Source organism: Sphingobacterium spiritivorum (assembly GCF_016725325.1).
GTDB lineage: Bacteria > Bacteroidota > Bacteroidia > Sphingobacteriales > Sphingobacteriaceae > Sphingobacterium.
The window spans coordinates 692,056-748,996 of record NZ_CP068083.1 but is presented as its reverse complement, the minus strand read 5'-3'; the positions used below and the strand labels follow the sequence as shown (position 1 = coordinate 748,996).

The 56,941-nt window shown below is 37.1% G+C and carries 65 protein-coding genes (1 of these 65 cut by a window edge); 35 read left to right on the top strand and 30 right to left on the bottom strand.

Annotation, left to right across the window (positions count from 1 at the left end):
- Window positions 1-437: 437 nt before the first annotated feature.
- From I6J02_RS02970 to I6J02_RS02950, 5 genes are all read left to right on the top strand, one after another.
- On the top strand, window positions 438-806 hold the full coding sequence (locus I6J02_RS02970) for a VRR-NUC domain-containing protein (RefSeq protein WP_236582269.1): 369 nt from the start codon (window positions 438-440) through the stop codon (window positions 804-806).
- Between the two features lie 369 nt (window positions 807-1,175).
- On the top strand, window positions 1,176-1,949 hold the full coding sequence (locus I6J02_RS02965; protein ID WP_201680351.1) for a terminase small subunit: 774 nt from the start codon (window positions 1,176-1,178) through the stop codon (window positions 1,947-1,949).
- Window positions 1,949-3,454, top strand: coding sequence for a phage terminase large subunit (gene terL / locus I6J02_RS02960; RefSeq protein WP_201680350.1), 1,506 nt, complete (start codon window positions 1,949-1,951; stop codon window positions 3,452-3,454). Before I6J02_RS02965 ends, terL begins: the two co-directional genes overlap by 1 nt.
- A gap of 26 nt (window positions 3,455-3,480) precedes the next feature.
- Window positions 3,481-4,935, top strand: coding sequence for a phage portal protein (locus I6J02_RS02955; protein ID WP_201680349.1), 1,455 nt, complete (start codon window positions 3,481-3,483; stop codon window positions 4,933-4,935).
- Between the two features lie 73 nt (window positions 4,936-5,008).
- Entirely contained in the window at window positions 5,009-5,326 is a 318-nt protein-coding gene (locus tag I6J02_RS02950) for a hypothetical protein (RefSeq protein ID WP_201680348.1), read from the top strand.
- 549 nt (window positions 5,327-5,875) lie between these two features.
- Here I6J02_RS02950 and I6J02_RS02945 read toward each other — a convergent pair.
- Together I6J02_RS02945 and I6J02_RS02940 are read right to left on the bottom strand one after the other, a co-directional pair.
- Entirely contained in the window at window positions 5,876-6,940 is a 1,065-nt protein-coding gene (locus I6J02_RS02945; protein WP_201680347.1) for a 3-oxoacyl-ACP synthase III family protein, read from the bottom strand.
- A gap of 9 nt (window positions 6,941-6,949) precedes the next feature.
- Window positions 6,950-7,408: a MaoC family dehydratase gene (locus I6J02_RS02940; RefSeq protein WP_201680346.1), complete on the bottom strand. Its 459-nt coding sequence runs from the start codon at window positions 7,406-7,408 to the stop codon at window positions 6,950-6,952.
- 305 nt (window positions 7,409-7,713) lie between these two features.
- Between I6J02_RS02940 and I6J02_RS02935 the strand changes: the two genes are divergently transcribed.
- Window positions 7,714-7,935: a hypothetical protein gene (locus I6J02_RS02935; RefSeq protein WP_201680345.1), complete on the top strand. Its 222-nt coding sequence runs from the start codon at window positions 7,714-7,716 to the stop codon at window positions 7,933-7,935.
- A gap of 380 nt (window positions 7,936-8,315) precedes the next feature.
- On the opposite strand, the gene arsB is transcribed toward I6J02_RS02935, so the two are convergent.
- The 7 genes from arsB to I6J02_RS02900 form a co-directional block, all read right to left on the bottom strand.
- Window positions 8,316-9,347, bottom strand: coding sequence for an ACR3 family arsenite efflux transporter (arsB, locus tag I6J02_RS02930; RefSeq protein WP_201680344.1), 1,032 nt, complete (start codon window positions 9,345-9,347; stop codon window positions 8,316-8,318).
- A 3-nt stretch (window positions 9,348-9,350) separates the two neighbouring features.
- Window positions 9,351-9,965 (bottom strand): low molecular weight phosphatase family protein, encoded by a 615-nt coding sequence (locus I6J02_RS02925; protein ID WP_201680343.1) that lies wholly within the window; start codon window positions 9,963-9,965, stop codon window positions 9,351-9,353.
- 19 nt (window positions 9,966-9,984) lie between these two features.
- Complete coding sequence (locus tag I6J02_RS02920; RefSeq protein ID WP_201680342.1) at window positions 9,985-10,458, bottom strand: DUF6428 family protein; 474 nt, start codon at window positions 10,456-10,458, stop codon at window positions 9,985-9,987.
- 82 nt (window positions 10,459-10,540) lie between these two features.
- A complete protein-coding gene (locus tag I6J02_RS02915; protein WP_201680341.1) occupies window positions 10,541-10,870 on the bottom strand; it encodes an ArsR/SmtB family transcription factor in 330 nt (109 codons plus the stop codon).
- 645 nt (window positions 10,871-11,515) lie between these two features.
- A complete protein-coding gene (locus I6J02_RS02910) occupies window positions 11,516-11,758 on the bottom strand; it encodes a hypothetical protein (RefSeq protein WP_201680340.1) in 243 nt (80 codons plus the stop codon).
- A complete protein-coding gene (locus tag I6J02_RS02905; RefSeq protein WP_201680339.1) occupies window positions 11,752-11,991 on the bottom strand; it encodes a hypothetical protein in 240 nt (79 codons plus the stop codon). Before I6J02_RS02905 ends, I6J02_RS02910 begins: the two co-directional genes overlap by 7 nt.
- Window positions 11,992-12,309: 318 nt before the next feature.
- Entirely contained in the window at window positions 12,310-12,876 is a 567-nt protein-coding gene (locus I6J02_RS02900; protein ID WP_201680338.1) for a DUF4468 domain-containing protein, read from the bottom strand.
- Window positions 12,877-13,208: 332 nt separating this feature from the next.
- Here I6J02_RS02900 and I6J02_RS02895 point away from each other — a divergent pair, with 332 nt between their 5' ends.
- The 21 genes from I6J02_RS02895 to I6J02_RS02795 all read left to right on the top strand — a co-directional run bounded on the left by I6J02_RS02895 (window position 13,209) and on the right by I6J02_RS02795 (window position 30,263).
- Entirely contained in the window at window positions 13,209-13,865 is a 657-nt protein-coding gene (locus I6J02_RS02895) for a hypothetical protein (RefSeq protein WP_201680337.1), read from the top strand.
- A gap of 11 nt (window positions 13,866-13,876) precedes the next feature.
- A complete protein-coding gene (locus I6J02_RS02890; RefSeq protein ID WP_201680336.1) occupies window positions 13,877-14,275 on the top strand; it encodes a hypothetical protein in 399 nt (132 codons plus the stop codon).
- Window positions 14,275-15,363 (top strand): hypothetical protein, encoded by a 1,089-nt coding sequence (locus I6J02_RS02885; protein WP_201680335.1) that lies wholly within the window; start codon window positions 14,275-14,277, stop codon window positions 15,361-15,363. Before I6J02_RS02890 ends, I6J02_RS02885 begins: the two co-directional genes overlap by 1 nt.
- Window positions 15,363-15,674 carry a hypothetical protein gene (locus I6J02_RS02880; protein WP_201680334.1) on the top strand — a complete coding sequence of 104 codons (312 nt, stop codon included), beginning with the start codon at window positions 15,363-15,365 and terminating at the stop codon, window positions 15,672-15,674. The genes I6J02_RS02885 and I6J02_RS02880 overlap by 1 nt, the downstream gene beginning before the upstream one ends.
- 37 nt (window positions 15,675-15,711) lie before the next feature.
- Window positions 15,712-16,008, top strand: a complete 297-nt coding sequence (locus I6J02_RS02875) for a hypothetical protein (protein ID WP_201680333.1) — start codon at window positions 15,712-15,714, stop codon at window positions 16,006-16,008.
- Between the two features lie 5 nt (window positions 16,009-16,013).
- Entirely contained in the window at window positions 16,014-16,286 is a 273-nt protein-coding gene (locus tag I6J02_RS02870) for a hypothetical protein (RefSeq protein ID WP_201680332.1), read from the top strand.
- A gap of 130 nt (window positions 16,287-16,416) precedes the next feature.
- Complete coding sequence (locus I6J02_RS02865) at window positions 16,417-16,734, top strand: hypothetical protein (protein WP_201680331.1); 318 nt, start codon at window positions 16,417-16,419, stop codon at window positions 16,732-16,734.
- Window positions 16,731-17,168, top strand: coding sequence for a hypothetical protein (locus I6J02_RS02860; protein ID WP_201680330.1), 438 nt, complete (start codon window positions 16,731-16,733; stop codon window positions 17,166-17,168). The genes I6J02_RS02865 and I6J02_RS02860 overlap by 4 nt, the downstream gene beginning before the upstream one ends.
- A gap of 46 nt (window positions 17,169-17,214) precedes the next feature.
- A complete protein-coding gene (locus I6J02_RS02855) occupies window positions 17,215-17,760 on the top strand; it encodes a hypothetical protein (protein ID WP_201680329.1) in 546 nt (181 codons plus the stop codon).
- Window positions 17,761-17,828: 68 nt separating this feature from the next.
- On the top strand, window positions 17,829-18,302 hold the full coding sequence (locus tag I6J02_RS02850; RefSeq protein WP_201680328.1) for a hypothetical protein: 474 nt from the start codon (window positions 17,829-17,831) through the stop codon (window positions 18,300-18,302).
- Between the two features lie 263 nt (window positions 18,303-18,565).
- Window positions 18,566-23,038, top strand: a complete 4,473-nt coding sequence (locus I6J02_RS02845) for a phage tail tape measure protein (protein WP_201680327.1) — start codon at window positions 18,566-18,568, stop codon at window positions 23,036-23,038.
- Window positions 23,038-23,469 (top strand): hypothetical protein, encoded by a 432-nt coding sequence (locus tag I6J02_RS02840; protein WP_201680326.1) that lies wholly within the window; start codon window positions 23,038-23,040, stop codon window positions 23,467-23,469. The genes I6J02_RS02845 and I6J02_RS02840 overlap by 1 nt, the downstream gene beginning before the upstream one ends.
- On the top strand, window positions 23,466-23,939 hold the full coding sequence (locus I6J02_RS02835; protein WP_201680325.1) for a hypothetical protein: 474 nt from the start codon (window positions 23,466-23,468) through the stop codon (window positions 23,937-23,939). Before I6J02_RS02840 ends, I6J02_RS02835 begins: the two co-directional genes overlap by 4 nt.
- Before the next feature lie 3 nt (window positions 23,940-23,942).
- A complete protein-coding gene (locus I6J02_RS02830; protein WP_201680324.1) occupies window positions 23,943-25,316 on the top strand; it encodes a phage tail protein in 1,374 nt (457 codons plus the stop codon).
- A gap of 1 nt (window position 25,317) precedes the next feature.
- Window positions 25,318-26,220 (top strand): hypothetical protein, encoded by a 903-nt coding sequence (locus I6J02_RS02825; RefSeq protein ID WP_201680323.1) that lies wholly within the window; start codon window positions 25,318-25,320, stop codon window positions 26,218-26,220.
- A 1-nt stretch (window position 26,221) separates the two neighbouring features.
- Window positions 26,222-28,288, top strand: a complete 2,067-nt coding sequence (locus I6J02_RS02820) for a hypothetical protein (protein WP_201680322.1) — start codon at window positions 26,222-26,224, stop codon at window positions 28,286-28,288.
- Window positions 28,289-28,293: 5 nt separating this feature from the next.
- Window positions 28,294-28,527, top strand: a complete 234-nt coding sequence (locus tag I6J02_RS02815; protein WP_201680321.1) for a hypothetical protein — start codon at window positions 28,294-28,296, stop codon at window positions 28,525-28,527.
- Between the two features lie 33 nt (window positions 28,528-28,560).
- Window positions 28,561-29,178 (top strand): glycoside hydrolase family 19 protein, encoded by a 618-nt coding sequence (locus I6J02_RS02810; protein WP_201680320.1) that lies wholly within the window; start codon window positions 28,561-28,563, stop codon window positions 29,176-29,178.
- Window positions 29,178-29,486 (top strand): hypothetical protein, encoded by a 309-nt coding sequence (locus tag I6J02_RS02805; RefSeq protein ID WP_201680319.1) that lies wholly within the window; start codon window positions 29,178-29,180, stop codon window positions 29,484-29,486. Before I6J02_RS02810 ends, I6J02_RS02805 begins: the two co-directional genes overlap by 1 nt.
- Window positions 29,483-29,653: a hypothetical protein gene (locus I6J02_RS02800; RefSeq protein WP_201680318.1), complete on the top strand. Its 171-nt coding sequence runs from the start codon at window positions 29,483-29,485 to the stop codon at window positions 29,651-29,653. Before I6J02_RS02805 ends, I6J02_RS02800 begins: the two co-directional genes overlap by 4 nt.
- The gene (locus I6J02_RS02795) at window positions 29,643-30,263 is read left to right on the top strand and encodes a hypothetical protein (RefSeq protein ID WP_201680317.1); all 621 of its coding nucleotides are present in this window, start codon (window positions 29,643-29,645) and stop codon (window positions 30,261-30,263) included. Before I6J02_RS02800 ends, I6J02_RS02795 begins: the two co-directional genes overlap by 11 nt.
- Window positions 30,264-30,711: 448 nt before the next feature.
- Here I6J02_RS02795 and I6J02_RS21915 read toward each other — a convergent pair whose 3' ends face one another.
- Window positions 30,712-30,918 (bottom strand): DUF6965 family protein, encoded by a 207-nt coding sequence (locus I6J02_RS21915; RefSeq protein WP_411028013.1) that lies wholly within the window; start codon window positions 30,916-30,918, stop codon window positions 30,712-30,714.
- Window positions 30,919-31,439: 521 nt separating this feature from the next.
- Here I6J02_RS21915 and I6J02_RS02790 point away from each other — a divergent pair.
- Together I6J02_RS02790 and I6J02_RS02785 are read left to right on the top strand one after the other, a co-directional pair.
- Window positions 31,440-31,763 (top strand): hypothetical protein, encoded by a 324-nt coding sequence (locus I6J02_RS02790; RefSeq protein ID WP_201680316.1) that lies wholly within the window; start codon window positions 31,440-31,442, stop codon window positions 31,761-31,763.
- Window positions 31,763-32,023, top strand: coding sequence for a hypothetical protein (locus I6J02_RS02785; RefSeq protein ID WP_201680315.1), 261 nt, complete (start codon window positions 31,763-31,765; stop codon window positions 32,021-32,023). Before I6J02_RS02790 ends, I6J02_RS02785 begins: the two co-directional genes overlap by 1 nt.
- A gap of 58 nt (window positions 32,024-32,081) precedes the next feature.
- On the opposite strand, the gene I6J02_RS02780 is transcribed toward I6J02_RS02785, so the two are convergent.
- Together I6J02_RS02780 and I6J02_RS02775 are read right to left on the bottom strand one after the other, a co-directional pair.
- Window positions 32,082-34,250, bottom strand: coding sequence for an ATP-binding protein (locus tag I6J02_RS02780; protein WP_201680314.1), 2,169 nt, complete (start codon window positions 34,248-34,250; stop codon window positions 32,082-32,084).
- Window positions 34,251-34,499: 249 nt separating this feature from the next.
- Complete coding sequence (locus I6J02_RS02775; RefSeq protein WP_201680313.1) at window positions 34,500-36,623, bottom strand: catalase; 2,124 nt, start codon at window positions 36,621-36,623, stop codon at window positions 34,500-34,502.
- Between the two features lie 158 nt (window positions 36,624-36,781).
- Between I6J02_RS02775 and I6J02_RS02770 the strand changes: the two genes are divergently transcribed.
- A complete protein-coding gene (locus I6J02_RS02770) occupies window positions 36,782-37,036 on the top strand; it encodes a hypothetical protein (RefSeq protein WP_201680312.1) in 255 nt (84 codons plus the stop codon).
- A gap of 53 nt (window positions 37,037-37,089) precedes the next feature.
- The gene (locus I6J02_RS02765; protein ID WP_201680311.1) at window positions 37,090-37,338 is read left to right on the top strand and encodes a peptide ABC transporter; all 249 of its coding nucleotides are present in this window, start codon (window positions 37,090-37,092) and stop codon (window positions 37,336-37,338) included.
- Window positions 37,339-37,366: 28 nt separating this feature from the next.
- On the opposite strand, the gene I6J02_RS02760 is transcribed toward I6J02_RS02765, so the two are convergent.
- The 7 genes from I6J02_RS02760 to I6J02_RS02730 all read right to left on the bottom strand — a co-directional run bounded on the left by I6J02_RS02760 (window position 37,367) and on the right by I6J02_RS02730 (window position 42,717).
- Window positions 37,367-38,584, bottom strand: a complete 1,218-nt coding sequence (locus I6J02_RS02760) for a transglutaminase-like domain-containing protein (protein ID WP_201680310.1) — start codon at window positions 38,582-38,584, stop codon at window positions 37,367-37,369.
- 86 nt (window positions 38,585-38,670) lie between these two features.
- Window positions 38,671-38,880, bottom strand: coding sequence for a hypothetical protein (locus tag I6J02_RS02755; protein ID WP_201680309.1), 210 nt, complete (start codon window positions 38,878-38,880; stop codon window positions 38,671-38,673).
- 97 nt (window positions 38,881-38,977) lie between these two features.
- Window positions 38,978-39,799 carry a hypothetical protein gene (locus I6J02_RS02750; RefSeq protein ID WP_201680308.1) on the bottom strand — a complete coding sequence of 274 codons (822 nt, stop codon included), beginning with the start codon at window positions 39,797-39,799 and terminating at the stop codon, window positions 38,978-38,980.
- Between the two features lie 50 nt (window positions 39,800-39,849).
- A complete protein-coding gene (locus tag I6J02_RS02745; RefSeq protein ID WP_201680307.1) occupies window positions 39,850-41,640 on the bottom strand; it encodes a DNA cytosine methyltransferase in 1,791 nt (596 codons plus the stop codon).
- Between the two features lie 127 nt (window positions 41,641-41,767).
- Window positions 41,768-42,040, bottom strand: coding sequence for a hypothetical protein (locus tag I6J02_RS02740; protein WP_201680306.1), 273 nt, complete (start codon window positions 42,038-42,040; stop codon window positions 41,768-41,770).
- Window positions 42,037-42,363, bottom strand: coding sequence for a hypothetical protein (locus I6J02_RS02735; RefSeq protein WP_236582268.1), 327 nt, complete (start codon window positions 42,361-42,363; stop codon window positions 42,037-42,039). The genes I6J02_RS02740 and I6J02_RS02735 overlap by 4 nt, the downstream gene beginning before the upstream one ends.
- Before the next feature lie 69 nt (window positions 42,364-42,432).
- Window positions 42,433-42,717, bottom strand: a complete 285-nt coding sequence (locus I6J02_RS02730; RefSeq protein WP_201680304.1) for a hypothetical protein — start codon at window positions 42,715-42,717, stop codon at window positions 42,433-42,435.
- A gap of 356 nt (window positions 42,718-43,073) precedes the next feature.
- On the opposite strand from I6J02_RS02730, the gene I6J02_RS02725 reads away from it, so the two are divergent.
- Window positions 43,074-43,286, top strand: coding sequence for a hypothetical protein (locus I6J02_RS02725; RefSeq protein WP_201680303.1), 213 nt, complete (start codon window positions 43,074-43,076; stop codon window positions 43,284-43,286).
- Window positions 43,287-43,731: 445 nt separating this feature from the next.
- Window positions 43,732-44,754, top strand: coding sequence for a Fic family protein (locus tag I6J02_RS02720; RefSeq protein ID WP_317191827.1), 1,023 nt, complete (start codon window positions 43,732-43,734; stop codon window positions 44,752-44,754).
- 206 nt (window positions 44,755-44,960) lie between these two features.
- Here the strand turns inward: I6J02_RS02720 and I6J02_RS02715 are convergent, their stop codons facing one another.
- Entirely contained in the window at window positions 44,961-45,530 is a 570-nt protein-coding gene (locus tag I6J02_RS02715) for a hypothetical protein (protein WP_201680301.1), read from the bottom strand.
- 119 nt (window positions 45,531-45,649) lie between these two features.
- A complete protein-coding gene (locus I6J02_RS02710; protein WP_201680300.1) occupies window positions 45,650-46,495 on the bottom strand; it encodes an AraC family transcriptional regulator in 846 nt (281 codons plus the stop codon).
- A gap of 142 nt (window positions 46,496-46,637) precedes the next feature.
- Here I6J02_RS02710 and I6J02_RS02705 point away from each other — a divergent pair, with 142 nt between their 5' ends.
- On the top strand, window positions 46,638-47,561 hold the full coding sequence (locus I6J02_RS02705; protein ID WP_236582267.1) for a phytanoyl-CoA dioxygenase family protein: 924 nt from the start codon (window positions 46,638-46,640) through the stop codon (window positions 47,559-47,561).
- 56 nt (window positions 47,562-47,617) lie between these two features.
- On the opposite strand, the gene I6J02_RS02700 is transcribed toward I6J02_RS02705, so the two are convergent.
- The 8 genes from I6J02_RS02700 to I6J02_RS02665 all read right to left on the bottom strand — a co-directional run bounded on the left by I6J02_RS02700 (window position 47,618) and on the right by I6J02_RS02665 (window position 55,478).
- Window positions 47,618-48,958: a TolC family protein gene (locus I6J02_RS02700; protein ID WP_201680298.1), complete on the bottom strand. Its 1,341-nt coding sequence runs from the start codon at window positions 48,956-48,958 to the stop codon at window positions 47,618-47,620.
- The gene (locus tag I6J02_RS02695) at window positions 48,958-50,265 is read right to left on the bottom strand and encodes an HlyD family secretion protein (protein WP_201680297.1); all 1,308 of its coding nucleotides are present in this window, start codon (window positions 50,263-50,265) and stop codon (window positions 48,958-48,960) included. The genes I6J02_RS02700 and I6J02_RS02695 overlap by 1 nt, the downstream gene beginning before the upstream one ends.
- A complete protein-coding gene (locus I6J02_RS02690) occupies window positions 50,255-52,456 on the bottom strand; it encodes a peptidase domain-containing ABC transporter (protein ID WP_201680296.1) in 2,202 nt (733 codons plus the stop codon). Before I6J02_RS02690 ends, I6J02_RS02695 begins: the two co-directional genes overlap by 11 nt.
- Window positions 52,457-52,458: 2 nt before the next feature.
- Window positions 52,459-53,610, bottom strand: coding sequence for a grasp-with-spasm system SPASM domain peptide maturase (gene gwsS / locus I6J02_RS02685; protein WP_201680295.1), 1,152 nt, complete (start codon window positions 53,608-53,610; stop codon window positions 52,459-52,461).
- A 129-nt stretch (window positions 53,611-53,739) separates the two neighbouring features.
- A complete protein-coding gene (gwsG, locus tag I6J02_RS02680) occupies window positions 53,740-54,642 on the bottom strand; it encodes a grasp-with-spasm system ATP-grasp peptide maturase (protein ID WP_201680294.1) in 903 nt (300 codons plus the stop codon).
- 101 nt (window positions 54,643-54,743) lie between these two features.
- A complete protein-coding gene (locus I6J02_RS02675) occupies window positions 54,744-54,953 on the bottom strand; it encodes a TIGR04139 family peptide modification target (RefSeq protein ID WP_236582266.1) in 210 nt (69 codons plus the stop codon).
- A gap of 36 nt (window positions 54,954-54,989) precedes the next feature.
- Window positions 54,990-55,193 (bottom strand): TIGR04139 family peptide modification target, encoded by a 204-nt coding sequence (locus I6J02_RS02670; RefSeq protein ID WP_201680292.1) that lies wholly within the window; start codon window positions 55,191-55,193, stop codon window positions 54,990-54,992.
- A 60-nt stretch (window positions 55,194-55,253) separates the two neighbouring features.
- The gene (locus I6J02_RS02665) at window positions 55,254-55,478 is read right to left on the bottom strand and encodes a TIGR04139 family peptide modification target (protein WP_201680291.1); all 225 of its coding nucleotides are present in this window, start codon (window positions 55,476-55,478) and stop codon (window positions 55,254-55,256) included.
- 360 nt (window positions 55,479-55,838) lie between these two features.
- Here I6J02_RS02665 and I6J02_RS02660 point away from each other — a divergent pair, with 360 nt between their 5' ends.
- Entirely contained in the window at window positions 55,839-56,324 is a 486-nt protein-coding gene (locus I6J02_RS02660; RefSeq protein ID WP_201680290.1) for a hypothetical protein, read from the top strand.
- Window positions 56,325-56,329: 5 nt separating this feature from the next.
- Here the strand turns inward: I6J02_RS02660 and I6J02_RS02655 are convergent, their stop codons facing one another.
- Window positions 56,330-56,941: the 3' portion of a helix-turn-helix domain-containing protein gene (locus tag I6J02_RS02655; protein WP_201680289.1), read on the bottom strand. 282 nt of this gene lie beyond the right edge of the window; only the last 612 of its 894 coding nucleotides appear in the window; its start codon lies beyond the right edge, outside the window — the gene reads right to left on this strand; it ends in the stop codon at window positions 56,330-56,332.

Sequence of the window (56,941 nt, the reverse complement as noted above, 5' to 3'; positions counted from 1 at the left end):
TGCAATATTTGGAACCATTGTTATAATAGGATCCTTCATCTTAGTTATTGGGTTAATAATAATACTATCAATGATACATACTTAATACTAATCAATAATTCTTTGACGTGCCGTCATGCTTCCCATAAGTATGACGGTTTTTTGTTTTATTTTTTTAAGTTTTAATAAGTCAGCAGCCTACCTCTTTAATTATTTATTGTTATTAATTATTGCTTTTTATGTTGCTTTTATGCAATAATTAGAAACTATGCTTATTTTTGTGAGTATCAGGGATGTCAAAGTACCTGGTTCATGAATTAAGTGTGTTAAACGCTTCCGCTTTTGTGGAAGCGTTAATAAAAGCCATTCCACATGGACAGCATAGATAGAGATTTTAATATTGGTATTTACATTATGGGGTGTAAATCATCTGACTTGTTATATTTAGGAGGATTTACATGGAAAAGATAAGTGAGAAAGCTTTGCAAGCCGCGTGCTTTCAATGGTTGTGGAATAACTATCCACAAACACGCCGAAAATTCTTTCATGTACCTAATGGTGGAAGCCGCAATGCAGTTGAAGGAATGCAATTAAAAGCGTCTGGGGTTGTAGCTGGTATTCCTGACTGTATACTCATTCATCTGGGGAATGCTTACGGATTCGAAATGAAAACCCAATCGGGTAAGGTTAGTCCGGAACAGCAAAAAGTACACAAGGTTTGGCAGGAGGATGGGACGCCAGTTTACATCATTCGCTCATTAGAAGATTTCCAGGCAATAATCATTGAATTAATCGGTGAGCCTACAAGAAAGGAGATAGCAGCATGATAAATCCAGTCATTTCTCAATATCTTTTGCTTAAACATCCTGAAGTATATAATGAGTTGGCTAAAAACTTAAAGAGTAAGCCGTGCTCTTTAAATCAGGTAATCAAAATACACAGTTTCTCTAATCAAATAAGTGATGATCCATTTTATCAAAGATTATATACCATATGTACATCTCTAATTTTATTTTCGCCCGAGACAATACATGCTGAGTATAGAGTTAAATCAGGAGTTATAAAATCGCTTGCCGAAATAATGGGCGTATCAAAGCAAGCCTTATCAAGCAAGATAAGTCAGTCTGTGCATTACTACCTCAACGTAGCGAGGGTTCGTGAGGCTGTGGATTATATAGTAAAGGAGGTTAGGGGAGATGAGTGAGGATTCGCCAACTAAGTTAACAACCAATCAACGACGCTTTGTTGAAGAGTACTGCAAAGATTTTAATGCTACACAAGCAGCTATTCGTGCTGGATATAGTGAAAAGACTGCTGCGGTTGTAGGTCATGAAAACCTTAGAAAACCTAATGTTTCCGTAGCAATCAATGCTAGATTGGACGAATTGTCCTTGTCAGCAGAAGAGCTTACAAAGAAAACTGCCGACATTGCCCGAGGCAATCTTGCTGACTATATGACGACACGTATGGTCGAATATCGTCCACGTGTCCGTAAAGGATTGCTAGAGCTTATTGCAGAGCTTGAGTATGATCTGATGCTTAAAGAAGAGTTTTGCGCAGTGAAGGGGTACACGGAGGAAGCCTTTGATGAGTTTCAAGCATCACTTGACCCAATACGTGATCAAATCCTTGCTTACCAAATTGAGTTGCGGAGAAATCCTTTGGCAAGCAGGCTGGTTACCGGTGAAGCCGAGTTGGTACCGCAAGTCGAGGTTGACATGCCAAAGCTATTGGCTGACAAAGAACGTGGTATCATTAAATCGTTCAAGTATGGTAAAAACGGTTTGGAAGTAGAGCTTTACGCAGCTGATGCCGCTATGGATCGTTTGATGCGCGTTCGTGGTATGTACAAGGACAAGTTAGATATCACAACCAAAGATCAATCGTTGAACGAGAAAGTATCACCTGAGGAGGCGCAACGTATGCTGCAGCAGCTTGCTAGTGGTAACTTTAATCTAAATGACGCGTAATGACTCCGGTAGCAGGCTTTACAAAACGTGATATCATTGCGCTGTGGTGCAAGTCGTCAATATTGAATTACACACAGTACTTCTTTCAAAAACAGTATTCGCGTAGTTTCGTTGTTGGTGATCATCACGTGAAGATAGCTAAAGCTCTTGACGATGTGCTTATGGGCCGCATCACACGTCTGATTATTAATATAGCACCTCGATATGGAAAGACTGAACTAGCCGTAAAAAACTTAATTAGCGCCGGCCTTGCAATCAATCCTGCTTCTAAGTTCATTCACCTCAGTTACTCGGATGATCTAGCCTTGGATAATTCCGAAGCTGTCAAGGATCTGGTTACGAGTGAAGCTTATCAGCAGCTATTTCCAGATGTTGAACTCAAGCAAGGCTCAGGAGCAAAAAATAAATGGTATACGACTCAAGGTGGGGGCGTATACGCTCGTGCTGCCGGTGGACAGGTTACAGGTTTTGGCGCAGGTCAGGTTGATACTGAGGCAAGCGCAGATCAATTGCAAGATGAAGAGCTTGATCTTGATGAGATGCTGGCTATGGGCGGTGATATCTTCGGCGGTGCGCTTATCATTGATGATCCAATTAAGCCCGACGATGCGGATAGTGAGATCAAGAGAGAACGGGTTAACAATCGTTTTGATTCAACGATAATTAATCGTGTAAACTCTCGTAATACACCAATCATAATCATTATGCAGCGTCTTCACGAGAACGATCTTTGCGGACATGTGTTAGCTAATTATCCAGGTGAATGGACTGTTCTATCGCTTCCCAGTATTATAGTAGAAGATGGACAGGACCTGAAGGAGGGACGTGCATTATGGGAGTTCAAGCATACGCTTGATGAGCTGCTGAAAATGAATGATATCAATCCAATCAACTTTGGACGGCAATATATGCAGAATCCGCAGCCTAAGGAGGGGTTGATGTATCGGGCATTCAAAGAGTATCTGAATATTCCGCCTTATTTCAAAGCCTATCGTAAGGCATACGTTGATACAGCCGACACAGGTAAAGATTATTTATGTAGTATCGCTTACCTTGAAACGGATCTTGGATGCTTCGTTCTTGACGTAATCTATACTCAGGATCCGATGGAGATAACGGAACCTGACACAGCAAGGCAACTAGCGATGCACCAAGTTGAATATGCTTTGATTGAATCCAATAATGGAGGACGTGGGTTTGCTCGTAATGTAGAGTCGCATTTAGTGACCCTTAAGGCTTTCAACTGTACTATTGAATGGTTTCATCAAGGGGAGAATAAGCACGCAAGGATATTCACGAATTCGGCAAAGGTAAATATGATAATACATATGCCAGTCGGTTGGGATAAGATGTGGCCACAATTCTATAAGCATGTAACCACGTACAGCAAGAAAGGTAATAACGCTTACGATGATGCCCTGGATGCCTTGACAGGTGTTGTTGAGAATTTCGGTGTGAATAAGGAAAGTAATATTGACGACTCAGTAATTGGAATGTTTGGGTAACCGCAGGTACAATAAAAGGAAAAGTTATGGCAAAAGAAATTAAAGTGGCATCAGCTGCCATTGATCCGAAGATAATAGAAGAACTAGGTAAGGAGTCAGCTCCTGCTTATGAGGTGAAGAAGGAAACAGATATAAAGGAGCACAATATATATGATGAGCAGCTGAGGAAACGCAAGACAGTAGTCAAAAAAGTTATAGGGCCTGATGGTAAGCCTGTGATGATGGCGGATGGAAGAACGCCAACGACCACCACAACCTACGTCGATCCTGCTCGACTTCCTTTAGCTCTGCAGGAGATCATAGTTACCAGAAGGGTTGCGTTTATGAACTTGGGTAAAGCGAGGCTATATGCGGAGCCGGACAAGGGTGCCCAGGAAAAAGCTTTCAACCTATTGCAGCGTTTGAGGGAAAATAATAAAGTTGGGTACAAGGAATCGGAGATTGCTAAGCTCTTGAACAAGGAACTTCAGGTTGCTAAGTTGTGGTATTCCAAGGTGACCGATGATGCGAGCCACTGGGGCGGTCTAAGTAAGGTTCCTGTTGATTATAAAATGCAGATATTAGCGCCAAGTAAAGGTGATACGCTTCTACCAGTGTTTGATGCAAATGGTGATTTGATTTACTTCGGTAGGCAATACGATCGCCGTAAGTCTTTAGAAGAACTTGCCGCAGAAACCAGTGGCGGCGATAAAACCGTCAAATGCTTTGATATCTACAGTACTGATCGTCTACTGAAGTTTGAGCAGGGAGGATCAGGAGGGGAAAGTGAAGGTGGATGGAAACTAGTTGCAACAGTGGATTTGCCATACAAGAAACTACCAATTATCTACTACTCCAAAAATACCCCGATTTGGGCCAATGTGCAGCCACTGATCGAGAGATTGGAAACAGTGATATCAAACTTTGCTGATACTAACGACTACCACGCTTCGCCAACTTTAGTATTCAAGGGAGCTACTGGCGCACAAGCCCAGGAGAAAGGGGAGAGTGGTAAAGCTGTATTATTGACTGGAGAGCATGCTGATGCTAAGTACGTAACTTGGGATCAATCAGTAGCTGCAGTTGAACTGGAAATTGATACATTGGTGAACTTCATCTACTCTCTGACCCAAACTCCAAATATCAGTTTCGAGGAAATGAAAGCCCTGGGAGATCTTTCAGGTGTTGCTTTCGATCGTGTTTTTATTGATGCTCATTTAGCCGCTAGTAATGAGATTGATGGGGGATATGGCGAGCTGTTACAGCGTAGTGTGAACCTGGAGAAAGCGTTGCTTGCCAGCATGGACACAGGACTAACTGCTTCATTGCAAGAACTGGCTGTTACTGTTGAAGTACCACGGTTCAAGCTCGATGATTTGGATGCTGATGTTGATCTTGCAATCAGAGCTAAGGACGGAGGATTGATTTCAGTGGAGACCGCTATTGGAATGTCCGGGTTAGTTACCAACGTTCAGGACGAGATGGAGAGGATTAAGAAGTAACCATATTTATCAAATGATAAATAAATGTAAAATAAAATTTGCAAATGATAAATTTTGTTTTTATATTTGATTTATGAATCAGCAAGTGGAAATAATATTATCATCATTAAAACTAAATGTATCAATTGAAGATATTCAAACTATTGTTGATAGCACTGGTGATTCATTAAATCATGAAGATTTGATAAGTATTTACAATGAGTACTATCAGGCAAAAGACGAAGTGTGTCCTTTTTGTAGATCTGAAGTTGCTCAATTGCAATTTAATGAAACTTCAAGGGGCTATTGGTCAGAACCTGTTGATGGTGTAAATATTTGTTCAGGTTGTAAAGAAGAAGTTGATTGTTTTGAAAAACCAACATTACAAGAATGGTTATTGATAACATCATAAAATATTAGGTGAAATACACCCACTTACAGCAGTGATGCAGCATGGTGGGGAAATTGACAACGTGGCGGAAGGGTTGGCGGTTCGCCGGCCGTGGTAGACGCAAAGGAGTGCGACTCCTTGAACATAGAGTATAAACAACATTCGTGAAAAGTCGACGCACACTCTAAAGTCGTACAGGTTCGATCCCTGTCGTTGTCACAACGCAAACAGAGAGAAAGGCTCTTGGTTCTTTAAAGTATTTGATTGAAAGATGGCGATTAGTAATTGCAGATAGTAAAATAGTAGCATCAGTGGTTTTCAATCAAAGAAATAAAGGATTAGCAGCAAAGGGCCTTTAAAAATCTAACAAGTTGGAGGATTAGCTCAGAGTGGCTAAGGTGAAGCCATTAACTCGCAAGAGGGTAACCAGCCCCTCACTTGTTTTTAAATTGTCTTTTCATAATTTAGGTTTATATTTTTGGTTATTCCGTGGGGATTCCTCCCAAGTTTCTCCACGGTTTTTAATGTCAAAAAATAGAATCTTACAACTAGAATATAATCTCAAAATTATTACCATTTATAAGTGATCGCATTAATATTCATTCCTGCGCCTACTGAAGCAAACAATATTATATCTCCATCAGAAATATTATAGGTATCTATTTGATTATCTAAAACTTGATGCAATAAGGTTGGAATTGTAGCTACTGAGCTATTACCCATTGAAGATATGTTCATTGGCATTATGTTTTGAGGAAGATCTTCTATACCATACAGCTCGAAAAATCTTTTAACAATTGCCTCATCCATCTTTTCATTTGCTTGATGAATTAGAATCATCTTAAGGCTTTCAATTTTATTTCCACTATGATCGAAACATTGTTTCATAGCTTGAGGAACATTTTTTAAAGCATATTCATATACCTTACGACCCTTCATTTTTATATACTCTGAGTCTTCTTTTTCACCTTTGTTAGAACCTGCAGAGTAAATGAATTCAAGCTCAATATCTGTATCTGATCTGACAACGCTATTAATTATTCCACTATCTGAAGTTGTATTTGCTTGAATAATACAAGCACCGGCTCCATCAGAAAAAATCATACTGTCTCTATCGGAGGAATCGATTACACGAGAAAGTGTCTCAGCTCCAATAACAAGACAAGTTTTTGCCACTCCTGACCTAATAGCTAAATCACATTGAATAAGTCCCTGTAGCCATCCGGGACATCCGAAAACAAGATCATACGGAATACAACTTATATTCTTTATACCTAAATTATGCTTAACTCTGGCGGCCAAAGAAGGGACCATATCTCGTGGAGATCCCTCATATTTAATGTCTCCGTAGTTATGAGCTACAATAATAATATCAATTAATTCTGGGTCTACCGACGCATTTGATATCGCCTGCTCTGCTGCCATTGTAGCCATATCAGATGCAGTTAAACCTTTTGCAGCATATCTTCTGCTTTTTATTCCTGTAATAGCACTGAATTTTTGAATTATTGTTTCAGCAGATTGATTAATTTCAACATTATCTGTTCCAAAGAAATTATGATTCAAAAAATAGCTGTTGGGAATTATTTCAGTAGGTATGTAAGATCCGGTCCCAATTATTTTAGATTTTAACATATGAGATTATTAATTAAAATGGTAAAGGAAAATCACATCTCCTACATATGCGGGCTTAACATAATCTTTTATTAAAAGCTGTGCTTGAATAACTGCTTTTATCGTCCCTCTTAGGTTTGTTATCGATTTAACCGTGGCTTGTAGTTGTACTTCACCTCCGGACGGGACGGCTTGACCAAATTTAAAATTCTCGATACCATAATTGATCTCCATCTTTACATTGGTTACATCCGCAATTTGCTTCCATAAGTAAGGAATTAATGATAATGTTAGGTAGCCATGGGCAATAGTTGTCTTGAATGGGCCTTCGTTTGCTGCCCTTTCTTCGTTTGTGTGGATCCATTGGTGGTCCAAGGTCGCATCAGCAAATTTATTGATCTGATCTTGATCAATTTTATGCCACTCGGAAACACCTAAAACTTTCCCTTCATAGGATTTGTATTCTTCAAAACTTCTAATAGTTACCATATTGCTAATAATTTTAAGTATTTCAATTACAAATTGCTAATAAGCATTTAAAACGCATCTTTAATAAGATGATACATGGTCTATACTCAATTTTATTTGCCAGTCAATCTAAAGTTTTAGATTTTTGAGAATGGATTTTGGCATGTTAGGATTTGCGTAAAAATACGAAATTGATTTTATTATCTTCATAAATATAATTTGGTTTACTTATTTGCAGAATAAATTTTTAGACTTAAATGTGTAAATAGCAATTAAACAACTGTATTTTTAAAACAGTTGTTTACCAAAATAAATTATATTTGAGTATGATAACTAAGGAACTGATTATTGATACTTGTAAAGAAGTTTTAAGTAAAAACAAAGCCAATTTTAGTATTTATAAAGTGTTAATCCCGGTTCAAAAAGAATTTGGATTGGACCAACATGTTCAAGAATTATTCACTTTTAATGGAGTCAGATGGTATACTGATTTCAATAACGAAAGAATTGATTTAGGAGAATATCCGGAGTTTTATGAGGTGGGGTGAGTAGTATTGTTTTTGCATACAAAATTTAAAGCATATTAAAAACGACAAATAAAATATTTTTTATAATATTTTGGATTTGTTACAAATTGTAACAAAAAAATTGTGGATGATCCTCTACAAATGATCTAATGTTATTATTAAGCTTCTCCCTAAATCTTCTTCAACAGCAGCTTAAACTTCCCTTTCATATTATCTGTGGTACCTTCTTTATCCAGGGAGGGAATGGTACACTCGAATGTTCCTTCAATATCCTCAGACCTATCCGGATTGGATAATCTCTTGATTTTATAAAAAAGGAAAAGATTAAAATTTACTCACTCTAGTAATCTGTTTAAGAGATTTGGTTTCTAGCTCAAGCACTAAACTCTTTTACATTTTATTTATTTGTAATATTTCTTTTTCAGCCACAAGCTTATCTTTACTAATAATATAAGAATTGGAACTTCTACCAATGGCCCAATTACCCCTACAAATGCCTGAGGTGAATGGATTCCGAAAACAGCGATGGATACTGCAATAGCTAGTTCAAAATTGTTTCCTGTGGCGGTAAATGCAATTGCCGCATTTTTGTCGTAAGAAACATTCAAAGATTTATTGATAAAGAAGCTTACGAAAAACATTAATACAAAATAGGCGACTAATGGTATAGCGACCTTAATGACATCCATTGGCAACTCTACTATTTTATCACCTTTCAGGCTGAACATCAATACTATGGTAAATAGTAATGCATACAATGTAATAGGAGATATTCGGGGTACAAATTTTCTATTATACCATTCTATGCCTTTTGATTTTACCAATGCGTAATGGCTTATAAAACCTGCTAAAAAAGGAATACCTAAGTATATGAATACGCTTTCTGTTACATCTTTCATTGATACGCTTACATTGAAACTTGCCAAGCCTAATTTGTTTGGCAGTACATTGATAAACAGCCAAACTAAGAAGCTGTAAGTAAATACCTGAAAGATGCTGTTTAATGCAACTAATAAGGCTGCATATTCTCTGTTACCTTTAGCAAGGTCATTCCATACTATGACCATTGCAATGCATCTTGCCAAGCCTATCATTATCAAGCCTATCATATAATCCGGCTCATTTCTTAGAAAAAGAATGGCTAATCCGAACATTAAAATAGGTCCGATAATCCAGTTTAACAATAGAGAGATGCTGATAACTTTTTTATCTTTCAATACTATAGGCAATATTGAATAATCAACCTTTGCCAGTGGCGGGTACATCATTAATATCAAACCTATAGCCAGCGGAATATTTGTAGTGCCAAGGGATAGCGTATTTATAATTTTTGAAATACCTGGAAAGAAATATCCTAAGCCTAGGCCAAGAGCCATTGCAAGGAATATCCATAAAGTTAGGTATCTGTCTAAGAATTTGAGTTTTGTTTGCATCGGCTACTTAGTGATTTTTGAAAAAACATAAAACATTTCCAATGCTATCTGTAAGCTTCTTTCTGAATATATCTTTGTCTGTTCGGAAGTGTTATCTGAAATTTTAGGATCTTCAAATGTAATAGAAATTCTTTTTTCCGCGCCTGCGATAAACGGGCATCCACCATCTGCATGTGAGCAGGTCATTATAGCCGCAAAATCAGATACTGGATTAAAGGGATTGTCATACTTTTTAGAGAAACCAATTATCGGTTGGGAATTATCACTATATTTTATAGCATAAACGGGATTAGAGCCATCATATATTTTGAAAATATTAAATCCTTGATGGGATAATGTTTCTGCTACTTTTGGAAATAGTGCAGTTTCTTCAGTGCCTCCTGAATAGCAAATCACATTCTCAATATCGAAATAAGAGGCTGCAACTTGTGCCCAAACCTGTGATAAATGGCTCCTGCGCGAATTATGGGTACAAATGAAATTTATATTTATTTGCTGTTTATTATTTATCTTTAATTGAATAAAATCAATCAACAGCTGTAAGGTACTTTTACGCTCATCGTTATTGATTTTCTCCCATTCTAACTGTTGAATTGTCTCTGATAATATTGGATACATAAACATTCTATTTAAGGATTTAGCAGCAGCCTGAATTTGGAGTGCAGGAATTTGATTGATTTGGAGGTAATTCTGAAAAGCTTTTCTTTTGCTTTCCAGAAGGAATTCCACAAGAATCCTGAGCCAAGCAATTTGTCGCTTTATTTTTCAGTACAAATGAATTTCCATTGAAATCCAAATCATATTTACCGATAGTATCGCTTTGATATTCCACTTCTATCTCCGCATCTTCAATTCCTAATTTATCTTCTGAGAGTTTAATTATACTTAATAGCTTTCCTGGTTTCAGCCTGTGCTCATAATCATTGGCATTCCACAATTGAAAGTTGACTACTTTTTCTTTTCGGATTATTCCACCACAATCAATGAAATTTTTGACGATTTGTCCGACTTCGGTAACGTGAAAGTGTTCAGGAACAAATGTTCCATTTTCTAATTGAAATTCAACATTTTCTAATGCAGGTAGAATTTCTTTGATTTCAGATAACTTCATAATACTAACTTTTAAAATGATAAGTAGATAATTATATAAACGTAATATAGCAATATTACGATATTAAAAATAAAAAAATGTGTTAACAACACTGCTTTACGTTTACATCCTGATTGAAAAAGCCATTAAATTCCTCTTGAAATTGTTTCCATATCTTTTCGTTAATACAATAACAAACTGATTTTCCTTCAATTGAACCTTGAATAATTCCTATGGTTTTTAATTCTTTTAAATGTTGTGAAATAGTTGCCTGTGCTAAACCTAGTTCCTCAACCAGATCATTACAAATACATGCTTTTTGGTTGATAATATATTGCAGTATAGCTATTCTGGCAGGGTGCCCTAAAACTCTAAAAAGAGATGCAAGTTTATTTTCCTTGTCTTTATATATTTCTGTTTTTGTAACTCCCATCTCTACATTTATTTGTATCGCAATATTACGATATTAAAATTAAGTATAAAAGATTTTCATTCAATTTTTTTTGAAAAACTTTATTTAACCTTTAAAAACCTACAGAAATATATAAATTCTTACAGCGTTGGCGGGATTTAAGATAGACTTAGAGATAATATAAAAGTGGGAAATATTGTTAAAATAATTAATAATCTTTAGGTGAACTGAATCAAACCCGGCAAACGATATTCCATTTGCCGGGTTCTTAGTTCTAAATCCTAAACTCCAACCCGCAATAGTCCCGGTATTGCTTTATTGAAGTTATTAGTAAGTTGATTCGTAGTCTTTTATTCCTGGGTACGTTTTCAGCGTAGTGGAGTCTAAGAAAGAATGGCTGAACATATCCTTTCGCAATCCAAACAGGAATATTTTCTTTTATAAATTTAAGATTCTCCACGTTGTATTCTTCGGCGAAGACATTCTCCCATATTGGACGTGATAGTCTTGTATTATTTAAAGTTAAGTTGGGTCGACGTTTGGCCTTTGGAGGATTGTTTTGAATCTCCCTCTTTATTGATCTGACCTCTACCAAACATTGGCTTATATCCGAACGCAATTCCTGGAGCTGGTTCAGTATGTATGCTTTATCTTGAGATGTCATTATTAAGCCTCCTGTCTTTTGGTTAATTGCTTATCCATTGTCTCAATGACATTGTTATTATACCAGACTGTGGAAGCAAGCTTTAATAGAGAAATGAAGCTATTCCGCTCAGCATCTGTCTTTGCATTAGTTATAGCATTTGCCAAGTGGTGAGCAATGTCTTGATAGCGTTTTTCATTGAATACTTGAAGTTCTGCAGCTAATTGCCATAAGTGAAGCTCTTGGTTTTCTGTTAACACTAGCATTGTACACCTCCTTTCAATTCAGCAAGGTATGCCGGTGAAGCGATACCACAAAATGCTGCTACTGAACTCTCGTTGGTGTACTGATCACCTACAGTCTCGTAGATGTCACATGTGATACGCAGATCGACGTTGTAAATAGTTTGAATTTCCTGAATGTGATCTACCTGCACAGATGGTGCGGTGATGAAAGCTACGATGTTTGATGGTAGCTGTTGGTGGGGTGTGTTTCGCATTTTATACAACTTTTCGGCAACAAAAAAGCCCTGCCGTGTGGGGTCGCGAAACACAGTGAAGCCAATAGAAAACTATTGAGAATCAAAACCACAACGGACAGGGTTAACCTGAATATTTTGCTGATACCTTGTACCTGCTTATGTATTTGTAAAGATTTATTTTTGGAAGCCCTCTACTACTTCACTGTATTTCGCATTTCAAAAATGCAAAACTTATTTTAAAAATGCAAATGTTTGATAAAATGAAATTTTTAAAATTATCCAAATAGCTTTCAAGTGGTAATGAGAATAATAAAATGATGGTAGTATTGCATAATATCACCATTCACTATTCTTTTTTGATTCCTTTATATTGCCCGCGTATTTTTTAACTAATTCATTAATAAATACTTCAGCATCTTTAATTGCTTTATCTGAATTTGGCTTCCCTTTATCATTAAATAATCCAAAAACATTTCCTAAAACCTTCTTGCCGGTTAGAACTACATTGCTACCTTCAAAATTCTCATAGTTCTTAAATACTGGCTCAACTTTTATTTTTCCATCTTTAAAGATAACAATAAGTTTATAGTTTAGGTCCCATATGTTAGATTCACTTAATCGCAATTTACTTCTGCTAATAGATTGACCTCTAGCATCAATTGCGATTTGCTCCCCTTCAACTTTTGTAGTTACAAATTTCGGGTTATTATAATTTGTTGAAATATATTCCAATGTTGAATTGTATAAGTCTTTCTTTGTCATTCCTGCCAAATCTATTATGATGAAGTTTTTGTTATTATCAGTTACATCAACAAATCCTAATTTTGTTAGTTTAAAGTCCTGCCCCACAGCTACTCCACATGCAACCAGTATAGAGGTTGCAATTAATAAATATTTTCTCATAATTATTTTTTTAAAAAGTAAATATAATGAAAAACATTTTAGGAATTTATGGGTTCCCACTTGGATCAAAACTATCAACATAATTTTACATTTGCAAATAAAATTTATCAAATGAAAAATGATATTCATGTTATTTATGTTTTAATAGATTCCTCCTCACTAAATCATTAGCTCATTAATTGACAATTGTTATTTGTCAATATCAATTCTTTCGCATCAATACTGCTCATCTTTATTTTTGTTGCTCAGGTGCGTTATTGCACAACACTTAGTTATAGCCTATTCAAGACGGCCGTCTTAAATAGGCTATAACTAAAAAACATAAGAAACAAATGGACTTAAAAAAATCTATCAGATCGCTACTCATATCAAATTTTGGAGGCGCGCAACTTTCAGCTGCAAGGGTTGAAGCATTAGCTAAGAGATTGGAAGGCAAAGTGACAACAGAAGAAGAATTGTTGGAAAGGCTAAAGGCATTGGATGAAGCAATACCGTTTCAAGATATTGCTAAGGAAGATGATCGGGCGAGAAGCGTGCAAGCTGAGCTAGATAAATTGAAAACACCAGCACCAGCACCTCAACCTACACCACCAACACCTGTTCCGGAGCCTGCACCAGAAGCTGAAGTTTCAGCGAAAGACAAAGCGATCCTGGATGCTTTAAAAGCATTGACTGATCAAGTCGCTGGATTGAAAAGTGAAAAGGTCGTTACTGATCGTCAATCACTCATTCTGGGTAAGCTGGCAAATGCCGATAAAGAATACAGTTCAAAGGTTTTACGCGACTTCGGTCGAATGAACTTTGCAACTGATGAAGACTTTACAGCATACCTTACTGATGTTGAAACGGACTTTGCGAATCATACGCAAACACAGGCTGAAAGTAAATTGGGGAAGGATAATCCATTTGCAGGAGTAGGTAAAGATGGCAAAATCAAAGAAGCAACTAAGGAAGAGTTGGATTCTGTGATGAACGAAATCGGATTATAATAATTAATCAAATGGGAACAACAGTAAATTTAAACAACGACGAACAAATCATCGATACCTCACGAGACACCGTGATTATCGTTGACAATTTCCAGTCTGTTCGTGGTGGACGTGCGCTTGATGTGACAGGGTATACACCTAAAGTCATTTATGCCGGGCATGTTATCATCAAAGACACTGCAACTGGAAATACTTATAAGCCCATGCCGGTTAACACTGATGCAACTGCTTATGCAGCTTTGCCAGCAGGTTACGAGTATGCGCATATTTTGATCAATTCGATATTAACAGCAAAACCCGCTGCTGGATTATTAGTGAGGGGAACGGTAAACCATAAGGCATGTTACATTGAGCCGACAGCGGAAGCAATGGAAGCATTAAAGCCTTTAATTGATTTTAGAGCAGACTAATGGAAAAATCACTATTTATTCAATGGGTACAAAAATTCTTTCCCGGGATTATTGTACGTACAGTAGAAACGTTGAACGATACAAAGAGACCTTTGGTCTACTTGCATACAACAATGTTAAAGCCAGTATTTTCAGTAACTGGTAAATGGGAAAGTTTAAGCGCATCTTTTAGCCTAGTTGCTGCCGATGTTGTTGCAATGGACTCAAGCCTTCCTTTGAAGACAAGAGATTCGATATCTCAAGCATCAGGTGATATTCCTAAAATGGGTATTGAATTAGCTCTAAATGAGACGGAGCTTACCCAATTGGACACTTTGATTGCTAACGGCGCAACTAATGGACAGGTTATAGCTAAATTATTCGCAGATACTCCACGTGCTATCGGAGCTATTTATGAACGCAATGAAGCTATTTTCTTACGTGGATTCTCTACAGGTATCACTTTAGTTGATGATCCTGAAAATGTAGGCGTAGGAGTTCGTTGCGATTATAAATATCGTGCCGATCATCTTTTTGGGGTTGCTGCTCTTTATTCTGATAAAGTCAATGCAAAACCGTTTGATGACTTTCAACGTGTTATCGATAAAGCCACTTCGGATGGTGTATCTATCACTCAAGTTTATACTGACACAGCAACAATCAACGCTATTGCGGCTACGGATCAAGCAAAAGAATACTTTTCTTTTAGCCAAAACAGCACTGGAAACAAGCAAATTCCAAACCTTGATTTTGATCAGTTAAATACTTTGGTCAGCAAACGTTATGGCTTTACTTTTATTAAAGTTGATCGTACAATCAAAGTTGAAAAGGATGGTAAACGTACGTCGTTTAAACCTTTTGCTTCTGGCGCAATGGTTTTTGTTGCATCACAAATGGTTGGTGAACTGGTTTACGCCCGTTTGGCGGAAGAAAACCATAAACAGGCAGGGGTTGAGTATCAAAAAGCGAATGAGTACATTCTTGTGAGCAAATTCCGTACAACTACACCTTCCTTGAAAGAAGTTACACGTGCTCAGGCTCGCGTGGTTCCAGTTGTTACCGCTATTGACGAAATCTATTTGTTGGACACTAAAACTGTACAAGGATAATGGCAGATCAAGAAAATAAGCAGGGAACGCAACCAGGCGTACCTTCATCTTCACCACAAGGTGCTGAAGATGCAAAATTAAAAGCAGAGCAAGAAGCAAAGGCTAAAGCTGATAAGGATGCGGCCGAAACAAAGGCTAAAGCTGAAGCCAAAGCTGACAAGGACAAGAAGTCTAAAAAATATACTGTCATCTATCCATTTGCTGATAAAGACAACTTCGGTAAGAAATGGGTTGAAGGTGATGACGTATCTCATTTCGATGATGCGCGGTTAGCTGATTGTGTGAAGCGTGAATTAGTAAAGAAGGGCTAGGATAATGGCAAGTGTAAAGGAAGTCTTAGTGTCGTCGATGGGGTATAAGTTCCCGGATGCAACAGTCATTACAATTTTAGAAGAGCACGGATTGGCGCAAGACGCACTACGTGATACAAATGATAAAGATCAGACTAAAGCATTGGATCTATCCCGAGCGGGTTTGATTGACTTCCTTTTAACACAGCCTAAATCTGTCAAGGAATTGGATTATCAGCTTACTCAACAGGACGCTGCGTCTTTGGAAGCTTTACGGCGTCGCTTGTTGTGGAAATGGGGGATTGATGAAGTTCCTTCTGACTCTGGATTCGTGGATATTTCAAATACTCATTAAGCATTATGATCGAGCAATATCCGGATAAGTTGGTTAGGGAAGACGGCAGTCAATTATCTTGCCGTTTTTATCCTAATAACCGCAGCGCAGGCCTGAAGAAGATTAAGGATGGTACTGAAGTAGATGTCAAGTTCACTATTGCACTTCCGTTTTATTCGCCAACACTCTTAGTAGATGAGGTTGTAACCGGCTATGATCAGAATGGTGAGGCGATTGTTTGGCAAGACAGTATTGCGATCTTTCATAGGGGGCAACTTCATTGTGTAGCTTATGTTTAGAATAGAATTAGATATGACTCAATCCGAACTTGATGCTATTTACACTGAGCAGATCGACGAGATGGATCGTAAAACGTTAGATGCGTTTAAGCGGGTACTTTCCAGAGCATTGCAAATACAGCGGGCTAAGATGAGGCCAGAAGGGTATAATGATCAAACAGGCCAATTACGATCTTCAACAGGTGGTATAATTTACCGAGATGGGAAGGTACTGCATGAGGATTTCGAGTTAAGTCCATACGGAACCGACAAAGCGCCGGGACTGAAAGAAGGCCGTGAGAAGGCATTTGCAGAGCTACGTGAATCATCAGGTTGGGGAATTACTTTAGTTGCCGGAAAGGAATATGCCAGTTGGGTTGAAACTAATCATGGACTTACAGTTGTAAGTGAAGCGAGAAAGGAAGTAGATAAGTCGCTGGATCAAGCCTTTAACGAAATTGATGTATGATGGCAAAGCTCTTAAAGAATTCCATAGAAGGAATGAAGGATGTCAAATCGGTATTGGTTGTCGCAGGTATTGGGGATCTTATAAGTGGTGAAATTCGGTTATTCCAACGAAAGCTTGGCAGCACTAAGGAGGATTGTGTTATTAATACTTTGATTTGGGATGCCGAACAGATACAAGGAGGGGTGCTGAATATTAACTTTCATGTACCTAATCTTCCAGGATCATCAGCTGAAAACCCTACAGTAGTAGATAATACTCAACCAGATATTGAGAGGATGGAATATCTCGGCAATATAGCATCATCTAAATTGGATGGATATATAGGTTCTAACTTTTCATTAAAGCTTCGAGATCCCGGTCAGATAGAGAACTTCGGTACACAGTGGTTATACAACATCCAGGTTGAGTATACATTCTTGAGGACAGATATTTAATAATAAAATTAACATCGGGGCACCCCGATATAACAAAGAATAAATTATGGCACAATTTGTTGTAAAAGGAGTAGAATCCATTGAGTTTGCGCCTGTGAGTGCAAACGGAGCCTTACCGGCTACTGGCTGGGTTAAAGGTGAAAATATTGAAATGGGTTCTGCGACAATGAACATTCCGGAAAAGACTATGACTAAAGTTAAAGTCGAAGACAAAGCGGGTATTTTCGCAATAATTGGAGAAGAAGGAGATGGAGCAAGCGTAACTGCTAAGTTCCTGAACCTTGATCCAAAGATGGCAGATTTGATTTTCAAAGGTAATGCAACTTCCACTGCGACGACCAAATTTGAAGCAGCTATTGATAGCACTACAGCAGTAAATCTTGCTGTTCGCGTTACAAGTAAACCTTGGGATGGATTCAAGATGGTTTTTGTGATTCTTAATGGATCAGTAATTGGAAGAATTGAGAATGCTCTTACCAAAGACGGAGATGCATTCCTGGCTTTGGGCTTCACCGCAGAAGCGCAAGCTGTAAGTGATGCTGATGGAGATGCTGTTTCTCCATGGTATTACGAAAAAGTAGCAGTAGCATAACAATATAACCCCGAAATCCACTTTGGTTAGCTGGAAAGTAGGGGTTTATTCATCTAACCAAAATAGAAATGACACAACAAGAAATTGCTGATACATTTATCGATACACCTACTCACATTGGGTCTATTGTATTGCCTAAAGGGGGATTAGTCAATAAAATATTTAAACGAACTCATTCAATTGATATTGAAGTAGGATCTATACCTGTTGGTAAAGTCCAGCAGATTGGAGTTTTGCTTAAACAAATGACCAATTTTGAATCAATTCAGAAATATTCCCAAGCAGATCAGATCAACATTTTATTATCAGACAATATCAATCCCATTCTACAAATTATCGCAATCGCGATTAGTAAAACAAGACGATTCGAAGTTGAAACCTTGACAGCTATTTCTGAGCAATGGAGTATGTCGTTAATTTATAAAGCTTTTATTGAAGTCTACCGGAGGTTAGACTTATCGTCTTTTTTCGACATTATGGCTTTATCAAAGAATCTGACTCTAAACCTTTTCCCGGATCCGGAAGCCCTTGGGCAAGTGTAATTAGCGCTGCAATAGCAAGTAAAGGTTGGGATGAGGATCACATTAAATGGAAGATCTCATATGTAAACTTAATGTTGTATGGGTTATGCATACCATCTTACTCAAAAGATGAAAATACACCTAACAGTCAAAAGGAAGTTGATATGTTTCAAATGTTTAGCAACAGATAACAGAATGTTGACAATTGTCAATTGTCAATAACAGTTTCTGTTTTGCGCATATTAGAAACTTTATTTTTGAGCTATCACATCTGAGGATAGTTCATGGCTGATTTAAGATATAAAGTAGTATTAGACGATACAGAAGCTCGCAAAAAATTACGCGAGCTTTTGTCGAATACGGGAGTTGGTTCCTCCACCAATACAGCAGACGATTCTAAAAAATCAGCTACAAGCGTAGATGATGTTCGCAATGCCACCTTGAGATTAAAAGAGGCTCAGATTGCAAATTTGAATGCTTTAAAGGAGGCAAGAATAGAAGCGCAAAAGCAGAAACAAGAGCAATCTGAGTTAACAACGAAGTTCAAAGAGGGACAACTTACTATGCAAGAGTTTCGTCTTGAACAAGGGAAGCTTAATGCTGCAAGAAAAGAACAATCAAGAATTGAAAGGGAGCTAAAGAAGAATCTTGCTGATAATAGTGAATATGCTCAGCTCTCAAAAGCATTAAATAATGTTAGAAGAGAAACCAAAGATTTACTTGCTGAGATGTTTAAATTGGAGCGTCAAGGTAGATCTAGTTCCGCTTCTTATGAAATGCTTAAAAGGAAATCAGAAGCATTAACAAAGCAAACTCAATATTTAGATAAAGCAATAAAGCGTATTGATGCTACAGTCGGCCAGCATCAGCGTAATGTCGGGAACTATGCACAGGCCTTAGAAAATATGTCTCCAATTATAGCACGGTTAAATATGAACCTGGCGTTGATGGGAACATCAGTAAGTGAATTAGCTGCTGGGGGAGCTGCAGGGTTCTCCACTTTACTGTCCAGTGTAAAATCATTAGGCGCTGGGCTTGCATCATTTCTTCTAACCCCTGTAGGAGCAGTAATCGCATTGCTAGCTACTTTGTATAGTTTAATTCGTGCTGGCGGATCGGTGGTTATTGGATTCAATTCTCGCCTAATGTCTGTCTCTAAGACTACCGGATTAGCTGGCGCAGAGCTTAATAAGTTTGGAGATGCAATCGTCGAATTATCAAGAAAACTACAAGTAGTAAGTACAGATAAGTTACTTGAATATGCTACTGTTGCCGGGCAGTTAGGCGTTAAAGGGAGAGCTAATCTACTGGCATTTGCCGAAGCATTAGCAAAGTTAGAGACGGCATCAGATATAAAGGGTGAAGAAGGTGGCACTTCTATCGCCAGGACGTTGACTCTTGTTGATGGTGGTGTACAGAATGTGAAGGACTTTGGTGATGAAATTGTAAACCTAGGAAATAACTTCGCAGCAACTGAAGCTGAGATCCTTTCAAATGCCGAATCAATTGCTCAGAATACTGGGGTATATAAAGTTGGTAGAAGAGATGTACTTGCGTATGCTGTAGCTACTAAAGCTGTTGGACTTGAAGCTGAGGTTGTTGGCTCTACTTTCTCTAGAACTTTAGGAGAGTTTGAAAAGATGATCAGGACAGGAAAAGGTGTCGCTGATCTTTCTAAAGTTATTGGTAAATCTTCTCAAGAAATTTCGGATCAATTTAAAAAAGACGCTTCATCTGTTTTTAAAGATTATATCAACGGGCTGAACAGAATTTCGCTTTCTGGTGGATCAGTAAATGAAGCTTTAGAAAGAACAGGTGTAATTGCAGTTCGAGATCAAAGGGTTATTGCCACTCTTGCAACTAATGGTTATGCTACTTTGAGTGACGCGTTAGTGAAAGTTGGAGAGGCGGCAGGTGCAATGGATAGGGAGTTTGAAACCGGAGCAAGTAAACTTGAGCAACAATTAAATAGAATTGGGATTGCATGGGACAACTTCATTTTATCAATTGAGCAAGGAGATGGTGTGCTTGGTAAAGCCGCAGCTAGTATCGCGAATCTTGTCGCTAATTATGCTGACTATATGGCAAAGGTTGTTAATCCATCCTCGTTTCAAGAATGGAAATCACGAGTATCATTTGCCAATGACGAGGCAGATGCAATCAGAGAAGTGACATTAGGATACAAAGATGCTGCAGAAACTTTTGCAGGGTTATCTGGGTTCAATGTTTCTACAGCTAATTATGATAAACTTAAAGAAAAATATGAAGAGGTCGGGTCATCAATTAAGGAATTGCAAGTTACTACTGAAAAATATAAAGCTTATGTAAAAGACGGATTATTAACTGAAGGGGGTAAGAGAAAGATTGAAGACTATACTAAGTTAATTCAAAACCTTAGTGGTTCAATGTGGCAGATTGAACTTTTCATGAAATCAAAAGCTCCTCAGGCTACAGAAAAAATAGATTTTGAACAATCAGAGGAGGAGAGAAGAAAAGCAGAAAGAGCAGCAGAGTCTGCACGAAATAAGGCTGAACGTGAAGCAGAAGCCCGTCGCCAGGCTTTAGAAAGACAGCGCGCATTACAGTTGTCAATTGATCAATTAAATGAGCAATCACTACGTGGGCAGTTGTCTCGAGATGATCAGGAAGTAGCTTCTATTCGTGATAAATATGCTAAGATCAGAGAGGAAGTCAGGAAGTTTTATGCTGATCCTAAAAATAAGGGTTTAAGAGTTGATACCGGGAGTCTTAAAGGGAATGAGGATTTTGAGATAAGCGAACTCCAATTTAAACAGGAAACTAAGAGAATATCTGAAAACCTCGCTGAACAAAAGGCTCTTGTGGATGAATACAATAGTTATTTATCGAAGACATCAAAAGAAGAAGCTGATAAAAGATATTCGGATCAATTATCTATTATTAAGAATTTCAAACGTAACATTCAAAGTGAATATGAGGATCTGATAGCTCTTGAAAAAAATGCTTCTTTAAAAGGATTTACCGGGTCCTCAGCAGAACTTACCCAAGCTCAGAAAGAGAGAGCTGATTATTATAAAAAGTATCTAGAATCCTTGAATAAAGAGGAAAGATTGAGATTGCAAGAGGAATTTGTTTCGGCTTTAAATCTATCTAAAGGCCATAATCAGAAGCTTATTGACATTGAGAAAAAATATAACGACGCAAGATTAGCATTAGGTAAAAATGCTACCAAAGAACAGTTGGAAGAATTAAACAAGCGCCATAATGAAGAAACAAGTGCCGAAGTTATGGCAAGCCTTCAAAAAGAGGTTCAGTGGGAAAAGACTTTTTCGACACTTCAATATTTAAGTAAATCGGCAACCAACAAATCTCTAAAAGATATACAGGATAGGCTTAATAAGGAATTAAGTAGTGGTAATTTAATTAAAGAACATTATGAAGATTTAATCGGCCAAGTGAATTCAGCTAGAATTGAACTTAACCTACAAAAATCTTGGATTGCTAGTACAGATGCTATTAAAGCTTACTTGGAACTATTAAGAAAAGCCAAAAAAGAAAGTAAGCTGGAAGCGAATATTCCTGTATTGAAAAATGAGGTTTTTGGAACTCTATCAAGCGATATTGGTAATGCGTCACAACTAGTAGGCACACTTACTGATTCCTTTGCAACTCTAGGAGTTGGTAGTGAGGATTTACAGGAAACTTTAGGTAAGGTTGGAGGCGCACTTGGTGACTTGAGCAATCTTGCAGGAGCTATAGCAACAGGTAATCCAGCAGCTATAGTAACAGCATCAACTAAGGCATTAACTTCAGTAATTGATATTTTCAATACAAAGGATAAAAAGCTACAAAAGCAGATTGATAAATATCAAGAACAGCTAGATAGCTTAACTAAGTCATATGATAGACTTCAGCGTAGCATCTCCAATTCCGTAGGTGAATCGTTATACTCCGACAGCGAAAAAGCTATAAATAACCTGAAAGAACAACAGCAGAAACTTCAGGATATGGCAAAGGCTGAAGAAGATAAAAAGAAGACCGATAAAGATAAAGCAAAATCTTTCAGGGATGAGATGGATAAGATCGATCAAGAAATTGAGGATATCCGCAAAAGCATCACAGAGTCTTTAGCTCAAACTTCATTCAAGGAACTTTCAAATGAACTTGCGGAAGCATTAGTATCTGCATTTGAAGCAGGTGAAAGTGCTATAGATGCTATGGATGACAGTTTTGATAAATTCATAAAAAATGCTTTGGCAAATAGTCTCAAGCTAAAGCTGATTGAGCCAATTGTCAATGATATGGTTAATCAGGTTTCACAATATATGTTGGCTAATGATAACAGTCTTGTTGGCTTCAATTTCGATTCCTGGAGAGATAAACTTGGAGAAGCGTCAAAAGGATTCACAAATGCAATGGAAGAAGCATATAAGGGATTAGGGTTATCAAAAGATAGTAGTTCAACTTCATCAACATCCCTAAGCGGAGCCTATGCCAGAGCAAGCCAAGAAAGTATTGATCTGCTTGCTGGGCAAACGGGCGCAATGAGAGCTCATTTGTCAGAATTAATTCAGCTTCAAAAAAATACTGACATGACTTTAAAGCAATGCGTAGACGCAGCTCAATCTCATTTGACACAACTGATTCTCATTGAACGAAACACGCGTGTTACAGCTGATAATGCAAGCAATTACCTCCCCTATCTCAAAGGTATTGAATCTAACACAAAGGGAAACTTAGATATGCAGTTAAGGGCTGCAGGTAAATTCGGATTTTAATGGAAGAGCTTAAAAATTACATATTAGGATCATTGAGTTGTGATTTTGGAGTCAATGGGGTTAAGAGTGCAAATAGCATTCAGGATTTAGTTGCATTACTCAAATCTCCGCAAGGTATAGAGTTTTGCATGGAAAATAGCTTTCCATCATTAGAGATACTGAGCGCTTATGAATCAGAACTACTTGCATCCGGCGTATACCTTCAGGGTAAACACAACCTTGAAAATCCAAACTTAGTAATTGCATTTGGAGGTACAATCGGTATTCATTTAAATGGTTACACCGTATGTCAGGTATTTGCTACCAACAATGCTCAGATAAATGTATTTGGCAATGATAGTGCTATTTCAATGGTAGAAATTCATGGTGATGCAAGTGTATTTGTTCAGCAGCTTGACGAATCTTCAATTAACGTATTTCAAAAATCATGACCTCACAATACAAACTAAATAATAATGATCTGCTCACAACCTTCGGAGTTGTGGTTGAAGGAGGAAGTAATTCCTTTCTGGCTTACCCTTCCCGTAAAGATTCGCTTACTCATGATTTCACGGATAAGAATGGGTTGGATATTGATTTGCAGGACCCGCGGTTTAATTCGCGTGAGTTCACCATTAATTGTGCTTTAACCGCAAGTTCGGCTGAGGACTTTTGGACAAAGTATAATGCTTTGTTCACGGAGCTTTCCAATAGCGGCACTCATAAACTATCAATCACAGACCTTGGCAGAGATTACAGGGTGTATTACAAAGAGCAGCGCAACATTCGAAAGCTTACTCCATTATCCGGAAAGCCGGAAGTATGGATAAAGTTCGATTTAGTTTTTGGAGAGGCTAACTGGACAGACAACATTGAAGCTGTTTACCTGATTGATCACGATGGCAACTACCTAATTCAGTAAGACATGATAACGATTAAAAGAGGGATCTCAATTATTGCTGTTGTAGAGCCGATGGATACGGTTACTCAAGAGAAAGAAGTATCAGGTGGAAACTTTATTAATCTTTCTTTTGAGCTGCCATATTATAGAGAGTTCAAAAGGATGGACTATGCAGAGATCCTTGGAGAAACATATTACTTAACTCAGATTCCAACAATTAGTAAAGAAGGGAAAAGGGATTACCAATATACGCTATCTATGGAAGGGGAACAGTGTAAGCTCGGCCGGGTTGAATTTCTTCAAAGCAATCTGATTGGTCAGTACTTCAAAAATCCATTCTTCATCAATGATAAGGCAGAGACATTCATGACTTTGCTATTGCGAAATATAGAAAGAGTTTTCCCTAGTGAAGGTTGGAAACTTGGGTATGTTGTAGATAGCGAAATAAAGAATATTTCCTTTGATAATCAAAACTGCCTTGAAGCCTTATCTACCCTGGCGGAAGCATTCGATACAGAATGGTTGGTTGAAGGGCGGACGATCCATCTATACAGAAAACAAAGTGCAACTGGCTTAGTGATGAAGCAGGGTGAAGGAGAAGCTCTCTATTCTCTTGAAAAGAAGCCTCAGGATAACAGCAATATTGTAACCAGGCTGTATGTATATGGCTCAGACAAAAACTTACCTAATCCATACAGAAGAGGTCTGACAAGGTTAACCGTTGGAGATCTTCCTTATATAGAAAGACAGATAGAGGAATACGGCATTTGGGAAGACAGTATGACTTTTGATGATGTATTTCCAATGAACTTAGGGACAATCACTTCAGTGGATTCGGGGAATATCCTAAGGTTTACAGATGCTAATTTTCCTTTTGATATTAACTCTCAATTGATCCCGGAAGTTAAAGCTAAGCTTTCATTTCAAACAGGGCAGTTGGCAGGATATGAGTTCGAGATCAGTAGCTATAATCATACCTCCAAAACTTTTACGATAAATAAAAATACACAGGATAAAGCTTGGGAAGTTCCGAATGCTGATATAAAGCCTGAGGTAGGAGATACTTTTTTTTTATTCGATATCAGAATGTCAAATGCATGGGTTACCGCTGCGGAACAGACGTTGATACAGAAAGCTATTGAATATATGGACCAACGTAATGATCCATCTGAAAACGATAGCTATTCTGTTGTCTGTAACCCTCTTTATTTCAAACGAACTGGGAAAACTTTAAGAATTGCAGACAGCGTCACAATTGAAGAACCTGATATGGGAATATTGACACAAAAGAGAATAGTAAAGTTATCGAGAAATGTCAGACAGCCTTTCATATATACATGTGAACTGGCTAACAAACCAAAAAAGAACGTAATGGTAAAACTTTTACAACAACTATAAAATGGCAGATGAACACGTAAAAAAGAAGCTCATTGAGCTGGAGCCATATCCATCAGATCAAAAAATCAAGTCTGATGACATGATCTATGTCTGGAATACGGACTTAGCCAGACTTCAGAAAGCGGATGTCAATCAAATGCCTTTCGGATCAGGCGGAGGTGGTGGCGTCACAACTTTAGTGGGCAGTCCTTTTAAAGTCTCATTAGGAGATGACCAGGTGACTATTGAAGGAACAAATACCATTATATCAGATGTTCGTTTGCTGGGTAAAAAAGACTATCCGGTTAGCACAACACAACTTCAAAATGCGACATTCAGAAAAGGTGAGGTTGGATATAATGAGATAGATGGAACGGTTACTATCCTTGATTTCAGATTAAATGCAGGAGAGGAAGTTGTTTTATACCCTGATGGCATGCAAGGATCCGGTGGTGGTGGAAATCTTCAGCCAATCATGGATAGGCTTACAGAAATAGAATCTATAGTGTCAGTTTTTAAACCTACACTTAGTGGGACTAATAATGCACGGGTATGGTGGGTTGGTGGTTTACCGCTTCCAGCCGGATGGGAAGAGGACGCTGATTGGAGAGATTACCTTCCGCTAGCTGTAGCTCCATCCGAGTCAGGAAAAGCATTTGGATCAAACTCTGTGACTTTAAAGTCTAATCAGCAAGGCAGTTTTGGAGTTAAAGCTGTAAGTGATCGCTCTGCAGGGAGTTCACGAAATAACACAATTTGGAACTTATCATTTCTTTCAAATGGCATCTGGAGAATGTTAACAGGTGGCTCAGGAGCTAATGTTGATATAGGTCCCATAACCGTAAATCTATCGGATGCATCCACGCCAATAGATATTAGACCTAAGAGTAAAGGTGGAATGTGGATTAAATATGTAGGAGGATAATATGGCCTTAGAAGAATATAATAGATTTTCAGATCAGGACAGGATTGCAAGAGATGCCAATTTAGAAATAACAGAAGCATTTTTTCCACCTTATTTTGAAAGCTTGCAATTGTTGGATATCGGTGATAACGATCCGGCCAAAGTAGGGGCAATAGCTACATTCAAAGATGGATCAGCCACGAGTCTAGCTATATATCAGGGTGCTGGTTTTTGGAAAGTCGGCACAGGATATACAGACGCTGAGATCGATGCAATGATCACAGCGGCTAAGAACCGGGCTAATCACACAGGTACTCAGGCCATCAATACGATTGAGGGGTTGGAAGCTGCATTGGACAGTAAGATTTCTACCAGCGAAAAGGGAGTTTCAAACGGAGTTGCTACGTTGGATGGCGGCGGAAAAGTCCCGGCTAATCAACTTCCTAATTCAGTAATGACAGTCGAGGGACCATGGAATGCAGCGACTAACACACCAACGTTAAGCAATGGTACGGGTAATGCAGGAATGGTGTATGAAGTTACAACTGCAGGTACTGTTAACCTAGGAGATGGAAATATTACTTTCAAAGTTGGGGATTGGGCGGTATACGGTGCCGATGGCAAGTGGTATAAGTCCATTAACAGCAATGAGGTTACGTCTGTTAATGGTAAGACTGGATCTGTTATTATTGCACCTGGAGATCTTGATGTTTCCAATGGACTTTTTATTGTGGGTAATTCTTCCGGTAAAGGCGGAACCAGGAAGATATTGCCTAGCGACATGGGATTAACATCCGGAAGTGTATTATACGCCCTTAGTCCTTCAGTCTGGAGCGAACTATTTGCATCAGATAATGCTACTCCCAGCACTGTTGCCATTCGATCTGCTGCATCATCAAGTTCCCCTGGGGAAATAAAAGCAGGTCCCGCTATCAATCCGGAAGGTCTTGTTCGGTTAGATCAGATGAATACAGCATTGGCTGCGAAAGCCAATTCAGACGGTTCTAATGCATCAGGCACATGGCCAATTGCTATTACTGGAAATGCGCCAACTTGGGGAGGTCAACAATATTCATCAGATGAAGTGCCAATTAACAATTATATACTTGCATATGGTGCAGACGGGAAATGGCATCCTTCTAATAAAGAAAGAGTAAATGCTTTTCTTGGAGCTCCTTCAACAGGAGAGACATTACAAAGTGTTGCTGAAAGAAATAGCGTAGCTGAACTCACGTCTGGGGAGATTAATATAGGCAACAAAGAAAACGCAAACAAGATCGCAATACAGGGCCAATCTGGTAGAATCGGCATACAGGCATGGAATTCTGGTGGAGGCGCTCGGCATTTATCATTACAAATTGACGGAGGTAGTGTAGGCGTTGGAACTACATCGCCATCATCTAAACTAGAGGTAAATGGAGTTGTGACAGCTACTGGCGGTAATTCAACACAATGGAATACAGCGTATACAGACAGGGTTGATTTAACAGCTAATCAAACAGTTGATGGGAACAAAACCTTTACAAACTATGTGCGATCAAATCAAGGGTTTACAGCATACGCCTCTGTAAACAGTCAGGCCACGTATAGACCAACCGGAATCACCTTTAATCCTGCTGCTAATACATACGCTACTATTGACGCTAACACCAGTGGTGGGCTAACTATACGCACAGCTGATGGTTCAGCTACTGCACAGATTCGTATGACCTTCTTGACTCCTAATGGAGCGACCGCCAGATCAGTTATGTTTTCGGGTCGAGCCTATTATGGTAGTGATTATACCGGAGCTTTTGAAGCCAACGATTTGATTCCAAAAAAATATGTAGATGATAAAATTCAGCTCATGACTTTGCGTGCAACAATTAGCGGAGGTGTGGCCGTTTTGGATGGCGGAGCTGTTCAAGCGGGATACCGATATATTGTTCAGGGAGCATCATTATATAACGGTACAACCCCTGAATTTTTATCGCTTTCAAAACTTGCTATTCAGGCAGGAACAACGGGGAATGTGGTGGCGCAATACGAAACCACATCCGTAGATAACGGAAAAGATGTTGAAGTGTTAATTCTCAAAATCAAACAATAAATTTTATGGACAAATTAATTAACAACAAGCAATTCACGCTACAGTGGCGTGATGTGCTGATCGGAGCATTACTTGCAGCCTTTTCAGGGGCCTTTACCGTTGCCCTGGAAACGCTCAACTCTGGATCTCTGGAGTTCAACTGGAAAGCGATTGCCACAACGGCAATTTCCGCTTTATTGGCTTATCTGGGCAAAAACTTCTTTGAGCCATCAAAAACCGTAGTTGTCAAAAAGGATTAATCAAAGCCCCTTCGGGGGTATTGTCTAAAAAATATGAATAAAATAGAATCAATTAAATATATACAGAATTTCGTATGTGCAAATCCTGATGGCATTCTTGGAAATGAGACGTTGACAAAGTTTCAATGCCGTTTCAATGTTCCAACCAAGGCTATGGTAGCTCATTTTTTTGGTAATATGATACATGAGAGCGGAGACTTTACGATCGTGTCGGAAAATATGTACTATACCAAAGTAGCGACATTACGCAAGACATGGCCGTCACGCTTCACCAGTGACGAGCTGGCAAAGCAGTTCCTCAGAAGTCCTGAGAAGCTCGGGAACTTCGTGTATGACGGTAGAATGGGAAATGCCAAAGGAGAGGGTTATAAGTACCGGGGTCGAGGATGGATGCAGCTTACCGGGAAAGACATGTATGAACTGTTCAGTAAGTATATTGGTGAAGATTGCGTTAATAATCCGGATTTGGTAGCAACTAAATACCCCCTAGAATCGGCTGTATTTATGTTTACGCAAAAGAGACTTTGGGGACTTGTTAGCACTGTTAGTGAAGAGGATATAAAGGTAATCAGGAGAAGGGTAAACGGAGGATTGATCGGTATTGATAAGGTGATTCCTTTGGTACAGAAAATCTTTAACATGATGAGATAATGAAAGAAAACGAAGACTACATCGGTAATAGGGTAAACGACATTGGAAAGCTTTATAAGTGGATTAAGGATAATCCAATGGCTTTTCTATGCACCGTCATGACGGTTATTGCTTTCATATTCATATGGCTGTTCATAGATTCTAAAAATGAAAATATCCGCATAACACAGCAGATGAGCAAGCAGATAACCGATGAAGTCAGAAGACAGGTGCCTATATCTGTCCGGGAGCAATTGCAGCCCATTAAAGATAGTGTAGACAATACGAAGTCAAATATTGATAAACTAATAGAAAGGGTTACACAATGAAGAGAATAGTATTATTCATTATGGTGATGGTAGCCACTACTGTAATGATATCCTCCGGTACAGCAGGAGAGCCGGAAAGAGAGATTAAAAAAGAAATGATCAGAAGCATGAATGATCTTCAGCATTCAGTTGATTCACTCACCAGACTATTGAGACATGAGAAGTAGAATTCTGATCCTGATGGCCATGATCACGTTTTCCGGGTGTGGCCTTTTCCGGAAATCATCTAAGACTGTTGAAAAGGTGTCTTTTGATGTATCGCAAAAAAAAGATAGTATCTCCAGTGAGCGGATCAAGTCTGATTCAATAGGTAAGAGTCTATCCATTGACAAAGGCAATGTAGTTACTGAAACGGAAAGGACTATAACCACCGAAAAGAAATGGGGTACTGTTAAGGGATCTATCAGGATTGATAATATACCCAGAGGTGTAGAGCTTCTGCTTAAAGATTCAGCCGGGACCAAAATATCCCTAATGCTTGATACGATGTCAAATCAATTGAATGTCCGAGTTGATCATCCAGGAGAAAAGACCACCGTAACTGAAAGGGTTCGTCAAACAGAAAACAAGAATAGGACGGATCAACAGGAAAGTAGTACCGGTAGTGAACTTAATAAGGAAGCTACTGTAAATAGTATAGATAGAAAAAAGGTATCGACATCACAGGTTATTAAAGAAAGTGAACCGGATAACTGGGGTTTTATATTTTGGTGGATTGGGATAGGTTTAGGGGTTGTAGTTGTTGTTTGGGGATTAAAAAAGTTTGTAATTAATTAGAAGGACTTATAACTTATCAGAATGGTGTTCATGAAGCCAACTAATCATTTGATCTACTATTTCATTCAGTCCATCTAGTGGGGTAGTACTGTACTCAAATAACATAAAATGATTTGTTCTATTGAAATTCAGTTCTTTAAATTGACAATAAACTCCTGAATCTGAATGAATACAAATCCACAATCTATCTTTCTTATTGTATTCAATTATAAAATGTTGCATAATGCGAGCTTGTTTAGGCTAAAAGCTCTTGCCAAAACTATAAAATACTTAAAAGTTTATATAGTCCCATTATCGGACATTTAGAATATGGATGCAAGCTAAGCAAAAACATTGATAGTTTTATAAAAAAGCGAGGTGGTCGCCTCGCTACTACAGTAATCATTAATTAATCGCTAAAGTGTTAAATGTGTGATAAATGTATTAACAGTTTTAATTTAATAAAATTTTACTTTTTCTCCAATGCTTCTTTCAATTTTATAAGCATCAAATATGAAGGACATCTATCCAGCTCCTTCTTCCATGCTTCACAAGCATTAAAACTCACTCTTAGGAATTCAGAAATATTAGTGACATACATGTGTGGTGCAATTCTGATCTCTGTGGGGAGATCTTTGGATTCGAAGTATTGTTTAAGTTCATCTATGGATATCATAATATCAAAGGAAAGCGAGGAGAGTTAGATCCTCGCTTAAACACTAACTATAAGCCTCCTAGGACGGAGATATTAAAATATACACTAATTTATAAAAAAAAAGCGAGATATTTCTACCTCGCTTAAGTGTTAACCGTTATTGCAATAAGACTTTATAAAATTAGTATTTATAATTATGATTAATAATGATACAAATACTCAAAATATCAGGTATTTATACTCATTTTATAATAGTATGCAGCACTACTAAATACTTATCCATACCTTCACTAAAATTTTTAATCATATGGTAGTCGTATTACTCTTGTTTGGGATTATCATTGTTATTTGTTTAGTTGGAATTCTAGTGTTGTTAGTTCAGACGTATAAGAATCAGGATTATTAAAAAATATTACTCTCACCATTCATTAACCTAAGTAAAGGCAGTTAATTTATTAGCTGCCTTTTATTGTAACATTATATTTTGTCTCTTGCATAAATACTAAAAAACTTAGTAATTTTGATGTGCTATGAATAATTTTATGTTGAATAAGCAGAGGGAAGATGCTGCGATGCCTGCTAATTTTGAGATTCTGATTAAGGAGGCAAGGGTTAGTGGATATTGGATATATCACAAGTCGGCTGGCAAGTGGTATACGCCTGAGGAGTTTCAAGAAGTTGCAAGGGAATTGTACTCAAGAGAGAGGGATGGAAAACGTAATAATTCAAGCGATTTTGCAGTTCGAGATCCATATTCAGGTATTAATGATCGGGTGAGGTGGGTGGATCAAATGAATACTGAGCTTCAAACCTTCAAAAAGAAAATTGATGAGTATTTCCAGGTACAATTAAAAAAGCGGAAATAATGAAAGATCTCAAACCTTACCGCATTAACGCTATGCTCAATTATAACAGAACTCAGCGAATTGTATTAGTTGAAATCAGACCAGGCAATATGGCCCCGAATACTTATACGTTATTCAGTAAAGATAAAGCAGCAATGTATGTATTCAGGAAAGAGGACGGAGAATGGCATCAGCAGTATGGGAGGGCATTCGAAGCTGATCAATTCACCGCTATTAAGCAAATGCTGGAAGAGATTGATAAAGAGATTTTTGCAAAATAGAATTAAATAATACCAATTTTGATTAAATTCAATTAAAATAGTATTTATATAATCTAATTTAATGAGTATTAAAATGTATTTGAAATTGTGTTCCTTTTCCTAATTGACTCTCTACTTTAATCTCAGCCCCCAATCTGTCAATAATTCTTTTTACAATTGATAGACCTATTCCTGTTCCGTCGTAACCAGAAGAATTTGGCAGCCTCTGAAATATTTCAAAAATGTTGTTTCCAGCATTTAAATCCATTCCTATTCCGTTGTCTGATATAAAATATATCACTTTGCTGCCGGATTTTATGCTGTATACTTCGACTTTTGGATTATCTTCTTTACTGCTATATTTAATTGCATTCCCTAAGATATTCAGAAACAATTGGTATAAAAGCGTTCTTTCTCCTCTGACAGGTAAGATTTCGCCCATTACAAATTCTAAATTACCTACATTATATTGATCCTTACTACTCTCAACAATTGTAATTATTTTGTTTTTGGGATCTATTATCTCAAGGTCTAATTCTACTGAATTTGATTTTGATAGTTCGTGAACCTTATTGATCATATCCGTTATTAGATTTGATGCCTCTAAGATATTGGTAGATAATCTATTTAAAAGCTCTTGTCCGAGGTTTTTTTTCATTAATATCATCTGAGCTCCGAGCTGAATAGAAGACAGGGGATTCTTAAGATCGTGTGTTAGCGTATAACTAAAGGTGTCTAAAGCATTGTTTGAACGGATAAGATCTTTATTCAGCTGATCAATTTCAGCATTTCTTTTAGCTATAGCTTGCTGAATAATGTATACAATCCGCTCAAGAAATAACAATTGAACCTTTAGCCATGGTGCTGCCTTTCCACGTGTTATCTGTCTCCATGCCTCAAAAGATGTACGGGGAGAAGGATAGGTAATTTTTCTGTCCGGATCATAATTTAATTGCTTTTCCGGCTTTCCTGCCCATAATTCCTCAATTAATACTTCTTTTCGAAAAAGATATATTTTCCATTGGGATTCCGCTAGTATTTCAGCTCTTATAATTCCGGGGAATAAATTATCATCTGCTGTTTTAGAAATAAATTCATGGGTAGAATACAAACTGGTATTCTCATTTTTTAAGTAATGTTCAATCTCTTTTAACTGAATATTGCCGGGAACCTCGCCATAAAATTTTTCACCTTTGCTGTGCTTGATAATTATACCATCGGCCTCTACCATTTTCATGATGCGCTCTCCGAATGTTTCAAGGACATAATGGATATCTCTGTCAATCAGTAAATCACTTTTAAGCTCTTTTTCCAGGATATACATCACATTTTGAGTTTCCAAGTCTTCTTTCAGCAATTCAGAGATGTGATGATTAGTGGCAAACTGTGTGAGAAAAGTACACAGATGCCTTTGTGCCAAATCCACATGTAATGGCTTGCTATTCTGACAAGTGACCAAGCCCCACAACTTACCATCCTGAATAATAGAAAAACTCGCACTGGCCTGCGCTTTGGAATTTTTCAAATATTGCAAATGTATGGGAGACATAGCACGTAAACTGCATTTCGTTAAATCAATTTCCTGTTTTGAATTGCTTATAATTTGATGGGTAAGCCCGTCTGTATCGGCTGTATGTCGTGCAAGAAAAATAGTATAGAGTTCACGCGCTTGCTGAGGAATGTCGAATTCAGGATAACGGTATCCAAGCAAAGAATGCATGTTATCAGATTTTGATTCAGCGATTACCTTTCCGCTGTTATCTTCCAGAAACTGATACACCATTACTCTGTCGTAATTTATAATCTGACGTATTAGATTTGTAAGACATTCCCATACCTTTGATTTGTTATCTTCAAGGTATTTGGCATAATAATATAGTTTTGTAGGCTTTATTTGCTGTGTATTGCAAAGCTCAATTTCTACATAAATATTATCTCCATATTTATAAATACTCAAATCATAATCTATATTATTAATCTGAATTCTTTCTGCAAAGCGATAAAAAATTGATGTATTGAGATGTTGATTTATAGATTCGAAAATAAAGCGGTCACTTTTCGTCAGTAGAGATAATATCTGGTCAACGGTCATTCCCAGATATTTTTCTACAGGAATATTATCGATCTGAATGACGTTGTCACTAGCTGCAGTACAAATCCGGGATTCATCAAAAACAAACAGATATCCTAAATCCTGAATTAAACCACACAAATGTATTTTTTCCTCGTGACAATCCCTAAATTCCATATAACTATAATTATTGTGTGATAAAATACTATTTGATATAATATTAGAATGGAATTAGAATATTTACAGACTTTTTCTCTTATTATATTATTTCAGTGTAGAATCGAATAATAAAAATACAAATAAATTATATTTATCAAAATACTGACGAGTAATTCGTAAACAGATGAAAAACTATATTTTAGATAATTATAAAATAAAGAAGGTCGTTAAAAACGACCTTCAAACTAGATAAGAGAGAAACAATGGTTATGAAGGTACTTTTCTAGTATTTTCCCTTTCCCATACACGATGGCCTTTCATTGTTTTAATAAAATCTTCACTAAGGTTTCCGTCGGATTCAAAAATAACTCCTGAATCTTTATTTTTACTAAGATAAGTTCCGTCAATAAGTTTTTCAGCACCAGTGGCAAAAGCTATTGCTTTACAGTGGCGGAAGCCCTCGTTAATAAAATGCAAATAATCTGGTTCGTCTTGTAAAACACTTACAGAATCTCCTTCAGGTGTATAAAATGCATCATAACACACAGAGGCCTCTGTTAAATATGAAAATTCTATATCTGCAGTACCACCTTCTTTAAACTTGACCTTTCCTACATTTGTGGAAATTAATACAGCTTCAGCTCCTTCTTCTTCAAGTGCAGTTTTCATCTTATCGATAGATTTTTTTGATACCCCATCCGCAATTAGAAATGCTACTTTTCTAGTTTCAATGGTTCCCTCTCCTGGTTTGGTTTTCATGCTTAATGCAGCAGATTTTTCAACTTCCGGTTTAGGAGTTTTAATAGGATATTCCGGATGATTTTGTCTTGCAAATTGCAGAGTCAGTTCATCCAATTCTGAAGCAGGTTCAATTCCCAAATTAGCACCTACACGTGCAGCTAATTCTTTATCAATTTGATTAAGTATTGCTAATTCTCTTTTGCGAACATCAACGGAATTAACTTTAGACAATTCAAAACTATAAGCATTAATCATGTGTTCCTGCTCTGGTTTCGATTGAGAATTAAAGAATAATCTAGCTTGGGTAAAATGATCTGCAAAAGAAGTAGATCTACGTCTTACTTTTTTACCATCAACCTTTTCTTCATGACTTTTAAATCCATCTTCCCCTTTTAACATGGCGTGATAAGGACAACCTCCACCAAGACTATTAGGAAAATAGCTAACATTTCCTTTAAGAATATCCTGTCTTCCAAAACCATCCTTTTGATTGTTAAATTTACCGTTCACTGAACGATTAATAGGAATCTCATGAAAATTAGGTCCACCAAGACGGTAGTTTTGAGTATCAGCATATGAAAATACTCTACCTTGTAAAAGTGGGTCATTTGTAAGATCTATTCCGGGAATGATGCGACCTGGATCGAAAGCAATCTGTTCTGTTTCTGCAAAGAAGTTTTCCGGATTTCTGTTTAAAGTCATAGTTCCAATTATCTTTACAGGTACTAATTCTTCTGGTATAATTTTCGTAGCATCTAATAAATCAAAAGAAAATTTATGTTCATCCTCTTCAGGGACAAGTTGTACGCCTAAATCCCATTGCGGGAAATTTCCTTTTTCAATATTCTCCCACAAATCACGACGATGGAAATCGGCGTCAAATCCCGATATTTTTTGTGCTTCATTCCATGCCACTGAATGAACACCTAGTTTTGGTTTCCAATGAAACTTCACGAATGTTCCTTTACCTTCAGCATTCACAAATTTAAATGTGTGAACTCCAAAACCTTCCATCATACGAAACGATCTTGGAATAGCTCTATCAGACATGGTCCACATAACCATGTGAGCCGCTTCCGGCATCAAGGATATAAAATCCCAAAAAGTATCATGAGCAGAAGCAGCTTGAGGCATTTCATTATTCGGTTCTGGCTTAACTGCATGAACAAGATCTGGAAAATTCATAGCATCCTGTATAAAAAATACAGGAATATTATTTCCTACCAAATCATAATTACCATCTTCAGTATAGAATTTAACAGAAAAACCTCTAACATCTCGAGCTAAATCAGTAGACCCTTTAAATCCTGCAACTGTTGAAAACCTAACAAATAGTGGTGTTACAGTACCTTTCTTAAGAAATGAAGCTTTAGTATATTTAGAAATATCTGCTGTAGCTTCGAATATTCCATGAGCTCCAGACCCCCTTGCATGAACTACTCTTTCAGGGATTCTTTCTCTGTCGAAATGAGCCATTTTGTCTTGATAGATGAAATCTTCTATCAAAGCTGGCCCACGTTCGCCTGCTTTTAGCATATTGTTGTTGTCCTCTATTGGAACACCATCATTTGTGGTGAGAAGGCGCCCATTATTATCGATGACATGATCATCAATTTGCTGTACTTTTTTGTTCTCTCTTTGGTTTTTCATAGTTATTATAATTAGCCTTTATGATAGTAGACCATTTATAAACAATCTATGAAGCGTAAAGTTTCCGAGTTAGGGTATTATATAGAAGTTCGTATAAAACTTCTATTGATTCTGATTGTTTAGAATTTATGTGTAAATAGTTCTAAATCAATAAAATTATGAGTATAGTGATGTTTAAAGGAAAAAGCTTTGATACAAAAAAGTTAGTCAAAGTAACTATGAATGACGATAATGAAAAAGTTTATTATGGAAAATTGGTTTTGACAGATGATGCAGAGAAAATTAAAGATGATGATGGCAATCCAAAATATGAATCAGAAAACTATCATCTAATAATATGGGAGGTAAAGGCTACAGACAGGTATGAGTTTATAACTGAAAATATTGCAGATATTGAAGAATTTGAGGTGTAGCTTTAATAGCGTAAATGCCGGTATGAATATACAATTTAAATAAACGATGAATTATGAAAGAAATTACCCGAGATCAGATTAAAAGAAAAATAGAGGAATTGAAGGAGGATTTCATTAAGTTAAATCCTAAGATGAAAGGATTATCTTCTGATGAGATTTACAATTCATATTTATACGAAAATCAACTTGAAGTACCATTATCTGGTGATGGAGAATCTGCAGAATGGCGGATTAAAAGTAGAATTGAAATGGAGGAATTGCAACCTGAAAAATTTAAAAAATTTTTAAACAATAAGGAGTAAGACTTAGCTTACTCCTTTTGCATAGTTTTTATTCAGGAGATTTCCAGAAGTAAGCCGGGTTATGAGTAATAAAATTATTTTTTAAATATTTATTACTGTCTTTATCAAATCCACTTGGGATTAAAGAAATGTATTGCAAATCTGTATCTGCTGGCCGGTATCTACTCTCTGTATTAAATTGGCTTTTGTTTGTGCATTGAATCCAATATAAATTCTTTGCCATATAGTAATCCAAATACCAAATCTTAGTTACTTTAGTCTCAGCATTTAACTTCATTGATTGATTGTTTTTTAATCCCTCCCTGACTTCTTCAATGCTTAGTAAATTATTATTGTCATCCATTACAAAAGCACCATGTGAAGGATCCATCCATAGCCATTTTTTTAATGTTTCAGAATATACACTATTGATTACATGACAATCTGTATCTTGGTCGTCTTTTGGCATACATGTGACATATCGGGATTTAAATCCCATTGCAAGGTAAAGTTCATTTAGTGTCATTGCCTTATGTCTACAATTAATTCCTTTTCCTGTCGACTTGTGGTAGTTATAGAAATCAATTGCATCAAATTCACACAAAGCCCAATTGCTTCCGTCATACTTAATGTTATTGGCAACAAATAGCATAATATTTCGGATTTTAGAAATTTCATCTCCACTTCCAGCTATAGAATCCAGTTTGAAGAAATTTTTGACCTCGACTAAATTCCGATTATTTGAGTCTTCATATTTAAATACCGGCAGAGATTCATAATTTTCCGAAAGATAATTTCCTGACTGTTGTAATAAGAATAGTTTATCATATTGCTTCAATTGGCTGAACGCTTTAACAAACTTGGTTTCCTTACGGATATTATTTAAATCAGTATCGTTTAAAGCATTTTGATAATCAGTATATCCCCATTTAATTGATTTTTCGAAACTTGTGATTGCTTGTTTTTTTTGATTAAGTATTGATTGTAAACATGCAAGGTTATAGTACACATTTGCATATATTTCTTTTATAGTGTGGTTAAAATCTTGCTTTTCTTTCTCAGATAACTGTAAAGTATCTAATGTAGCAGCTATTTTATCTAAAATTGCTGCTGCTGTATGATAATCTTTTGCTGGATAATGGGTGTTATATTCCTGCTCTAACTTTTTAAAGTCTGAAAGAAATTTATTCCATTTTGGAGAACTAGTTTGCGCAAACGAGCTAAATGTTAGAAATGCTATCAGAAAAAATGTAATTAAAAATTTCATTCGACTTAAGGGTTATAATAATTGATAAGATTTATAGATATAAATATATATTTTTTTAAAATATTACTCAAATTGCTGTCGGATTTTTATGACACATACTCCCTCAGATAGTACCCAAACCAAAACCAGTCTTCCGGCTTGATCGTTTCTCCAGGCTTTGGAATGAACTCAATATAAGCTTTGCCTTTATTAATGCCTTTGCGGATCTTGCACCGAAAGGCTATGCCCTGAGCATATATATTGGTAATTATTGCTTCATCTATTACAGATAGTATCTTTTCTTCTGATATTCTCATTTTGATAATGTAATTTAAATTTTTAGTTTGTGATTACGGCTTACCGGATTTCTACAGTTGGTGGACAGCACACTACATGCTGTCCGGGGTTAGTTAATCAAGCTGCTATAGCTTCGTAAATAGTTTTCTTGCCTTTGATCACATCTTCTAAGTTCTTATCTGGAATATCAGCAAATTCTATTTCACATATAATTCCACATGCCGGCATTACCTCCTTTGAGAGCCTACCAGATGAAGGGTGCAATTCGTCTAAGAAGGTTCCATTAATGCAGGAATATCCAACCTTTCTTTCCAACTGCGCCATCCTATTAAAATATTCGGGGAAATCAATTCTTATTTTGTTCCAATAACCTTTACCGCCCTTTACACATCCTATGCAATTATTATTCGAATAACCCAACTCATACATTTTTGGCAATTCAATTCCGGCATTAAGGATCATACCTGCACACATGTCCTTATTAATTCCTTTTTCAATTAATGGGAAAAGAGGGTTAGTATTAGGATATTGCTGTCCAAACCTAATTGCTCTATTTATTTGTTTTAAATCATGCTCAAAACCCCAGACCTGATTTGCAATTGATCTATTATTAAATAGGTTTTCCGAGTTAAGATTTTCAAAGTCAAATCTTACTTGCTTTTTCAGCTTCAATGTGCAAGCTGCTCCTTGTGGTGTATTTACACAACCTGTTTGTTCTATTACATCAAATTGATCTTTAAACTTTGATGACTTCAATGGTTTAATAGGAACTCCATACCACTTTTCGCAATCTCTCTTGAATCTCTCGTTATCTGGATGAGCCGAATCGATATCGATATAATATAACTCTACATTTTCATAAAGTTCAAGAGCCATCTTACATGCAACAGCTGAAGTAATTCCTGCACTCCACCATCCTGTAATAAATCTATCTCTCATATCTTTATATTATGTTCCCGACATTGATGTCGGGAACTGGGGTTAGTTAATTAAGCTGCTATTGATATTTTGTGAGCCTGAGCTTCAGCCCAAGATTGAACTACGTGCGGAACAACAGAATTACCGATAAATTTCTTTTGATCCGATTGATTTCCATATAATTTGTAATCAGAAGGAAAACCCTGAATAAGCTTCAACTCGGAGACTTTAAGCATTCGCATCCGGATATCAGAAATGCCATACAATGCCATGAATTCTTTAATCTTTATCATTGTCTCCGAATCTTCTTCATACACTTCTATTCTTACATTTTCACAAATATTATATTGAATGAAGTATAATGGAGATTTGTCTTGTCTTGCAATGATAGTGGCGCATGGCTGATCTATATGCATCGTATGACCTCCGTGTGATGGGTTGTATATAAATCCCTTGGCGGTCATTAATGCGTGCTTATCATTAGCCAATATTGAACCGGCAGGCTGATTAACAGATTGATGATTCCTATCACCAGAATATTGTTTGTCAAGCCAATTAACATGAACCTTTGTAAATCTATCCTTTGTGGTTAATGTGCCTGCCGGTTCATTGATAGATTGTACATTATCGCCTGTACCATAATATTTGGCAAGGAAACAAGGATTTACAACGTAATGATGTTTTCTGCTTGCCAACACTGTAGGACACGGCTCTGCTACCGAGCGGGATATACCCCCGAAATTACTAGTCAATACAAACGGCTCTACGTTCACGATTGCTTGATTTGCAGATGTTGTGATTGTAGCAAGTGGACTATTGATAGACGCCACTTTATTCATTGGCCTGCCTGAAAAATATTTTGTTATAAATGATATCTGAGCTAAACCAAGTCTATTCTGACATGCAATTGTAGGCATAGGATCATCAGTAGATGGTGTACGGATCTTTCCTTCTCTACTCATGGAATTATATTTCATGATAAAATTATCTTTTCCGCCGGCTACCTCTTTGATTAATCCGGCATAGATCCGTTTTAATGAATTTTCTACAAGAGGTTTTTTACGATTGAAAATACTTTCGCCTTCATCCTGGAAATCCAGAAGATCCCGAACAGGCATCCATTTTTTAAGTCCACTTCCAAAAAGATCTTGTTTATTCATCCCGGTTTTAGAATGTGTAGGCTCCGGCCATACGATAGATAAACCAGGTTTAGCAAAACATCCAAACAAGCGATTTCTTGAGGTGTAAGCACCGAAATCCGCTGAATTAAGTTCACGCCATTCGTCACGGTATCCAAGTGAATTAATTTGATCTCTCCAACGCAACCAGTCCTGTCCTGACTTCATGCTAATAGGCTTTCCGTATTCATTAAGAGGTCCCCAGGACATGAATTCTACTACATTTTCGATTTTGATATAATCCGGATCCAGAGCAATAACATATCTATCCAGATGATCTGCTAAGGTTCTGCTGTCAGCTTCCCTTCGTTGCCCTCCTTTTGCTTTACTGAAATTGGTGCATTCTAAAGATGCCCATACTACAACCTTTGCTGATGGATATAACTTTCGATATGTCTCAACTATATGTTTTAAGGGGGTGAGATCTAAAGTCCTGATATCTTCTTCAAAGTGGTAAACCTCAGGGTGATTCTCCCAGTGGCTTCGAATAGCCTTATGATCATGATTAACGCAGGCTGCAATGATTGCAATAGGATTTCCATTGCAATCTTTTGCTTTCGCAAATCCGGTAGTCGTTCCTCCGGCTCCACAGAATAAGTCAATCACAATGAATTTAACAGCTTGTGGATTCTTCACTATCTGGGGAGTGAAGGGTTTATGTTGTAAAATAAATGCGTTAATCATGATTTCTTTGCTTTATAGAATTTGGGAAGGGAAACCTTTACTTGCTTATCAGGATATCGAGACATCATAACCATGTTGTCCTCGTTTGTTATCGTTAGTTTATCGGTTAAGTTCATCTTCGAGGATTTTAAAATTTCATTTTCGCTTCTGTACGAATAGCCCATTCGATACGGGCTTGGGAGTCGGATTTGTTGATGTTTACCGGTCTTGGGGAATTAAGTTTACTTTGTTTGACTTCAATGATTCCTTCCTTTCCTCTATATCCTAAGTAATCCATGTACCAGCGAGAAACAGTACGAATTCCGCACCCTATTTTATGTGAAACCTCAACAATAGTGTTGCTTTTGTGCAACAGTTCCATTGCAAATGCTCTGGTCTTTAAAGGATATTTATGCTTCATATTTCCTCCCTTTCTGGAGCAATGTCATATACCCCTGGGTAGATTTGAAGGACTTCGAAATCTATAGGACTCTTACTTCCTAAAAGCTTCAAGATGATTACCAGCTTTGATATATCATTAACCTCAGGGAGCTCTTTGTAAGAGTTGTCACATTGAAGAAAGACTTTACGCATGGAAACAACATCTATAGTTATTCCGTTTCCTAACCAAATGGTTCTATAATTCTCACAACCATCACCCCAACAATTTCCCCCATCTTCAAACCCAATACTTTTCAAAAGCTCTACAGGGAATGGAACAGAATATTTCATATTTAAATCCATGATTCTAAAATTTGAAGTGTTAAATAAAGACCTATAGCTAATAATAGGAATGATGTGAGTTTTACAACATCAATAACTTGCTGAACCAAAAGCTTCTTTTGGCCAAATTTTTTGTAAGTAATCTTTTGCATAATCAGGTAATTTTAATCGTTTAACATTTTTATAATCATTCGTGAATTCATATTCAGACCATCCGGCATCTATTAGTTTCATTACGGCCATCTTAAGACTTTCTTCACCTCCTTTTTTGGTCACCAATTCAGAAAGCGATACAGACTGTCCTTCTGGAATTTTTTGCTGTAAGATCTTTAGAGCTTTAGCTAATGGATCTTTAGATGTTTCTGAATGTTTCATATATGCAACTTATTTGATACACTAATTGAATCGATATGTTGTAAACAAAATTATATAATGTTTCTTAAAGTTGCAAATAAGAAACAATTAAATTTTACTTTTTTTTATTTTTAATAAGTTAAAGAGGCATGTATATTTGCTTTGTCAAAGTGTGCAGATAGATGTTTCTTAACATGTTTTTACAGAAACTTTTGCTGTTATGCAAGTTGAATACTTTACAAATAATTTACAGTTTTACTTTTTGTAAATTTTAAATTCTTAAAAATAAGCACTTTAGGTAGGTTAGAGCGCAGGATTCATAACCCTGAGGTCGGCAGTTCGATCCTGCTCCCCGCTACGAAAAAGCAGATACGCAAGTGTCTGCTTTTGTTGTTTTTAGCGTTTTTGGAAGGGCTATTTATCAGGATTCATATCCGCCAGCTGGCGGACATCAGTTCGATCCTGCTCCCCGCTACGAAAAAGCAGATACGCAAGTGTCTGCTTTTGTTGTTTTCGGCGGTTTTGAAAGGGTATTTATCAGGATTCATATCCGCCAGCTGGCGGACGGCAGTTCGATCCTGCCTACTTAAGGGACACCAGTTACAGGTTGTCTACTTTTTTTATGGTGATAAAAATCTGTGAACCAAACTGTTAATGTCGGGTTAATTTATAGCTCGATATTTGTGGCCAAAATTTTTAGCTTGTTGTGTAGTACTATCTTGAAAACCTAGTCCTAGATGTTGTTACGGCCTTTTTTTTAAAAGTTCGATTTCTCCTTAAGGATTCGGCTACTTGACCCTCTTCCGGTTGTTGTAGTTACATATTAGACATTAAACACGATCCTTGACTATAAAAAGGTATAGTCAAAACAAATCGAATTCCGTTGACTAAGATTATTTTTAGTGAATTTGATGTCAGCTATGACAATGAAAGATTACAAAATCAGGAAGTTTTAATAAGCAATATGGTTATAGAAGTTTTAATCCAAACCCTATAAATAGGGAATGGACTGTTACAAGTCCTGAAATAAATACGTTGTTGGAGGAAGCCAATTTAAGACTTGGTGAATTGAATGCCTTTTCCTCCTTCGTCCCAGATGTGGATGTTTTTATTCGAATGCATATTGTAAAGGAAGCAACGCAATCCAGCCGTATTGAAGGAACTCGGACGAAGATGGACGAAGCGATCATGGAAGCAAAGGATATAAGCCCAGAACAAAAAGATGATTGGCAGGAAGTGCAAAACTATATTGAAGCGATGAACCACTCCATCACAAGTTTGGAACAGGTACCACTGTCTTCCCGACTGATACGGGATGCCCATCGGATTTTATTGAAGGGAGTGCGGGGCAAAAATAAGCTACCGGGTGAATTTCGCACCAGTCAAAACTGGATTGGTGGTGCAACCATCAATGATGCCGTATTTGTACCTCCACATCATAGCCTTGTCTCTGAAAGTATAGCCGACCTGGAAAAGTTTTTGAACAATGATGAGATACAGGTTCCTCATTTGATAAGGATTGGAATAGCTCATTATCAATTCGAAGCCATACACCCATTTTTGGATGGGAATGGGAGAATAGGAAGACTACTTATCACTTTATACCTGATCAATCAAAAAGTGTTGAGTAAACCAACTCTATATTTATCCGATTTTATTGAGAAAAACAGACAACATTATTATAACAACTTAATGGCCGTTTCCTTGAATAATAAGATTGAACAATGGCTGAGGTTCTTTTTGGTTGGTATCATTGAAACGGCTAAAAGTGCCATAGACACATTCACTAAAATTATCGCATTACGTGATAAAATGGAGAAAGATACTATTGTGTCTCTGGGTAAGAGATTACCGAATGCAAAAGCATTACTGACCTATTTATATAGTAAACCTGTGGTTACCGTCGCTGATGTAATGACCAAACTGGAAGTAACGAAACAAACTGCAAACACATTAATAAAAGATTTTGATAATCTTGGAATACTTAAAGAACAAACTGGGTATAAGCGTAACAGAATATTTATTTTTGAGGAATATTTAAGGTTATTCGAAAGGTAAATATCTAATATCAGTATGTTGGGGCTGTTGCTTTAGTCTATTCGAAAAGATCCTTAGCATTCAGTATGGCTTCGTAATCTTCTAATAGGTTAGACTTTCCGCAACTGCACCCTACGAAAAAGCAGATACGCAAGTGTCTGCTTTTGTTGTTTTTAGAGGGTTTGAAAGGGTTAATTGGACAACTGATATTTAGCAATCTTCAGTTATTATTTCTTTTCAAACAATTCAATGCTTTTTTGTAGTGTTTTTTCGGTTTGAAGAATATCCAGGAGCAACATTTTTAAAGTCTGTTTTTTGTCTTTATCCGTATTGTTCAGGTTAGAATACAGGAAATTCATTAAAAATTCGGTTTTGTTATTCAATGTTCCTTTTAGTTCTTCAATATTTGAAAGGGATGTTATTTTATTGTAGTCAATTAAGTCAATTTTCGCACTGGAAACAGATTTCCATGCATTAATTTTGATTTGCGGCATGTAAATCCCTTTTGATTTCATAACAACATCTAATACTGATGCATTTTTGTCGGAATAAAACTCTAAGGAATCAATTAACGATTCTTGTTTAGGAATAGTTGCTTTAATATCTTCTTTAGTTTCTTTCAGTTCATTATCTATAGTTGAAAATACCTGATTAATGTAGATTTTATCTTTTCGTTCGGAATTCCAATTGTCTATAAACAAAGCGATTAGAATACCTGCAATTACCGGAATGATTTCTTTAATAAATTGAATCGTATATGTTTTAAATTTTTCTTTTATAAGTTTGGATTTAGGCATAGCATTGGGGATAATTTTTATGAAGCGAAGATACAAAAAGTTGTGTCAATCCATACCTCCAGGTATATTTGGCTTTTTAATACATCGCTAGATTTTCTACTTCTTTACAACGTATTCATTCATTTTGACAGATACTTTTTTTTAAAGGAAGAAGGAGTTTCGCCAATAAGTTTTTTGAATGTTTTGTTGAAATAGGATATACTTTCATATCCTACTCTATAACACACCTCGGCTATGGTTTCTTCCTGCAATAACAAAGTTTTAGCCAGATTGATGCGATAGTGGTTCACAAAATCTGTGAATGTCATGTCCGTTTGTCTTCTGAAATATCTGCAAAAAGATGATAGATTCAAGTGTACTAATCCGGCGATTTCGTTTACATCAGGCTGCTTATTATAGTTGGTGCTGACATAATCATAGATTGTCCCCATACGCACTTTATCATTCAGAAACCATTTTACCCGGGTATTCTCTTTATTCAATACTTCCACTTCTTTTGAATTGGCCAGCATCTGGAGAATCTCTATTATTCCCAAAAGGGATTTAAAAGAGTCTGTATTGTCAATACTTTTAAGTCTTCTGGCTACCTCAGCCTTGGTGTCTCCATGAAAGGCGAGTCCAAGGTAAGAACGTTCCAGCATTTGTGTGATTTTTTCAAATTCCGGAACTGACTTTATGAGCACGTCAGGAAAGTCATCTCTGAATTGAACTACTGTCTGCTCATACTCCGTGTTAATCGCATAATCAAAATTCAGGTGAGGCACATTTGAACCGATCAACACCAGATCACTGTCCATAAAGTCAGAAATATGCTTTCCTACATGTCGGATTCCGTTTATTGCTTCTACATATACCAGTTCTATTTCAGCATGATAATGCCACATAAAATAGCCTCTAAAACTAGGTGTAAACAATTTGAACGAACGACCAGACTCAAACTTTACTTCTTCTTTTTGAATCTTCATGGTGCTTTATTTGTTATATGTTTTCTAAAAATAATGAATAATGGTCAATACAGAGCAATAAATAGCAAATAGCGATAAAGAAACAGGCCTTATATCTCTTCATCTTTGGTATATGTTTAATCGCTTATAAAATTTACAAATGATGGAAAAGAAAGTTCTGTCCAACCCATCGGTTGGAAAAACAAGTGAAATCAGGTTAAATGACCGCAAAGATGGAGCACCACTTCGCATATTGTCAGAAGAGGACTGGAGCTTCTGGTCTCACAATGGATATATTGTTATTAAAAATGCTATCCCAAAAAGTCAGGCAAAAAGACTTGCAGATTACCTTTGGGAGTATGAAAACAAAACTCCTGATGATCCGGAGACATGGTACAGAGCGAGCGCACAGATAGAAATGTCCGAGCTCAACAATACAGGTATGGTAGAGATTTACAATCATCAGTATCTGTGGGATAATCGTCAGTTTCCAAAAGTTCATCAGGCTTTTGCGGATGTCTGGGGGACAGAAAAACTTTGGACAACCATTGACAGAGCCAATCTGAACTTTCCTATTCGTCCGGGACACGAGTACAAAGGTTTTATCCATTGGGATTACGATCCTGAAACAGATCCTCAGAATGTACAGGGTGTACTTGCTCTTGCTGATCAGACAGACGAAAATATGGGTGGCTTTCAATGTATTCCGGAGCTATTTCGGGAATATAATACATGGAAACTGACTCAACCTGAAGACAGGGATTATTTCAGGCCGGATACTACAGGTTTTACAACGACTAAGATCAAGATGGAAGCCGGAGATCTGTTGATATTCCACAGCAGACAACCGCATGGTATACGTCCTAATAACAGTAATAATAAGGTGCGTATAGCGCAGTATATTTCGATGATGCCTGCAGAAGAAAGCAATGAGGAGATGAGAGAATGGAGAATCCGTTCATGGAAGGAAAAAATCGTTCCCCGCGGTTATGCCTTTCCGGGCGATCCGTTAGAGCGGGAGAAATCACAACCTGTGGCAGAACTGACAGAACTTGGAAAAAAATTATTAGGGTTGGAAAAATGGTAAGAAAAAAAATATGTAAAGTTTCTGTAGTGCCTCATACCCGTGGCACTACTTTTTGTTTAAGGTTTTATTTCACCTGTACTCAGATACCGAACCATGATCTGCGTAAATAGGGCATTGTATTTTGTCTGTATAAGCTCACTTTCTAGGGTGAGCAGATTTGATCGTGAGGTGCTCAGATCGTATATGCTGATTCTTCCTGCTTCATAACTTTTCAAACTTAACTCAAATGCTTTTCTGGTTACATCCAGTACATTTGCCGCTAATTTATATTGAGTTTGATAGTTATCCAGATCCAGTAACTTTTTTTCTAAATCCTGCTTGATCGTAAGTTGCTCTAATTCTAATTGCTTCGCATTTTCGGCCTGCTGTATCTTATTCTTTTGGACCGCTATTTTTACGGTGTTCTTATTGAATACAGGTATGTTAATTGTTAAACCTATCTGCTGAGAAAAATTATTCTGGAGCTGATTAAATAAGGGAAGTTTACCAAAGCCGGTGGACAGATTACTGAAATAGAAACTTCCCAGTGTCAGACTTGCATCTATGGTCGGATACAGTTGCGCTTTTATAGCTTTTTGATCAAATTTCAGTGCTTCATTCAATAAGGCATATTTTTTCAATGCAGGATGTTGTTGCAAAAAGGATGTGTACAAAATTGCACTTTCATCATTCGACTCCTGTAAAGACGATAAAGCCAGAAGTTCTGTATTGATCTCAAAATTCTGATCCTGTTCCACCGCCATGATCTGTTTGAGTTCCAGTATTGCTTTATCTACAGCATAGTGTGCCCGTCTTTTCTTTTCGTTTTCACGCTCATAATTCGCTTTTGCTTCATATAATATCGTCAGTGAAGTAGCGCCAAGGTCGGTTGATTTCTGAACTTTCTCAAACTGTTGCTGAGCGAATGTTAAAGCTGTATCGACAGCTTTACAGATTTCTTTTTGTAACAATACATTCAGATAACCTTCGATAGTTTTGAGGGTTATTTCTCTTTTCAATAAGGCCAGATCCTGTCCGCTGGCTTCCATTTCTTTCTGTGATCTTTTAATGGAATTTTTCAGTTTGCCATTATTCAGAATCGAATAGGATGAAGACAGGCCAAGGGTACTGTTAAAATTATCATTTCTCGCATTATTCCCGAAAATATCCTGTGATTGTCCAAAATTGCTGAACATATTTGTAAATCCGTTTAAATTGGGCAGTCTTTCATTTTTGTAAGTTTTTACATCCAGAGATTTGTTGTCAAGAGCTAACATTGCTTTATCTACAGCTATATTTTTTTCAAGAGCAATAGCAATACATTGATTTAAGTCAAGATGCTGTTGTGCAGACAGAATCTTGCCCGAGACTGACATAATCAAAAGTGTCAGCACTGTATATCGAAAAAATATAAACATTAGTTATCCTGGTATTTAAGTAAACTCCTTAATTGACTCAATATCCTTTCTGCAAGGGTCAACTCTTCTGTGACGATATCAGCTGTTCCACTTAATTCTTTGTCAAATGCAAGAGTTTTATCATAAGAGGTTTGTAATCCCTCAGGCAAACTTACCTCGACATAGTATTTACTGTCTTTATCCTGAACCATAGCGATAGACCTGATTTTTCCTTTTACTATTCCATATTCCTGATATTTATAATTATCCAGCTTGATCAATACTTTCTGATTTATTTTTATCTTTCCCTGGTTCTGTGCACCTATATGCATTTGCCCTATTGTTACCTGTCTGTTATTCGGCAGTACACTTAGCAATGTAGTTCCGGCTTTTACAAACTGTTTTTCTCCTAAAAACTGCAGGTAGCTTAATGTTCCGTCTATAGAAGCATAGATGAGGTAATTTCTTTCCCATTGACGCAGGGATTTCTTTAGTTTTTCAAGCAACAGGATAGACGCAGATGAATAGGATGTTTTCTCTTTAACAATATTCACATCTGCGCCGGATTTCAGTTTTCTGAAATTTAAAATGGTCTCTTCCAGCTGAGCGATGGAGATTTCTGTATTCTTGAAATTCTTCTGAGCTTCTAATAATTTTAATTTTTCGTTTTCAAGTTCCAGAGCAGATATTACGCCTTCGCGATGTAATGATTCAGAACGCTTATAATTTTTTTCAGTCAACTGATATTTACTCGATTCCAGTATATGTTGTTGCTTCAGATTTGCGATACGTTCTTTATAATCTGTAATCCCTTTTGTTGCGGTGACTTCTTCTGCAGCATAAGGTTGCAGGCTGTTGAACAATATTTCTTCTTCCAGCGCTTTGGCAAAAGCATTGTAATCTTCCTGGACTTCTCCTAATCTGAAACCAGATACAAGATGTAACGGGAATTTGGAAAGGTGCTTTGTAGAAATGGAATCAAGAATTCCTTTCAATTGATGTATGTCTTTATCATCTGCCGATGATTCTAATACCATGAGTAAGTCTCCCTTTTTCACGGTTTGCTGATCCTTTGCTATCAGCTTTTCAATCCGGGAATCTATCCTGATTTCGATTTTCTCCGGTGGATTTTGGGAGGAGATAATGATAGGTGATGTAATAAATTCCGGATATTTAATAATACAGGCCAGTGAAAAGAATAAGACGATTATGCCTAAGATAACCATACTTCCCCAACGAATAAGCCAATTTGGTGGTGTTTCCAATACCTCCTGAACCTGCTCTGACCGCAGATTAATATTTTCTAATATGTTGCCTTTAGTTTCCAAGTTCCAATTGATTTTTTACTAACCGATAATATTCTCCTTTTAAGGCTACAAGCTGTTCATGATTGCCTTCCTCTACTACTTTACCTTTATCGAGTACGATTATTTTATCTGCATTTTTTACTGTAGATAACCGATGCGCTATAATAATAGCTGTACGCCCTTTCAGGAACTGATTCAGATTATCTGTTATTACCTTTTCAGTATTTGCATCCAGTGCAGATGTAGCTTCATCAAAAAACACATACTGAGGTGATTTATATACTGCCCGTGCTATTAACATCCGCTGACGCTGACCTCCGCTTACACCTAATCCTTCGTATCCTATTTTTGTATTGTAACTCAGAGGCAGGGATTCAATGAAATCTTTAATATGTGCGATTTCTACAGCATGCTTTAGCTTTTGCTTATCCACAGTAATATTTCCTATAGCAATATTATTCGCAATACTTTCATTGAAAATATAACCGTCCTGCATCACGACCCCACAGGAAGCACGCCACATGCTTGGTGCTATATGACGTATATCGGTATGACCTATCCTGATTTCACCTTCGTCTGCATCGTAAAATTTTGTTAAAAGCTTCATCAGCGTCGTCTTTCCCGATCCGCTGGCACCTACAATAGCGGTAGTTTTTTCATATGGAATCACGAGGTTTAACTGTTCGAATACAGCAGTAGTTGATCCTTTATATCGAAATGTCAGATTGGAAACGGAAATATCCTGCTCCGGAATCTCAGACACATAACTGTTGTCCACGCGTTCCTCATCTTCCTTGCCATGAATTTCATTCAGTCGCTCCAATGCAATTTTTGCATCCTGAGACTGTCTGATAAAGTTCATAAATTGGGTTAGCGGACTATTCAGTTGTCCGATGATGTATTGGACAGAAAGCATCATACCTAAAGTCAACGAGCCATCTACGACTAAGCTTGCCGCAACAAAACTGATGAATACATCTTTGAGTTGATTGATGATATTTCCGCCTATTGTCTGCACCTGTTCAAGCTTCAGGGCCTTGATTTTAATACGGAAAACTTTTATCTGAATGCCTTCCCATTGCCAGCGTTTATTGGTTTCAGCATTATTCATTTTGATTTCCTGCATGCCGTTGATCAGCTCCATGACCTGGCCTTGCTCTTCGGCTAACTGGGAGAACTGTTTATAGTCTAATTCTCTTCTTTTTTTCAAAAAGAATGCAATCCAGAAGAAATAAAGAATAGCACCAGCCACATAAATTAAAAAAAGCTTATAGCTGTATAAAAGCAGGACAATACCAAAAATCAAAAAGTTGATCAGTGAGAATACTGTCTGTAAGGAATTATTGGTGAGCAACTGTTCGACACGACCATGATCGGCTATCCGTTGCATAATATCTGCTGTCACCCGCGAATCGAAAAAACTAATAGGCAGGCGCATCAGTTTAATAAAGAAATCAGAGACAATGGATATGTTGATCCGGGAAGAAAGATGTAACAGAATCCATCCTCTGATAACTTCTATTCCCATTTGTCCGATATACAGCATAATCTGTGCAAACAGCACCAGATAGATGAAATTTAGGTCCTGATTCTGAATCCCTATATCAACTATACTCTGTGTCAGGAATGGAAATACCAGAGATAGCAGACTTCCCCCGATCAGTCCCAGAGCCAATTGAATGATAAAGGATTTATATTTGAAAAAATAGTGTTTCAGATAGTTTGTAATCGAAAAAGATTTATCTGCAACATCCTGCTGTTGATCAAAGCGTGCTGTAGTTTCCAATAAGAGCACAATACCTTCTTCTGTAGTATCTGTCGCACCTCTGCCGATCCAGTGTTGCAAAAATTCTTCTTCTGAATAACTGATCAACCCGTAGCTTGGATCCGAAATATGTATGCGATAGCCCTGGCGATTTTTTTCGATCTTATAGACAACAACAAAATGTTGTTTCATCCAGAATACCACACAGGGCAGAGGAGCTTCTTCCACAAGAGCCTTAAAATCTATCTTTACAGAAAGAGTCTTAAATCCGATGGACTCAGCAGCTTTACTCAATCCCAAAAGACTTGAGCCTTCGCGGGTCGTCTCGGACAAATCGCGGAGCATCTGCAGCGATAAGATTTTTCCGTAATATTTACTGATAATACGGAGACAGGTTGGTCCACAATCTTTGGAATCGGGTTGTTTATAAAACGGAAATTTGGCCATGTCTATTTTTCAGCTAATTTTTCAAAACCATAATATGTTATTGCGATTTCTTTTAATGGATTTAATGACCATTCTGTCCATTCATTGCTGTAGGGGTCATATCCGCATTTCAAAGGTTTGGAGATATCCAAGCCTGATTCATTGTAATGTGAGCGTTCTGTAAAAGCCCTGCAATCGGTACATACATTTCTAAATTCGCAGTCTCTACAAACTGTAATCTCGTCTTTTGTGATGTTCCAGTATTGCTGAACAGCACCTTGCTGCAACACTTCTTCTAAAGTCATTTTGTTTATATTACCGAAAGATTGAGGCATTACAGGGCAATTCCTGATATTACCGTCTATATCAATTCCCAGTTTTTTGTGAAGGCAGGAATTATGGTTTATGGCTTCCAAAATCTTCGGCATATTTGTATTGAAATAGTCAACATTTACTTTTCCACAGGAATGGATCGATAGCGGACCTCTTTTAAAATCCAGGGTAAATCTGTAGCCTGTATTTTGCAGCACCGGAGTCTTCTCACATTGAAAAAATACCAGGTGATAAATGCGCTGAGTCTGATTGTGAACATTCTCAAGAAAATCTGCATTGAGTTCAGGTGAATAGGCTGAATACAGCTCCAAGCCCTCCACTGCTGTATTGTCAAAAGCCTTTTCAAAATCGATCAGTTCCTGCGCAGACGCTGCACTTCTGCAAAAAATAACCAGATGACTGATCCTTAGGTTGGCGATAGATTGTATTAATGTTGCCGGAATTTCTAATTTTTCAACTTCTATAAACAGATTAGAGATCTGCTGATGATCGTGGTACTCATATGAAAGAGGGAGGAAGTTTTTATCCCAGTCGCCTTCTGTTACAAAACCGTATTCCTTTTCCAATAAATAACCGATGTATTCCTCTACAATAGCTTTGGATTCGGAGTCATAATTTTCAAGCACAGATTCGATAGAAGCCGATTTTAATTCTTCTATAAGTTCGTGTAATTCTAAGGGATATAATTTGGAAATACTTCTTCCTAAATCAGAAATCAGTATACGGTTATATCCTTTAGTTATATAAATGTCACTGTACAAATTAAAGAATCTCATAGCAGTCTCGTCAATGGTTTGAATGGTTTTGTACGTAATAAATAATCTGTTTGATACGATGAACATTTCAGATAATCCGATGAAGTTGAATCTGAATTCTCCGATCGTTTACTGCCAAAAAATTCCATGTATTCGAAGGTCAATGGCAGTTTGTTCCTCTCTTGCTGTATCAGGTCTTTTACTTTGTCTTCCATATTATAAGTATGCTGCTATTTCTTTTTCCAAACCATAGTTGCAGGTATTTGACATCCCTAAGAACTGACCAATGGCATTAATTTCCAGAAAGAAAAATTTATCCCCGGATTTGATAAAATCCAGAGAACCGCTGTTTAAGTCTAAGGATTGCATCAATACATTAATTTTTTGTTCTACTTCTGCCGGCAGTTTATATCGTACATTTCTATTGGGTGTCTGCGTATTGTATCTTCTATGATCTATTCGGGTCTTTTCATCGTTTTGTGAGATAATAGCTGTCGAGTAAATTTCTCCGTTTAAAAAGAAGCTTCTTACTTCAAAATCTTTTTCGATCTTCTCCTGAAAAAAAGAAATATAGAAATCTGATTCTTGCTTTTGCTCGATCAGCGATGTATACATGATTCCACTCTGGTTTTCCTGAATATCATCTATTATCGGTGTTCCGGAGATGGGCTTTACAATAGTCCGATTAAGGATAACATCTTGCATATCCTCCGCTAAAAAGTAGTCCGGTACATCCAATCCTGCTTCTTTTGCTTTTTCCAAAACCAACAGTTTGTTTACATGGCTGTTGCTTTGCTTGTTTAGGTGTTTCTTTCCTTCCAGAGTCTGGATTACATAATCCGTTAACCAATGTTGTACCTCAAACATGTAGCGATCTACAGCTTGATTATGATATTTTAGTTCATTAAATACCATACCTCCCCGTCTATACCATACCGCGCTTATTTCGTCCAGAAAAAACTGATTCCGCTGACTTTTTAATACGATTCTTTTTTTAGAAGTATGGATTTCAAAAACCTCATCTTCATGAATGCGGATAAAGGGTTTATGTAATGCCTGAAGCCATTTTATGACCGTTGTGGTCGTGGTTTCATTGTTTTTTGAGATGATTAAAATCATACTTTTAAATGGTTTGGTATATTAAGGATTATGCTTTTTTAATGTAAGCTGCTTTTGCAAGCAGCCTACACTTAAAAAATGTGTGAAAAATGAGATCGGGTTTAATCAAAGTGAGGGAATCGTCCGTCTTTGATCCATACTCTTGATAAGTATGCACCGCCATTTCCATCATACACATCTACATCGTGGCAACCATGTGCATCTACGAAGTTTGATTGGATTTCATAGATACCCTGGTTCATCGACATGGCTAATCCACCGATGACATTCAAGTCGACTTTCTTCTCTTCTAAAGCAGAAAAGTCCTTCATTCCTGTTAACTTTTTCATTTCTTTAAAATTGAAGGATTAACAACCTGAACAATCGTAAGATCTTGCGCGCCATTTACCACCGTGGTAGTAGTCAACATCTCTACATCCGTTTTCATTCAGAAAATTAGACATGATATACTTAGGGCCTTCCAAACTACCTAATACTGCTGTAGAACTGTTCAAATCCAGTTTTTTGTTTTCTAATGAAGAGAAACTCTTCATTCCATTTAAATTTTTCATCTTTTAAAAATTTAGAGATTAGTGAATAATGTACACCCCATGTGTACATGTTAAGATTAATTAGTAATGAGAAATTTCACAGTTTGATGTATCCCATCCACGGCCCACAAACCGGCCACCAACGTACATGTCATAATCCCGTGCACCGTCAGCATTTAAGAAATTAGAAGTGACTTCGGAGAAACGTTCCTGAGCACGACCTCCGGCAACACCTTCCTGGTTTTCAACATCTAATTTTTTGTTTTCTAAAGAAGAGAAGCTCTTCATTCCATTTAATTTTTTCATTTTTTAAAAAATTTAAAGATTAGTAAATGATGTGCACAACGTTTGCACATTTTAAAATTAGTCATTAAGTGAAAGGTCTTTTGGGACAATACATATTCGACTGGTACTGGTATATTTTTGCAGATTTCTGAGAAATATTCGTTTCCACCATATTGCACAGACTGTTACTTTTGTGAAGTCGCTATCATTGTCTGGTTTTATGAAGTATATTGAGCGAGTGATTCTCTGGACTTCCCTTCATTTGCAAGTTTTGGAATCTATCAGTTGAGACTCTTTTGCAGTGGGATTACCCATAATCATTTTAATGCAATCAGAATTTTAATTGCTGAGTTTCATCTGAATCTTTTAATTTTAATAGGTATGAAAGATAAGGTAATGTATAATACGATACAGGAACATTGGCTTCTGTCGGAACTGGTAGGAATAGATGCAATAGTTTTTTCAGATGGAAGAATGAAGTTAATTGATATCTCCTGGAATGAAAACCCGGAAATAAGGAATACTTTCGGAAAGGAATACCATTATAATGTTTCAGGAATAACTTCCTTAAATGAAATTATTGAAAAATATGACAATGACATATGGTCCGTTTGCCAGATCAATGATCAGATTACAACAGACAGCGCATATAATTTTGTTTGTGGCGAAGGGGAGATGGGAAATGAAGGTTTTATAGCCAAGTTGGATAGAGATGGAAACATAGTTTGGTCTCTCTACAGTACAACATCAAATCCTTTCTACAAATTTGAGTATTCCGACGGGCGGTTGCGGGCTGTTTCAACTTCTAATTTTGCAATAATAGTTGATACTTCCGGTGACGGGATGGCAATAGATAATTTTTTATGATTTGTTTAGTTTAAGCTTCTGTATTCATTTGGCGTATACCCAACCCTTTGTTTAAATAATCTGCTGAAATGCTGAGGATATCTGAAGCCTAATTCATAAGCAATTTCACTAATGGTTTTATTGCTGTCGAATATTTTATCCTTCGCAATATCAATGATTTTATTCTGAATATATTCCTGAGCGGATTTTCCCGTTTCCTTTTTTATAAGGTCTCCAAAATAATTAGAAGACAGATTCAGTTCGTCTGCAAAATATGCTACAGAAGGTAAACCTATACTGTAAGGTTTTTCAGAAGCGAAATAACTGTTCAGCGATTCTTCAAATCTTTCTAGGACACCTTTATTTACATTATCTCTTGTAATAAATTGCCTGTCATAGAACCTTTCACAGTAATTCAAAAACAATTCAATATTCGAAACAATCAATTGTCTGGTATGCTTATCGATACTATGTTTCAGTTCGTATCGGATTTTTTCAAAACAATCAAGAATAATCTTTCGCTCCTGTTCAGACAGGTGCAAAGCTTCATTTACTGCATAAGAAAAAAAAGTATAGTCCCGTATATTTTTTCCAAGCGATGTACCCAAAAGTAAGTCCGGATGAAATACCAGAGCTGT

What these genes read in the sequence shown, in the direction of transcription:
- I6J02_RS02900 (WP_201680338.1), bottom strand. Translation starts at nt 12,876, where the DNA reads ATGAGAAAATATTTATTAATTGCAACCTCTATACTGGTTGCATGTGGA.
- I6J02_RS02750 (WP_201680308.1), bottom strand. Translation starts at nt 39,799, where the DNA reads ATGAGAGATAGATTTATTACAGGATGGTGGAGTGCAGGAATTACTTCA.
- I6J02_RS02735 (WP_236582268.1), bottom strand. Translation starts at nt 42,363, where the DNA reads ATGGATTTAAATATGAAATATTCTGTTCCATTCCCTGTAGAGCTTTTG.
- I6J02_RS02915 (WP_201680341.1), bottom strand. Translation starts at nt 10,870, where the DNA reads ATGGGAGTTACAAAAACAGAAATATATAAAGACAAGGAAAATAAACTT.
- gwsS (WP_201680295.1), bottom strand. Translation starts at nt 53,610, where the DNA reads ATGTTCATCGTATCAAACAGATTATTTATTACGTACAAAACCATTCAA.
- I6J02_RS02815 (WP_201680321.1), top strand. Translation starts at nt 28,294, where the DNA reads ATGGACAAATTAATTAACAACAAGCAATTCACGCTACAGTGGCGTGAT.
- arsB (WP_201680344.1), bottom strand. Translation starts at nt 9,347, where the DNA reads ATGCAAACAAAACTCAAATTCTTAGACAGATACCTAACTTTATGGATA.
- I6J02_RS02925 (WP_201680343.1), bottom strand. Translation starts at nt 9,965, where the DNA reads ATGTATCCAATATTATCAGAGACAATTCAACAGTTAGAATGGGAGAAA.
- I6J02_RS02700 (WP_201680298.1), bottom strand. Translation starts at nt 48,958, where the DNA reads ATGTTTATATTTTTTCGATATACAGTGCTGACACTTTTGATTATGTCA.
- I6J02_RS02780 (WP_201680314.1), bottom strand. Translation starts at nt 34,250, where the DNA reads ATGGAATTTAGGGATTGTCACGAGGAAAAAATACATTTGTGTGGTTTA.
- I6J02_RS02770 (WP_201680312.1), top strand. Translation starts at nt 36,782, where the DNA reads ATGAGTATAGTGATGTTTAAAGGAAAAAGCTTTGATACAAAAAAGTTA.
- I6J02_RS02865 (WP_201680331.1), top strand. Translation starts at nt 16,417, where the DNA reads ATGAGGCCAGAAGGGTATAATGATCAAACAGGCCAATTACGATCTTCA.
- I6J02_RS02830 (WP_201680324.1), top strand. Translation starts at nt 23,943, where the DNA reads ATGATAACGATTAAAAGAGGGATCTCAATTATTGCTGTTGTAGAGCCG.
- I6J02_RS02905 (WP_201680339.1), bottom strand. Translation starts at nt 11,991, where the DNA reads ATGCGAAACACACCCCACCAACAGCTACCATCAAACATCGTAGCTTTC.
- I6J02_RS02825 (WP_201680323.1), top strand. Translation starts at nt 25,318, where the DNA reads ATGGCAGATGAACACGTAAAAAAGAAGCTCATTGAGCTGGAGCCATAT.
- I6J02_RS02920 (WP_201680342.1), bottom strand. Translation starts at nt 10,458, where the DNA reads ATGAAGTTATCTGAAATCAAAGAAATTCTACCTGCATTAGAAAATGTT.
- I6J02_RS21915 (WP_411028013.1), bottom strand. Translation starts at nt 30,918, where the DNA reads ATGATATCCATAGATGAACTTAAACAATACTTCGAATCCAAAGATCTC.
- I6J02_RS02730 (WP_201680304.1), bottom strand. Translation starts at nt 42,717, where the DNA reads ATGAAACATTCAGAAACATCTAAAGATCCATTAGCTAAAGCTCTAAAG.
- I6J02_RS02690 (WP_201680296.1), bottom strand. Translation starts at nt 52,456, where the DNA reads ATGGCCAAATTTCCGTTTTATAAACAACCCGATTCCAAAGATTGTGGA.
- I6J02_RS02880 (WP_201680334.1), top strand. Translation starts at nt 15,363, where the DNA reads ATGGCAGATCAAGAAAATAAGCAGGGAACGCAACCAGGCGTACCTTCA.
- I6J02_RS02785 (WP_201680315.1), top strand. Translation starts at nt 31,763, where the DNA reads ATGAAAGATCTCAAACCTTACCGCATTAACGCTATGCTCAATTATAAC.
- I6J02_RS02775 (WP_201680313.1), bottom strand. Translation starts at nt 36,623, where the DNA reads ATGAAAAACCAAAGAGAGAACAAAAAAGTACAGCAAATTGATGATCAT.
- I6J02_RS02875 (WP_201680333.1), top strand. Translation starts at nt 15,712, where the DNA reads ATGGGGTATAAGTTCCCGGATGCAACAGTCATTACAATTTTAGAAGAG.
- I6J02_RS02935 (WP_201680345.1), top strand. Translation starts at nt 7,714, where the DNA reads ATGATAACTAAGGAACTGATTATTGATACTTGTAAAGAAGTTTTAAGT.
- I6J02_RS02715 (WP_201680301.1), bottom strand. Translation starts at nt 45,530, where the DNA reads ATGCCTAAATCCAAACTTATAAAAGAAAAATTTAAAACATATACGATT.
- I6J02_RS02755 (WP_201680309.1), bottom strand. Translation starts at nt 38,880, where the DNA reads ATGAGAATATCAGAAGAAAAGATACTATCTGTAATAGATGAAGCAATA.
- I6J02_RS02890 (WP_201680336.1), top strand. Translation starts at nt 13,877, where the DNA reads ATGGGAACAACAGTAAATTTAAACAACGACGAACAAATCATCGATACC.
- I6J02_RS02800 (WP_201680318.1), top strand. Translation starts at nt 29,483, where the DNA reads ATGAAGAGAATAGTATTATTCATTATGGTGATGGTAGCCACTACTGTA.
- I6J02_RS02835 (WP_201680325.1), top strand. Translation starts at nt 23,466, where the DNA reads ATGACCTCACAATACAAACTAAATAATAATGATCTGCTCACAACCTTC.
- I6J02_RS02910 (WP_201680340.1), bottom strand. Translation starts at nt 11,758, where the DNA reads ATGCTAGTGTTAACAGAAAACCAAGAGCTTCACTTATGGCAATTAGCT.
- terL (WP_201680350.1), top strand. Translation starts at nt 1,949, where the DNA reads ATGACTCCGGTAGCAGGCTTTACAAAACGTGATATCATTGCGCTGTGG.
- I6J02_RS02765 (WP_201680311.1), top strand. Translation starts at nt 37,090, where the DNA reads ATGAAAGAAATTACCCGAGATCAGATTAAAAGAAAAATAGAGGAATTG.
- I6J02_RS02660 (WP_201680290.1), top strand. Translation starts at nt 55,839, where the DNA reads ATGAAAGATAAGGTAATGTATAATACGATACAGGAACATTGGCTTCTG.
- gwsG (WP_201680294.1), bottom strand. Translation starts at nt 54,642, where the DNA reads ATGATTTTAATCATCTCAAAAAACAATGAAACCACGACCACAACGGTC.
- I6J02_RS02665 (WP_201680291.1), bottom strand. Translation starts at nt 55,478, where the DNA reads ATGAAAAAATTAAATGGAATGAAGAGCTTCTCTTCTTTAGAAAACAAA.
- I6J02_RS02740 (WP_201680306.1), bottom strand. Translation starts at nt 42,040, where the DNA reads ATGAAGCATAAATATCCTTTAAAGACCAGAGCATTTGCAATGGAACTG.
- I6J02_RS02850 (WP_201680328.1), top strand. Translation starts at nt 17,829, where the DNA reads ATGACACAACAAGAAATTGCTGATACATTTATCGATACACCTACTCAC.
- I6J02_RS02810 (WP_201680320.1), top strand. Translation starts at nt 28,561, where the DNA reads ATGAATAAAATAGAATCAATTAAATATATACAGAATTTCGTATGTGCA.
- I6J02_RS02820 (WP_201680322.1), top strand. Translation starts at nt 26,222, where the DNA reads ATGGCCTTAGAAGAATATAATAGATTTTCAGATCAGGACAGGATTGCA.
- I6J02_RS02950 (WP_201680348.1), top strand. Translation starts at nt 5,009, where the DNA reads ATGAATCAGCAAGTGGAAATAATATTATCATCATTAAAACTAAATGTA.
- I6J02_RS02795 (WP_201680317.1), top strand. Translation starts at nt 29,643, where the DNA reads ATGAGAAGTAGAATTCTGATCCTGATGGCCATGATCACGTTTTCCGGG.
- I6J02_RS02855 (WP_201680329.1), top strand. Translation starts at nt 17,215, where the DNA reads ATGGCACAATTTGTTGTAAAAGGAGTAGAATCCATTGAGTTTGCGCCT.
- I6J02_RS02965 (WP_201680351.1), top strand. Translation starts at nt 1,176, where the DNA reads ATGAGTGAGGATTCGCCAACTAAGTTAACAACCAATCAACGACGCTTT.
- I6J02_RS02710 (WP_201680300.1), bottom strand. Translation starts at nt 46,495, where the DNA reads ATGAAGATTCAAAAAGAAGAAGTAAAGTTTGAGTCTGGTCGTTCGTTC.
- I6J02_RS02860 (WP_201680330.1), top strand. Translation starts at nt 16,731, where the DNA reads ATGATGGCAAAGCTCTTAAAGAATTCCATAGAAGGAATGAAGGATGTC.
- I6J02_RS02670 (WP_201680292.1), bottom strand. Translation starts at nt 55,193, where the DNA reads ATGAAAAATTTAAATGGAATGAAGAGTTTCTCTTCATTAGAAAACAAA.
- I6J02_RS02745 (WP_201680307.1), bottom strand. Translation starts at nt 41,640, where the DNA reads ATGATTAACGCATTTATTTTACAACATAAACCCTTCACTCCCCAGATA.
- I6J02_RS02675 (WP_236582266.1), bottom strand. Translation starts at nt 54,953, where the DNA reads ATGAAGGACTTTTCTGCTTTAGAAGAGAAGAAAGTCGACTTGAATGTC.
- I6J02_RS02885 (WP_201680335.1), top strand. Translation starts at nt 14,275, where the DNA reads ATGGAAAAATCACTATTTATTCAATGGGTACAAAAATTCTTTCCCGGG.
- I6J02_RS02805 (WP_201680319.1), top strand. Translation starts at nt 29,178, where the DNA reads ATGAAAGAAAACGAAGACTACATCGGTAATAGGGTAAACGACATTGGA.
- I6J02_RS02940 (WP_201680346.1), bottom strand. Translation starts at nt 7,408, where the DNA reads ATGGTAACTATTAGAAGTTTTGAAGAATACAAATCCTATGAAGGGAAA.
- I6J02_RS02945 (WP_201680347.1), bottom strand. Translation starts at nt 6,940, where the DNA reads ATGTTAAAATCTAAAATAATTGGGACCGGATCTTACATACCTACTGAA.
- I6J02_RS02760 (WP_201680310.1), bottom strand. Translation starts at nt 38,584, where the DNA reads ATGAAATTTTTAATTACATTTTTTCTGATAGCATTTCTAACATTTAGC.
- I6J02_RS02870 (WP_201680332.1), top strand. Translation starts at nt 16,014, where the DNA reads ATGATCGAGCAATATCCGGATAAGTTGGTTAGGGAAGACGGCAGTCAA.
- I6J02_RS02705 (WP_236582267.1), top strand. Translation starts at nt 46,638, where the DNA reads ATGGAAAAGAAAGTTCTGTCCAACCCATCGGTTGGAAAAACAAGTGAA.
- I6J02_RS02845 (WP_201680327.1), top strand. Translation starts at nt 18,566, where the DNA reads ATGGCTGATTTAAGATATAAAGTAGTATTAGACGATACAGAAGCTCGC.
- I6J02_RS02840 (WP_201680326.1), top strand. Translation starts at nt 23,038, where the DNA reads ATGGAAGAGCTTAAAAATTACATATTAGGATCATTGAGTTGTGATTTT.
- I6J02_RS02955 (WP_201680349.1), top strand. Translation starts at nt 3,481, where the DNA reads ATGGCAAAAGAAATTAAAGTGGCATCAGCTGCCATTGATCCGAAGATA.
- I6J02_RS02790 (WP_201680316.1), top strand. Translation starts at nt 31,440, where the DNA reads ATGTTGAATAAGCAGAGGGAAGATGCTGCGATGCCTGCTAATTTTGAG.
- I6J02_RS02970 (WP_236582269.1), top strand. Translation starts at nt 438, where the DNA reads ATGGAAAAGATAAGTGAGAAAGCTTTGCAAGCCGCGTGCTTTCAATGG.
- I6J02_RS02895 (WP_201680337.1), top strand. Translation starts at nt 13,209, where the DNA reads ATGGACTTAAAAAAATCTATCAGATCGCTACTCATATCAAATTTTGGA.